54 protein-coding genes, 1 other RNA gene and 1 pseudogene (1 of these 56 only partly in view) are annotated in these 56,697 nt (G+C 63.0%); 25 read left to right on the forward strand and 31 right to left on the reverse strand.

Annotated elements, in window-relative coordinates:
- From M2341_RS00005 to M2341_RS00015, 3 genes and pseudogenes are all read left to right on the forward strand, one after another.
- Positions 1–171: pseudogene (locus tag M2341_RS00005) on the forward strand (Ppx/GppA family phosphatase); the annotation flags it as partial.
- The gene (locus M2341_RS00010) at positions 171–842 is read left to right on the forward strand and encodes an RlmE family RNA methyltransferase (RefSeq protein ID WP_264583755.1); all 672 of its coding nucleotides are present in this window, start codon (positions 171–173) and stop codon (positions 840–842) included. The pseudogene M2341_RS00005 and the gene M2341_RS00010, both read left to right, overlap by 1 nt.
- Before the next feature lie 169 nt (positions 843–1,011).
- The gene (locus M2341_RS00015; protein ID WP_264583756.1) at positions 1,012–2,307 is read left to right on the forward strand and encodes an MFS transporter; all 1,296 of its coding nucleotides are present in this window, start codon (positions 1,012–1,014) and stop codon (positions 2,305–2,307) included.
- Between the two features lie 55 nt (positions 2,308–2,362).
- On the opposite strand, the gene M2341_RS00020 is transcribed toward M2341_RS00015, so the two are convergent.
- The 8 genes from M2341_RS00020 to M2341_RS00055 form a co-directional block, all read right to left on the reverse strand.
- Entirely contained in the window at positions 2,363–3,472 is a 1,110-nt protein-coding gene (locus M2341_RS00020; RefSeq protein ID WP_264583757.1) for a 5-methyltetrahydropteroyltriglutamate--homocysteine S-methyltransferase, read from the reverse strand.
- Between the two features lie 170 nt (positions 3,473–3,642).
- Positions 3,643–4,515, reverse strand: coding sequence for a class III extradiol dioxygenase subunit beta (locus tag M2341_RS00025; RefSeq protein WP_181561201.1), 873 nt, complete (start codon positions 4,513–4,515; stop codon positions 3,643–3,645).
- A gap of 1 nt (position 4,516) precedes the next feature.
- Complete coding sequence (ligA, locus tag M2341_RS00030) at positions 4,517–4,918, reverse strand: protocatechuate 4,5-dioxygenase subunit alpha (protein WP_264571743.1); 402 nt, start codon at positions 4,916–4,918, stop codon at positions 4,517–4,519.
- A 238-nt stretch (positions 4,919–5,156) separates the two neighbouring features.
- Positions 5,157–6,398 carry an RluA family pseudouridine synthase gene (locus M2341_RS00035; RefSeq protein WP_264583758.1) on the reverse strand — a complete coding sequence of 414 codons (1,242 nt, stop codon included), beginning with the start codon at positions 6,396–6,398 and terminating at the stop codon, positions 5,157–5,159.
- Positions 6,395–6,781 carry a fluoride efflux transporter CrcB gene (gene crcB, locus M2341_RS00040; protein ID WP_264577641.1) on the reverse strand — a complete coding sequence of 129 codons (387 nt, stop codon included), beginning with the start codon at positions 6,779–6,781 and terminating at the stop codon, positions 6,395–6,397. The genes M2341_RS00035 and crcB overlap by 4 nt, the downstream gene beginning before the upstream one ends.
- Positions 6,782–6,851: 70 nt before the next feature.
- The gene (locus M2341_RS00045) at positions 6,852–8,177 is read right to left on the reverse strand and encodes a hypothetical protein (RefSeq protein ID WP_264583759.1); all 1,326 of its coding nucleotides are present in this window, start codon (positions 8,175–8,177) and stop codon (positions 6,852–6,854) included.
- Between the two features lie 62 nt (positions 8,178–8,239).
- Positions 8,240–9,148, reverse strand: a complete 909-nt coding sequence (rpoH, locus tag M2341_RS00050) for an RNA polymerase sigma factor RpoH (RefSeq protein WP_181561196.1) — start codon at positions 9,146–9,148, stop codon at positions 8,240–8,242.
- 52 nt (positions 9,149–9,200) lie between these two features.
- Positions 9,201–10,100, reverse strand: a complete 900-nt coding sequence (locus M2341_RS00055; RefSeq protein WP_413715152.1) for an RluA family pseudouridine synthase — start codon at positions 10,098–10,100, stop codon at positions 9,201–9,203.
- A gap of 70 nt (positions 10,101–10,170) precedes the next feature.
- On the opposite strand from M2341_RS00055, the gene M2341_RS00060 reads away from it, so the two are divergent.
- From M2341_RS00060 to M2341_RS00115, 12 genes are all read left to right on the forward strand, one after another.
- Entirely contained in the window at positions 10,171–10,665 is a 495-nt protein-coding gene (locus tag M2341_RS00060) for a M67 family metallopeptidase (protein WP_264583760.1), read from the forward strand.
- A gap of 9 nt (positions 10,666–10,674) precedes the next feature.
- The gene (locus M2341_RS00065) at positions 10,675–11,328 is read left to right on the forward strand and encodes a histidine phosphotransferase family protein (RefSeq protein ID WP_264574939.1); all 654 of its coding nucleotides are present in this window, start codon (positions 10,675–10,677) and stop codon (positions 11,326–11,328) included.
- Between the two features lie 92 nt (positions 11,329–11,420).
- Complete coding sequence (locus M2341_RS00070; protein ID WP_264583761.1) at positions 11,421–13,868, forward strand: chemotaxis protein CheA; 2,448 nt, start codon at positions 11,421–11,423, stop codon at positions 13,866–13,868.
- Positions 13,865–14,305 carry a chemotaxis protein CheW gene (locus M2341_RS00075; RefSeq protein ID WP_264583762.1) on the forward strand — a complete coding sequence of 147 codons (441 nt, stop codon included), beginning with the start codon at positions 13,865–13,867 and terminating at the stop codon, positions 14,303–14,305. Before M2341_RS00070 ends, M2341_RS00075 begins: the two co-directional genes overlap by 4 nt.
- 78 nt (positions 14,306–14,383) lie before the next feature.
- The gene (locus M2341_RS00080) at positions 14,384–14,749 is read left to right on the forward strand and encodes a response regulator (protein WP_264577124.1); all 366 of its coding nucleotides are present in this window, start codon (positions 14,384–14,386) and stop codon (positions 14,747–14,749) included.
- A 19-nt stretch (positions 14,750–14,768) separates the two neighbouring features.
- Positions 14,769–15,857, forward strand: coding sequence for a chemotaxis protein CheB (locus tag M2341_RS00085; protein WP_264583763.1), 1,089 nt, complete (start codon positions 14,769–14,771; stop codon positions 15,855–15,857).
- The gene (locus M2341_RS00090) at positions 15,854–16,747 is read left to right on the forward strand and encodes a CheR family methyltransferase (protein WP_264583764.1); all 894 of its coding nucleotides are present in this window, start codon (positions 15,854–15,856) and stop codon (positions 16,745–16,747) included. Before M2341_RS00085 ends, M2341_RS00090 begins: the two co-directional genes overlap by 4 nt.
- Positions 16,748–16,800: 53 nt before the next feature.
- Positions 16,801–17,484, forward strand: coding sequence for an N-acetylmuramoyl-L-alanine amidase (locus M2341_RS00095; RefSeq protein WP_264585947.1), 684 nt, complete (start codon positions 16,801–16,803; stop codon positions 17,482–17,484).
- A gap of 131 nt (positions 17,485–17,615) precedes the next feature.
- Entirely contained in the window at positions 17,616–19,391 is a 1,776-nt protein-coding gene (locus tag M2341_RS00100) for an SLC13 family permease (RefSeq protein WP_264577121.1), read from the forward strand.
- Between the two features lie 78 nt (positions 19,392–19,469).
- An RNA gene (gene rnpB / locus M2341_RS00105) (RNase P RNA component class A) lies at positions 19,470–19,899 on the forward strand.
- 100 nt (positions 19,900–19,999) lie between these two features.
- Positions 20,000–20,539 (forward strand): J domain-containing protein, encoded by a 540-nt coding sequence (locus M2341_RS00110; RefSeq protein WP_181561186.1) that lies wholly within the window; start codon positions 20,000–20,002, stop codon positions 20,537–20,539.
- Positions 20,536–20,850, forward strand: coding sequence for a (2Fe-2S) ferredoxin domain-containing protein (locus tag M2341_RS00115; protein WP_264571732.1), 315 nt, complete (start codon positions 20,536–20,538; stop codon positions 20,848–20,850). Before M2341_RS00110 ends, M2341_RS00115 begins: the two co-directional genes overlap by 4 nt.
- Positions 20,851–20,882: 32 nt before the next feature.
- On the opposite strand, the gene M2341_RS00120 is transcribed toward M2341_RS00115, so the two are convergent.
- From M2341_RS00120 to hisB, 7 genes are all read right to left on the reverse strand, one after another.
- Entirely contained in the window at positions 20,883–22,406 is a 1,524-nt protein-coding gene (locus tag M2341_RS00120; RefSeq protein ID WP_264583765.1) for an amino acid permease, read from the reverse strand.
- Positions 22,407–22,520: 114 nt separating this feature from the next.
- Positions 22,521–22,898 (reverse strand): histidine triad nucleotide-binding protein, encoded by a 378-nt coding sequence (locus M2341_RS00125; RefSeq protein ID WP_264583766.1) that lies wholly within the window; start codon positions 22,896–22,898, stop codon positions 22,521–22,523.
- 20 nt (positions 22,899–22,918) lie between these two features.
- Positions 22,919–23,233: a phosphoribosyl-ATP diphosphatase gene (locus M2341_RS00130; RefSeq protein WP_264583767.1), complete on the reverse strand. Its 315-nt coding sequence runs from the start codon at positions 23,231–23,233 to the stop codon at positions 22,919–22,921.
- A 60-nt stretch (positions 23,234–23,293) separates the two neighbouring features.
- Positions 23,294–24,058: an imidazole glycerol phosphate synthase subunit HisF gene (gene hisF, locus M2341_RS00135; protein ID WP_264583768.1), complete on the reverse strand. Its 765-nt coding sequence runs from the start codon at positions 24,056–24,058 to the stop codon at positions 23,294–23,296.
- 110 nt (positions 24,059–24,168) lie between these two features.
- Positions 24,169–24,915, reverse strand: coding sequence for a 1-(5-phosphoribosyl)-5-[(5-phosphoribosylamino)methylideneamino]imidazole-4-carboxamide isomerase (gene hisA / locus M2341_RS00140; RefSeq protein ID WP_264583769.1), 747 nt, complete (start codon positions 24,913–24,915; stop codon positions 24,169–24,171).
- Positions 24,912–25,526 carry an imidazole glycerol phosphate synthase subunit HisH gene (gene hisH, locus M2341_RS00145; protein ID WP_264583770.1) on the reverse strand — a complete coding sequence of 205 codons (615 nt, stop codon included), beginning with the start codon at positions 25,524–25,526 and terminating at the stop codon, positions 24,912–24,914. Before hisH ends, hisA begins: the two co-directional genes overlap by 4 nt.
- A gap of 6 nt (positions 25,527–25,532) precedes the next feature.
- Entirely contained in the window at positions 25,533–26,126 is a 594-nt protein-coding gene (gene hisB / locus M2341_RS00150) for an imidazoleglycerol-phosphate dehydratase HisB (RefSeq protein ID WP_264583771.1), read from the reverse strand.
- Between the two features lie 109 nt (positions 26,127–26,235).
- Here hisB and M2341_RS00155 point away from each other — a divergent pair, with 109 nt between their 5' ends.
- On the forward strand, positions 26,236–26,715 hold the full coding sequence (locus M2341_RS00155; protein WP_181561177.1) for an SspB family protein: 480 nt from the start codon (positions 26,236–26,238) through the stop codon (positions 26,713–26,715).
- Between the two features lie 35 nt (positions 26,716–26,750).
- Here the strand turns inward: M2341_RS00155 and M2341_RS00160 are convergent, their stop codons facing one another.
- The 8 genes from M2341_RS00160 to M2341_RS00195 all read right to left on the reverse strand — a co-directional run bounded on the left by M2341_RS00160 (position 26,751) and on the right by M2341_RS00195 (position 37,601).
- The gene (locus M2341_RS00160; protein WP_264583772.1) at positions 26,751–28,046 is read right to left on the reverse strand and encodes a YceI family protein; all 1,296 of its coding nucleotides are present in this window, start codon (positions 28,044–28,046) and stop codon (positions 26,751–26,753) included.
- Between the two features lie 298 nt (positions 28,047–28,344).
- The gene (locus tag M2341_RS00165; protein WP_264583773.1) at positions 28,345–28,656 is read right to left on the reverse strand and encodes a hypothetical protein; all 312 of its coding nucleotides are present in this window, start codon (positions 28,654–28,656) and stop codon (positions 28,345–28,347) included.
- Positions 28,653–28,847, reverse strand: coding sequence for a hypothetical protein (locus M2341_RS00170; protein ID WP_264583774.1), 195 nt, complete (start codon positions 28,845–28,847; stop codon positions 28,653–28,655). The genes M2341_RS00165 and M2341_RS00170 overlap by 4 nt, the downstream gene beginning before the upstream one ends.
- On the reverse strand, positions 28,844–29,581 hold the full coding sequence (locus tag M2341_RS00175; protein ID WP_264583775.1) for a hypothetical protein: 738 nt from the start codon (positions 29,579–29,581) through the stop codon (positions 28,844–28,846). The genes M2341_RS00170 and M2341_RS00175 overlap by 4 nt, the downstream gene beginning before the upstream one ends.
- Positions 29,578–31,632, reverse strand: coding sequence for a hypothetical protein (locus tag M2341_RS00180; protein ID WP_264583776.1), 2,055 nt, complete (start codon positions 31,630–31,632; stop codon positions 29,578–29,580). The genes M2341_RS00175 and M2341_RS00180 overlap by 4 nt, the downstream gene beginning before the upstream one ends.
- 971 nt (positions 31,633–32,603) lie before the next feature.
- On the reverse strand, positions 32,604–34,091 hold the full coding sequence (locus M2341_RS00185) for a sulfatase (RefSeq protein WP_264583777.1): 1,488 nt from the start codon (positions 34,089–34,091) through the stop codon (positions 32,604–32,606).
- Between the two features lie 10 nt (positions 34,092–34,101).
- Positions 34,102–35,565: a sulfatase-like hydrolase/transferase gene (locus M2341_RS00190; protein WP_264583778.1), complete on the reverse strand. Its 1,464-nt coding sequence runs from the start codon at positions 35,563–35,565 to the stop codon at positions 34,102–34,104.
- A 2-nt stretch (positions 35,566–35,567) separates the two neighbouring features.
- Positions 35,568–37,601: a sulfatase-like hydrolase/transferase gene (locus M2341_RS00195; protein ID WP_264583779.1), complete on the reverse strand. Its 2,034-nt coding sequence runs from the start codon at positions 37,599–37,601 to the stop codon at positions 35,568–35,570.
- A 148-nt stretch (positions 37,602–37,749) separates the two neighbouring features.
- Between M2341_RS00195 and M2341_RS00200 the strand changes: the two genes are divergently transcribed.
- Entirely contained in the window at positions 37,750–38,790 is a 1,041-nt protein-coding gene (locus M2341_RS00200) for a LacI family DNA-binding transcriptional regulator (protein ID WP_264583780.1), read from the forward strand.
- Between the two features lie 73 nt (positions 38,791–38,863).
- On the opposite strand, the gene M2341_RS00205 is transcribed toward M2341_RS00200, so the two are convergent.
- From M2341_RS00205 to M2341_RS00230, 6 genes are all read right to left on the reverse strand, one after another.
- Positions 38,864–41,149 carry a TonB-dependent receptor gene (locus M2341_RS00205; protein WP_264583781.1) on the reverse strand — a complete coding sequence of 762 codons (2,286 nt, stop codon included), beginning with the start codon at positions 41,147–41,149 and terminating at the stop codon, positions 38,864–38,866.
- A 261-nt stretch (positions 41,150–41,410) separates the two neighbouring features.
- Positions 41,411–42,670 (reverse strand): MFS transporter, encoded by a 1,260-nt coding sequence (locus M2341_RS00210; protein WP_264583782.1) that lies wholly within the window; start codon positions 42,668–42,670, stop codon positions 41,411–41,413.
- Between the two features lie 30 nt (positions 42,671–42,700).
- Positions 42,701–44,380, reverse strand: a complete 1,680-nt coding sequence (locus tag M2341_RS00215; protein WP_264583783.1) for a sulfatase — start codon at positions 44,378–44,380, stop codon at positions 42,701–42,703.
- Positions 44,377–45,312, reverse strand: coding sequence for a formylglycine-generating enzyme family protein (locus M2341_RS00220; protein WP_264585948.1), 936 nt, complete (start codon positions 45,310–45,312; stop codon positions 44,377–44,379). The genes M2341_RS00215 and M2341_RS00220 overlap by 4 nt, the downstream gene beginning before the upstream one ends.
- An 88-nt stretch (positions 45,313–45,400) precedes the next feature.
- Complete coding sequence (locus M2341_RS00225; RefSeq protein WP_264583784.1) at positions 45,401–47,089, reverse strand: glycoside hydrolase family 3 protein; 1,689 nt, start codon at positions 47,087–47,089, stop codon at positions 45,401–45,403.
- Positions 47,090–47,921: 832 nt separating this feature from the next.
- Positions 47,922–49,670, reverse strand: coding sequence for a chloride channel protein (locus tag M2341_RS00230; protein WP_264583785.1), 1,749 nt, complete (start codon positions 49,668–49,670; stop codon positions 47,922–47,924).
- Positions 49,671–49,741: 71 nt separating this feature from the next.
- On the opposite strand from M2341_RS00230, the gene M2341_RS00235 reads away from it, so the two are divergent.
- Positions 49,742–50,152, forward strand: coding sequence for a MarR family winged helix-turn-helix transcriptional regulator (locus M2341_RS00235; RefSeq protein ID WP_264583786.1), 411 nt, complete (start codon positions 49,742–49,744; stop codon positions 50,150–50,152).
- A gap of 198 nt (positions 50,153–50,350) precedes the next feature.
- Here the strand turns inward: M2341_RS00235 and M2341_RS00240 are convergent, their stop codons facing one another.
- On the reverse strand, positions 50,351–50,830 hold the full coding sequence (locus M2341_RS00240; protein ID WP_264583787.1) for an RrF2 family transcriptional regulator: 480 nt from the start codon (positions 50,828–50,830) through the stop codon (positions 50,351–50,353).
- Positions 50,831–50,920: 90 nt separating this feature from the next.
- Here M2341_RS00240 and M2341_RS00245 point away from each other — a divergent pair, with 90 nt between their 5' ends.
- The 7 genes from M2341_RS00245 (at position 50,921) to M2341_RS00275 (ending at position 55,259) form a co-directional block, all read left to right on the forward strand.
- Positions 50,921–51,364: a group III truncated hemoglobin gene (locus M2341_RS00245; RefSeq protein ID WP_264583788.1), complete on the forward strand. Its 444-nt coding sequence runs from the start codon at positions 50,921–50,923 to the stop codon at positions 51,362–51,364.
- The gene (locus M2341_RS00250) at positions 51,361–52,047 is read left to right on the forward strand and encodes an alternative oxidase (protein ID WP_264583789.1); all 687 of its coding nucleotides are present in this window, start codon (positions 51,361–51,363) and stop codon (positions 52,045–52,047) included. The genes M2341_RS00245 and M2341_RS00250 overlap by 4 nt, the downstream gene beginning before the upstream one ends.
- Positions 52,048–52,049: 2 nt before the next feature.
- On the forward strand, positions 52,050–52,328 hold the full coding sequence (locus M2341_RS00255; RefSeq protein WP_264583790.1) for a DUF1971 domain-containing protein: 279 nt from the start codon (positions 52,050–52,052) through the stop codon (positions 52,326–52,328).
- 50 nt (positions 52,329–52,378) lie between these two features.
- Entirely contained in the window at positions 52,379–53,590 is a 1,212-nt protein-coding gene (gene hmpA / locus M2341_RS00260; protein WP_264583791.1) for an NO-inducible flavohemoprotein, read from the forward strand.
- Positions 53,591–53,764: 174 nt separating this feature from the next.
- Entirely contained in the window at positions 53,765–54,109 is a 345-nt protein-coding gene (locus M2341_RS00265) for a hypothetical protein (protein ID WP_264583792.1), read from the forward strand.
- 254 nt (positions 54,110–54,363) lie between these two features.
- Positions 54,364–54,801, forward strand: coding sequence for a DUF2946 family protein (locus tag M2341_RS00270; protein ID WP_264583793.1), 438 nt, complete (start codon positions 54,364–54,366; stop codon positions 54,799–54,801).
- A gap of 77 nt (positions 54,802–54,878) precedes the next feature.
- On the forward strand, positions 54,879–55,259 hold the full coding sequence (locus tag M2341_RS00275; RefSeq protein WP_264583794.1) for a DUF2244 domain-containing protein: 381 nt from the start codon (positions 54,879–54,881) through the stop codon (positions 55,257–55,259).
- Positions 55,260–55,680: 421 nt separating this feature from the next.
- Here M2341_RS00275 and M2341_RS00280 read toward each other — a convergent pair whose 3' ends face one another.
- Positions 55,681–56,697, reverse strand: the end of a protein-coding gene (locus tag M2341_RS00280; protein WP_264583795.1) for a ParB N-terminal domain-containing protein. It continues 1,551 nt past the right edge of the window; 1,017 of the gene's 2,568 nt are visible here — the last part of the coding sequence; its start codon lies off the right edge, out of view — the gene reads right to left on this strand; its stop codon occupies positions 55,681–55,683.

The following is a 56,697-nucleotide window of genomic DNA, read 5'->3' on the forward strand; positions in this document are numbered from 1 at the left end:
CAGCCCTGCATCGGCGACGAGCGCGCCGATCTGGTGGTGGCGGGCTGCGCCATCTTGGAAAGCATTCTCGACATCTGGCCGGCAGACCGGCTGGGCGTCGCCGACCGCGGTATTCGCGAAGGGATTCTCCGTGCGCTGACGGACAGCGCCTCAAGCCGGGACCTGGGATAATGGCCAGAGGTGACAAATCTGTCGGCACGCGCGTGCGCACGGCACGCGGGCGCACGGCCCAATCGACGCGCTGGCTGCAGCGCCAGTTGAACGACCCCTATGTGAAGCGGGCCAAGGCAGAGGGCTATCGCAGCCGCGCTGCCTACAAGCTGCTGGAGCTGGACGAGAAGTTCGGCCTGCTCAAGGATGTCCGCCATGTCGTCGATCTGGGCGCGGCGCCTGGCGGCTGGACGCAGGTGGTGCGAAAGGTGCTGCCCAAAGCGAAGGTGGTGGGCATCGACCTCTTGCCCATCGAGCCGCTGCCCGATGTGACGCTGCTCCAGATGGACTTCATGGCAGACGAAGCGCCCGGCCAGTTGATCGCGGAACTGGGCGCCGCGCCGGATCTGGTCCTGTCGGACATGGCGGCCAACACGGTCGGCCACCAGCAGACGGACCATCTGCGCACCATGGGCCTGGTCGAAGCGGCCGCCGACTTCGCGATGCAGACCCTGCGGCCCGGCGGCGCCTTCGTCGCAAAGGTTTTTGCCGGCGGAACGGATGATGGCCTGCTGCGCCAGCTCAAGGCGGCCTTTCGCACCGTCAAGCACGCCAAGCCGCCTTCCAGCCGCAAAGGGTCGGTGGAGTGGTTCGTGGTCGCGCAGGGGTTCAAGGGCCGGCAGGCGCCATAAAGGCGGTTGTGCGGTTGACCCGGACCGCACAAGAGGACTAGCGCCATCTGGCCGGCCACTGCGCGGGCAAGCAGCGTCGCTCACCCGCATGGACATGCGACCAGACGCCGCGTCGGGCGTTGTGCCGGAACAGGATAGAGGAGGCGGCATGAGGTCAGGCGGCAATGGCATGTTTCGCTCCCTCTCCAACCGCAACTTCCGGCTGTGGGTCAGCACCAATCTCTTTTCCAACATCGGCACCTGGATGCAGGGCACAGCCCAGACATGGCTAGTGCTCACCGAACTAACCGATCATAGCGCCGGCGCGGTCGGCATACTCACCGCGCTGCAGTTCCTGCCGCAGGTGCTGCTTGTGGCGGTGACCGGATCGGTCGCCGACCATGTCGACCGGCGCAAGCTGCTCATCACGATTCAGTGCTTCCAGACCCTGTTGGCGCTCAGCCTTGGCGCCCTGATCATTTCCGGGCTGGCGGAGCTCTGGCACGTATACATCTTCGGCTTCGCGCTGGGCTGCTGCATGGCGTTCGAGGCGCCCGCGCGGCACAGCTTCGTCTCCGATCTGGTGGGGGACGAGATCATCGGCAACGCGGTGGCCATGAACAGCACGGCCTTCCAGACCGCCCGCATGATCGGCCCGGCACTGGCGGGCCTGTGCATCGCGCTGGTCGGCACGGGCTGGGTGTTCGTGATCAATGGCCTGTCCTACCTGATCGTCACCACCGGCCTGCTCAACGTGCGGGTGACACGGCATGCCCATGCGGCGGCGCAGCCGCGCGGGGTGAGCCGGCTGCTCGATGGCTTTCGTTATGTGGCCGGGCGACCGGACATTCGCACCGTGTTCCTGATGCTGTTCTTCTTCGGCACGCTGGGCATGAACTTCGGCATTTTTATCAGCGTGATGGCGGCGACCGTCTATCAGGAGGGCGCCAGCGAATATGGCCTGCTGACCTCCATCATGGCGATCGGCTCGGTCACCGGCGCCTTGCTCACAGCCCGGCGCGACCGGCCCCGGATGCATCACGCGGTCATTGGCACCTTCCTGTTCGGCTGCTTCATGACTGCCGCCGCGCTCTCGCCAAGCTATATCCTGTTTGGACTGGTGCTGATCGGCGTGGGGCTGGCAGCACAGACTTCGCTCACCTCATCCAACGGCTTCGTCCAGTTGGCGACGGACCGAGCGATGCGCGGGCGGGTGATGGCCATCTATGTCGCGATCACCTTGGGCGGCCTGCCGCTCGGCGCGCCGCTGATCGGCTGGGTCGCCGACACCTATGGCGCGCGCGCCGCGATGGGCGTCGGCGGCGCGGCGGGCTTTCTCTCCGCGGCGATTGGCCTCAGCTATCTGATCCGCGTGCGCAACCTGCGCTTCATCTGGGATGACGAAGGACCGCGCCTGCACATGAACCCGGACCCGCATCTGCGTGAGCCCGGCCCGGCGGTGCTACCGCCAGATCGGGCGCTTTAGGAGCGACGCTCCCTCCCCCGCGCGGCGCGGTGGGAAGGAGCGCGTCTAGTCCTCGTCAGCCCCAGACCTCCTGGGCCACCTCGGCGACCAGCTCCATCTTCGCCTTCTGCTGGTCGAAGGCGATGTCATTGCCGTGGACGGTCGAGGCGAAGCCGCATTGCGGCGACAGGGCAAGCTGGTCGAGCGAGGCATATTTCGTCGCGTCGTCAATCCGGCGCTTCACCTCGTCCTTGGTCTCCAGTTCACCCAGCTTGGTGGTGATGAGGCCGAGCACGACGATCTTGCCCTTGGGCAGGAAGCGCAGCGGCGCGAAGTCGCCCGAGCGCGCATCGTCATATTCGAGGAGGAAGGAGTCGATATCGACCTCATTGAACATGATTTCGGCGACCGGCTCATAGCCACCCTCGGCGGCCCAGCTGGAGCGGAAGTTGCCCCGGCACAGGTGCATCGCCGTGAACATGTCATCCGGCGCGGTGGCCAGCGCATCGTTGATCATCTTGGCATAATGGCGCGGCAGATCATCGGGATCGAGGCCGCGCTTGCGGGCATTTTCGCGCTGCTTGTCATCGCACAGATAGGCCAGATTGGTATCGTCGAGCTGCAGATAGCGGCAGCCGGCATCGGCGAGATCGGCGACTTCCTCCTGATAGGCCGAGGCCACGTCCGCGAAGAAATCGGCCATGTCGGGATAGACCGCCTCGCTGATGCCTTCGCGCCCGGCGCGGAAATGCAGCATGGTCGGCGAGGGAATGGTGACCTTGGGCGTCTCGCTCACCACGCTGGCGAGATATTCATAATCCGCGCGCTGGATCGGCTTGGCGTGGGCGATCTTGCCGGTCACCACCATTTTGGGCGGCGCGAAATGCACGTCCTTTCCAATCGCATTCTGAAACTGCACTTCCATGCCGCCTTGCTCCTCGATCCCGTCGAGCTGCAGCAGGAAGTCGGTGTGGAAGAATTTACGGCGGAACTCGCCGTCCGTCACCGCCTTGACGCCGACGCTCTCCTGGAACGCCACGACATCGGCAATGGCCTTGTCCTCGATCGCGCGCAGCGCGGCAGCGTCGATCTTGCCGGCGGCATGATCGTGCCGGGCCTCGATAAGCGCCTGCGGACGCAGGAAGCTGCCGACATGGTCGGCGCGGAAAGGGGGTTTGGACGTCATGGCAGTCTCCAGCTCCAACCGGCGCAACGCACGCCGTACGAAACCCTCATATAAAGGATTCTTTATATATAGGAAGCTTTATGTGACAAACCGACACGCTGAGCCGACAAACGAAAAAGCCCGGCGCAAGGCCGGGCTTTCCTGGGATGCTGCGAAGAGGGCCAAGCCGCTCAGGCGCGCGCCTTCGCAGGCGCTTCCGCGATCTCCTTGGGCCGCAGCACGATGTGGCCGACGGCGGTGTTGGAGGCCGGAACATGATAGAAACGATGCAACGCCTCCACCTCGGTGCCGAGCGCGGCGCGCATGATGAGCCACATGATGAGCTCAATGCCCTCAGTGCCCGCCTCGCGCAGATATTCCAGCCGCGTGATGGCGCGCAGCTCATCGGTCTCGCCGACGAGCTTGTCCAGGAAGGCATTGTCGAACTCGGGATTGATCAGCCCGGCGCGCGGCCCCTGCAACTGATGGCTCATGCCGCCGGTACCCCAGATCTGCACGTTGAGATCTTCGGGATAGGTCTCCACCGCATAGCGGATCGCCTCGCCCAGCGCCCAGCAGCGCGCGCCCGAGGGCGTGGGGAACTGCGTCACGTTCACCGCAAGCGGAATGACCTTGCACGGCCATTTGTCGACCTTGCCGAACATCAGGCTAAGCGGAACCGTGCAGCCATGGTCGACATCCATATTGTTCATCAGGGTCATGTCGAACTCGTCGATGACGAGTTGCTCGGCCATGTGCGCGGCCAGCTCGATATGTCCCTCGACAACCGGAACCTCGCGCTTGCCCCAGCCTTCGTCGGCCGGCTCGAATTCCTCGGCCATGCCGAGCGCGAAGGTCGGCACCACGTCCAGCATCATCGCGGAGGCATGATCGTTGTAGCAGAGGATGACGACGTCGGGCTTTTCTTCCTGCTCGAAGGTCTTCACCCACTCATAGCCATCGAAGATCGGCTTCCAGTAATCGTCCGTCGAGCGCCCGGTGTCGAAGGCCGCGCCGATGGCGGGGACGTGGCTGGTGGCAATGCCGGCAGTGATCCGTGCCATGTCAGTTGCCCTCCCGCTTGGAGCGCTGGCCAGTCGGCGAGCGACCGCCGGACCGCATCATCGCGGCATATTCGTCGGGCGTCATGTTCGTCATCGAGCTCACCGCGCGCTGCGTGCTCCAGCCATCGGTATTGGAAAGCTTGACGAGGAAGTAGATGTTGCCGCCCAGATCGATGAGCTTGCTGAAATCGCGATCCTGCACGGCGCGCTTCTGCTCCTCACTCATCTTGAACTTGTCGAGATAGGCGCGCTCATGGTCCTTGAACTCGGCGCGGTTGCCTGCATCCATCAGCGACATGCAGAATTTGTGCAGGTGATAAGCCTCGCGCGAACGGCGGGCATTGAACACGGTCGTGCCGGGAATGTCTTCCAGCTCGCTGAGCGGATAAAGGCGAGTGCGCATGGCGGACCTTTCGATCGGTCGAATGAAGAATATAATGGAAGGCGTGGGCCTTTCCAATGGCAGAGGCCCTTGTCATTGTGCGCTTGCGAAATCAAGCGGGGTGATGCTGTCGGACGTGCGCATTGGCCCTGCCTGCAGCGCAAAATCCATGAGAGCACCTCGCCTTCAGACGCCTACGCAAGCCCCTCCTCTGAAGGGGAGGGGAGCAGGCGGTCTCATTCCGCTGCGCCTTTTGCCTCTAATCCCGCCCCGGCTTGCGCGACCCTGCGCCGCCGGTAGGCCGCTTGGCACCCGGGCGCGCGGCCGGCCCCGCCGGCTTGGCCCCCTTGCCGCGCGGCTTCGGCGGGCCCTTGAAGCGCTCGGGCTTGTCCGGGGCGCTGCGGGAGCGGCGTTCCCCACGGCGGGCCTTGCGCATGTCCTTGGCGTGCGCGGTCGACGCACGCTTGTCGGCGGCCTTGCGATCGGAGGCGGTCGGCTGGATGTCGATCTCCAGCGGCAGATCGCCCTCGTTCACGTCAAAGCCCAGGCTCGCCAGCGTTTCAGCGAAATGGAAGGGCGGCTCGGCCTTCACATCGAGCGGGGAGCCATCGGGATGATCGATGCGGATGCGCCGGGCGTGCAGGTGCATCTTGCGGCTGATCGATCCGCTGAGGAACGCCTCCTTGCCGCCATATTTGCCGTCGCCCACGATCGGGTGGCCGATTTCGGCCATATGGACGCGCAGCTGATGGGTGCGGCCGGTGTGCGGCTGCAGCTCAACCCAGGCGGCGCGGTTGCCGGCGCGCTCGATCACCCGGTAGCGCGTGCGGGCGGGCAGGCCGTCCTTCTCATCGACATGCATCTTCTCGCCGCCGGTGCCCGGCTGCTTGGCCAGTGGCAGATCGATGAAGCCGTCCGAGACGGAGGGCACGCCCATCACGACAGCCCAATAGACCTTGCGCGCTGTGCGGGAGGAGAAGCTCTTGGCGAAATGCGCCGCGCTGCGCGAGGTGCGGGCGAGCAGCAGCGCACCGCTGGTGTCCTTGTCCAGCCGGTGGACGAGGCGCGGCCGGTCGTCGCGCTCGAACATCAAAGCATCGAGCAGTCCGTCGACATGCTCGTGCGTCTTGGTGCCGCCCTGCGTGGCAAGGCCCGGCGGCTTGTTGATGACGATGGCCTGCGCGTCGCGATGGATTACCAGACCCTCGGCAAAATTGATCTGATCCTCGGTCAGGATGGGGCGCGGGCGTGGTGCCTTGCCGGCTTCCTTTACCGCAGCGACATCGAGCGGAGGCACGCGCAAGGTCTGCCCTTCGGCAATGCGGTCGCCCGGTGTCGCGCGAGCGCCGTCGACCCGCAATTGCCCGGTCCGCGCCCAACGCGAGACGATGGCGAAACTGGCTTCCGGCATATGGCGCTTGAACCAGCGGTCGAGGCGGATGCCATCATCCTCGGCACGCACGGTGAACTGGCGGACGCCAGCGAGGTCGGTCTTGCTCATGCCGTGGCACTCCGCATGAGGGTGAGGCCCAGCGCCAGCGCGCCGATGGATGCCGCGACAGAGAGCAGCACATAGCCGAGCGCATTCAACGCTTCGCCGCGCTCGATCATCAGCATCGTCTCCAGGCTGAAGGCGGAGAAGGTCGTGAATCCGCCGAGCAGGCCGACTGCCACGAGCAGCCGGAGTTGCTCGCCCTGCTGGCCCTGGTAGCGCGCGGCCAGCCAGCCCGCGACGAGGCCCATGGCCAGCCCGCCCAGCACATTGGCGGCGAGCGTGCCCCAGGGATAGCCCGGCCCCATGATGCGCAGGCTCGCGCGTCCCAACTGGTAGCGCAGGGCCGCGCCGATGGCGCCGCCGATCATCACGAGAACTGTATTGAGCATGGTCCACGCCCTAGCCGCTTTTGCGCAACAGGCAAATGGGCGTTCGCTGCGAGGCCGCGCCGGGGCTTGCTCAGTCAGGTTGTGCCAGCAATCCATCCCGCACCAGTGTCCGGTCGATCTCGGCAACGATGCTCGTGTAGCGCGGGTCTTGGACGCTGCCGTAGCGCGCGGCGAAGGCAGCATCGCTCAGCCCCTCCTCGTTCTGAAGCAGGGCAGGCGGCAGCAGGCGTTCCTGCGTCGCGGCCGCCAGGCGTTGCGCCACGTCCTGCGCCCGGCGCGGATCGCCAGCGGCCTGCGCGATCTGGAAGCCAGAGCGGTCCGCCGCCAGATCGACGAAGGAGAAGCCCGAGGCGGTGCCGGTCTGGAACGCCGACGCGGCAGACAGGCTGTCCGCCAGTTCCTTCCACTCGCCCATTGCGGATGAAAACTGCACACCGGTCTGCGCAGCCAGCGCAGCGGACAGCGCCCAATGCTTGGGGAGGTCGTCCCGGCCATGGAGCGTGATTGCCGTCGCGGGGGGCGGACAGCGGCGCGTGGCGCTCGGCTCCAGCCCGGCCAGTTGCCCGGCGCGCGGATCGACCACCAGCATCGCCAGCGCCACAAAGCCCGCGCGATTCGTTTCCGCCGTCGCGGCTTGGCCCGGGGGGAAAGCGCGGCGGACCTGTATGGCGAAGTCGCTTTGCGGATCGCGCGCTTGCAGCGCCACCAACGCGCAATAGCGATCCAGCACCTCCGTGCCGCCGATCGCGTCACCGCCGGTAAACTGATCGAGCAGGCCGGTCTTGGGCGGCAGCTGCACCGCCGCCATCACCGCGCCATTGCGAATGGAAAAGCGCTGGACGACCGTGTCGAGCGGCGGAATCACGGCGCCGCGCAGGCGCAGCAGCTGACGCAACCCCTCCAGCAGCAGCCGAGTCGGATATGCCGGCAACGAGACCGCGCCGATGCGCGCCTCTACTTCGGGAAATCCGTTACTCGGGCCGCTTACGACTAGACCGACATTCAGCCAGCGCCCGAGCGGCAGGGCATGGCTCGCGGCGACATGGAGCCGTTCCTCGTGGAGAAAGAGGTTGAGCCGGTCAGGGCGGAAACCATGAGTTGCGAGCGCGCTCAAGCCATCGAGATGGGTGGGCGCGAGCGTGAGCATGCTGACACCGCCCGGCAGTTGCCTGCTGGCCTGCAACTGCTCGATCGCGGCCCGACCGGCACCGACCTGCAGAGGGGTTGGCGTCGCGCGGGCGTCGGCAAGGGGCGCCCCGCTGGTGAACAGCACCGCGCCGATGAGCACCGGGAGGACGAACAGGACAAAGAGGACCGCCAGAACACGCCACACCTGCTGCCGCGGGCTACGGCCTGCCAATCCCATCCACGAGCCAGAGGCACGCTTGCGCTGCATCGCGTCCCCTATCCGTTACGACTGCCCCTTAGCCTAGGCGACGAGCGCAATCCGCAGACTCGTCAGCCGGCTACCGTCATCAAGCGCTTTTCGCCGGCGATCCGCAACATGGCGCGCTGCAGTTTCTCGAACGCCCGAACTTCGATCTGGCGCACGCGCTCGCGGCTGACGCCATAGACCTGGCTCAGCTCCTCGAGCGTCTTGGGCTCCTCCGCGAGGCGCCGCTCCTGCAGGATATGCCGTTCGCGGTCATTGAGGTCATCCATCGCATCGAGCAGCATGTCGTGCCGCACGTCGCTTTCCTGCGCGTCGGCAATCCGCTCGTCCTGCAACGGCCCTTCGTCCGCCAGCCAGTCCTGCCACTGCCCTTCGCCGTCATCGTTCATGGAAACGTTGAGCGAGGTGTCGCCGCCCATGGCCATGCGGCGGTTCATGGAAATGACGTCATCTTCCGAGACGCCGAGATCGGTCGCGATCTTCGTCACATCCTCGGGGCGCAGATCGCCATCCTCGAAGGCTTCGATCTGGTTCTTCATCCGCCGCAGGTTGAAGAACAGCTTCTTCTGCGCCGCCGTGGTGCCGATCTTCACGAGGCTCCACGAGCGCAGGATGAATTCCTGGATCGACGCGCGAATCCACCACATCGCATAGGTCGCGAGGCGGAAGCCCCGGTCCGGCTCGAACTTCTTCACGCCCTGCATCAGGCCGATATTGCCCTCGGAGATCAGCTCGGAGACGGGCAGACCATAGCCGCGATAGCCCATGGCGATCTTCGCCACGAGTCGCAGATGGCTCGTCACCAGCCGCGCCGCCGCTTCCGGATCGCCATGCTCCTGATAGCGCTTGGCGAGCATATACTCCTCCTCGGGCTTGAGGAGCGGGAACTTGCGAATCTCCGACAGATAGCGGTTCAAGCTTGCATCGCCGCCAAGCGCAGGGATCGTTGCAGGGAGATTACTGCCGTTACTCACGAAACTTCATCCTTCTGGAGCGCGCAAACAAGAAGGGGCATCGCGCTCATCCTTATACGCAAAGATGGCTGAACAGTTGCTGCATGTCATCCGTAATCGGGCTTTCAAAGCTGAGAGGCTGGCTTGTGACCGGGTGGATGAAGCCCAGCCGGGCCGCATGAAGCGCCTGACGATGAAAGCCAAGTTCGGCGAGCAGCGCCTTGTGGATGCCGCCGCGGGCATAGACAGGATCGCCCAGCAGCGGGTGGCCGAGATGGGCCATGTGCACGCGCACCTGATGGGTCCGCCCCGTCTCCAGCCGGCATTCGATCAGCGCCGCCCGGTCCAGTCGCTCGAGCGTGCGATAATGGGTGATGGCGTGCTTGCCGCGCCCTTCGCGCTGCACCGCCATCTTCTTGCGATCCCCGTCCGAGCGGCCGATCCACTGATCGACTTTGCCCGAAGGCGGCGCAGGCCGCCCCTGCACGATGGCGAGATAGCGCCGGTCGATGCTGTGATCCTTGAACTGGCGGGCCAGTCCCTCATGCGCCTGATCGGTCTTGGCGACGACCAGGAGCCCCGAAGTATCCTTGTCGATGCGGTGGACGATGCCGGGTCGCGCGACCCCGCCAATGCCGGAAAGCTGCCCGGCGCAATGGTGGAGCAAGGCATTGACCAGCGTGCCATCCGGGTTGCCGGCGGCGGGATGCACGACCATGCCCGCCGGCTTGTCCACCACGATCAGATGTGCATCCTCATGAGCGATCACCAGATCGATCGCCTGCGGCTGCGCCTCGGCGGGCGTCGCCTCCGGGATCTCCACGGCAAAGGCCATGTCGGCCTTCACCTTATAGGCCGGATCAGCCGCCGGGCGCCCGTCCGGCCCGGTCACCTGCCCTGCCAGGATCAACGCCTTCACGCGCTCGCGCGACAGGGCTGGCAGCACGCTCGCAAGCGCGCGGTCCAGTCTCATGCCGTGCTCGGCCTGCGTGATCAGCGCCGTAATGCTGGTAACCCCCGTTTCCACGTCCTAATATCTGGGGATGGCCGTGCACATATCAAGACCGCTGCGCGATGCGATCCGCGCGCAGGCGAAGGCCGCCGCCTCGCGGGAATGCTGCGGCCTGCTGCTGGGCCAACGCCTGGCTGGCGCGGACGGCGGGACGACCGACATCGCCGTCACCGAACTTCGCGCCGCCGCCAATGTGGCGGAGCAGCCCGAGCACCGCTTCGAGGTCGATCCGGCCGTGCTCATCGCGGCGCATCGCGAGGCGCGCCAGGGCGGGCCGGCCATTGTCGGCCATTATCATTCCCATCCTCATGGCGAGGCCGTCCCCTCGGCGGTCGATGCGGCCATGGCGGGGGCAGCGGGCGAGATCTGGCTGCTCGTCGGCGAGCGCGGCGGCCTTCTGGCCTGGCAGGTTGTTGCGTCAGGCCGCATCCATGGCGTTTTCGATCCCGTCGAACTGGTCGGTTCGCCGCATGGGCGGCTTGCACCCGCGCGCCCGCAGCGCCATGAGGGCACGGCCATCGCCTGAAGAGAGGATATCCCCGTCTTGGTCAAATCCACCGCGTCCGACTCCATCGATTTCGCCAGCCTGCTCTGCTCTCGCCTGTGCCATGATCTGCTCAGCCCCGTCGGCGCGCTGAACAACGGCATCGAGCTGCTTGCCGATGAGACCGACCCGCGGATGCGCGAGCAATGCCTCACGCTGCTGGCGGACAGCGCCCGGACGACGGCGGGCAAGCTCAAATTCTTCCGCTTGGCCTTCGGTGCCGGGGGCGGATATGGCGAGGCCATTCCCGTGCACGAAATCCGCTCTGCCGTGGAAGGCATGTTTCCGCCCGGCGGCAAGATCTCGCTCGACTGGATGATTGCCGGGGACAGCCTCTCCAAGCCGGCCGCCAAGCTGCTGCTCAATCTGGTGCTGTTGACCGGCGAAGCCCTGCCGCGCGGCGGCGTGATCGCGATCGGCGCGGAGCAACAGGGCGGAACGACCGAGATTGCGGTGCGCGGCGAAGGCGCACGCATCACCTTCGACCCCGCCATTCGTGCCGGGCTGGAAGGGCATGGCGATCTGACCACCCGCACGGCCGCAGCCGTGATGATCCGCACGGTGGCGACCGAAGCCGGCGGCGAACTGATGATCTCCGGCGCCGACGAGCCCCACTTGCTGTTCGGCGCGCGCCTGCCGGCCTGATCTCGCCGGTGTGAGAGCCCGGCCGGCAGGTCTTAACCGGGCTTTCACGACTTGGCCCCAAAGGTGTCGTCGCGTTAACCACAGGCGGCGGCATGGACGAGATCATCGGGGAGTTCATTGCGGAAACTCTTGAAACGCTGGAGGTCCTCTCCGGCGAAGTCGTCGCGTGGGAAGCGGACCCGACCGACAAGTCTCGCCTCGACGCGTTTTTCCGGTTTTTTCACACCGTCAAGGGAAGCTGCGGCTTCCTGAACCTCCCCCGTTTCGAGCGGCTGGCGCATGGCGCCGAGGACGTGCTGGCAGCCATCAGGCGCGGCGAACGGCTGGCCGATCCCGCCACCGTCACGGCCGTGCTGGCGGTTATGGACCGAATCGGCGCGCTGGCGCGTGGTCTGGGCGGCGAGCCCGTCCCGGATGAAGCCGATGATGACGGGCTGCTGGATGCCCTGTCACTCCGATCCGGCGGCTTCGAGCTCTTTCACCCGATCGCGCCTGCCGCAGCGATGCCGGCCCCGCCCCGCGAACCGCCCGCACCGCGCGCCGACTCAGTAGAAGCATCCGCTCCCCCAACGCCCAGCCCGCAGCAACCGACCGCCCCACCGCGGGACAAAGCGCCGCGCACGATTCGACTGCCGCTGGCCCTCATCGATCAGCTGATGAACGGCATCTCCGACATGGTGCTCGCCCGCAACGATCTGGCGCGCCGGATGCGTGACCATGGCGTCGCGCCGGATGTGGAGAGCAGCTTCGAGCGGATGTCGACCAACGTCGCGGACCTGCGCGACATGATCAGCAAGACGCGGATGCAGCGGGTCGACCGCCTGTATGCGGCCATCCCGCGCATGGTGCGCGACCTCAGCCGCGAACTGGGCAAGAAGGTCACCGTGACTCTCGACGGCGGCGATGTCGAGATGGACCGCGAAATGATCGAGATGGTCGCCGACCCGCTCACCCACATCGTCCGCAACGCGCTCGATCACGGTCTCGAGCTGCCGACGGATCGCATCGCCGCCCGCAAGCCGGACGTTGGGCGGCTGAACATCGTCGCCCGTCAATCGGGCAACCAGATCGTCATCGAGGTGGCCGACGACGGGCGCGGCATGGACCGGGCCGTCCTGGTCGATCGGGCGGTCGCGGCCGGGCTTGTCACCGCTGCCGAGGCAGCCGGGATGAGCGACGCAGAGAAGCTGAACCTGATCTTCCTGCCCGGCCTCAGCACGGCGCGGGAGGTCACCTCCATCTCCGGGCGTGGCGTCGGCATGGATGTCGTGCGGGCCAATATCGAGCAGATCGGCGGCGTGATCGACATCACGACCGCGCCTGGCGACGGCACCGTGATCACCATGCGCGTGCCGCTGACACTGACCATCATTCCCGGCCTGATCGTCCGGTGTGGCGGACAGACCTTCGCCATGCCGCGTGGCAATGTCGTCGAGCTGATCCACGAAAACAGCAACATGGTCTCGATCGAGGAGGTCGCCGGCGGACGCATCGCGACCATTCGCGGCGAGCGTCATCCGGTTGTGGCGCTTGAGGACGTGCTGGGCCTTGCCCCTCAGGCCGAAGCGAACGGGCCGCGGACCTTGATGGTCATTCGCTCCTCGGCCGGCCAAAATTATGTGCTGGGTGTCGAAACCGTCGACAGCAATGAGGAACTGGTCATTCGCCCGGCCTCACCGGTGATCGCATCCGCCGGCGCTTTTGCGGGTATGACGCTCCCCGACAACGGCCAGCCAATGCTGCTGCTCGACGCCACCGGGCTCTTCCAGATCGCGCAATTGCCCGTGGTCGATGCCGACAAGGCGCGCAGGGATCATCACAGCCAGGAACCGACCGAGGCCATCGATACCTTGCAGGTGCTCTTCTATCGCGACCGGGATGGCGTGGAACGGCTGATGCCCCTGCCCATCGTCGAGCGCGTCGAGGAACTGGACTGTGCGCAGATCGGCCGCTCGGAGGGGCGCGCATTCGCGCGAATCGAGGAGCGCCTGCTGCCGGCGCTCAACGTCCGCCCGGATGAGACCGGTGTGCTCAAGGCCATGCGCCTGCATGATGGGCGCGATCTGCTCATCTTCCTCATCGAAGAGGTGCTGGACATTCTAGAAATCCCCGCCCGGCTGGACGTGCCGATCGGCCGGGGACGGATCGCCGGCCTGGTGCTGGTTGGCGAGCAGCAACTGGAACTGGTCGATCCGTTCACGCTGTTCGAGGAGGTCGCGGCCCGCCCGGCCTCTGACGCCGCCGCGCAGGCCGTGCGCTGCATGATCGCCGATGTCGAGGACCCGTGGATGCGCAACATCCTGGCGCCGCTGCTCGTTCAGGCCGGCTATGACGTCGTTCTGGGCGCCGCAGGCGACGCGCCGCCCGATGTCGTACTATGTGGCAGCGGCCACGCCCCAGCGCCCATGGGCGTTCCGGTGCTTGCCCTGCGGGAACAGCCGCAACTGCCCGCCGACCCCGACGCGCCGCCCTCCATCTACCGCTATGACCGCGCCGGGCTGATGGCGGCGATCTCCAGCTTCGCACGGAAGGCCGCATGACCGACTCGCTGTTCCTGTTCGCGTCCATCGCGGGCGCCCCGATTACCGTGCGTGCCTGTGCCATCGAAGCCGTGGTGCGGCTGGGGGACATCGTACCCGTGCCATTGGCGCCTGTGCATGTGCGCGGGCTGGCGGCGCTGCGCAGCCGGGTGCTCACCGTGATCGATCTGCAATCGCGCATCTTTGGCACGGCGGCGGATGCACAGACCGCACCGCTGGCGATCGTCGCGGACATTGCCGGGCACAGCTACGGTTTCCTCATCGATGCCGTGACCGATATCTGCCAGGCGCAGGGCGGCGTGCAGCCATTGCGCGGCCGCATCGATCCTGCCTGGCGGCCGTTCGTTTCGGGCCTCGTCGATTATGATGGCCGCAGCCATCTTCTGCTCACACTCGCCGATTTCACCAACGCCCCGTCTGGCGCGCTGGCCGCCTGAGATATTTAACGAATTTACCAAAATGACACGCTCTGCCCGTAGGTTACGTAGCCAAGCAAGTATCAGGGGTCGCGACTCATGCCGAACTGCCTCATTGTCGATGACTCCAAGGTGATCCGAAAGGTGGCGCGCCACATTCTCGAATCCCTCGATCTCGACGTTCACGAAGCGCAGGACGGACGTGAAGCGCTCGACATGTGCGAAGGGCAGGTACCGGACGTGGTGCTGCTCGACTGGAACATGCCGGTGATGAGCGGGCTGGAATTCCTCAAGGAACTCTCCCGCCGCAATTTCGCCCAGCCGCCCAAGGTGATCTTCTGCACCACCGAGAATGGCGTGGACCATATCCGCGCCGCCGTCGATGCCGGTGCCGACGAATATGTCATGAAGCCCTTCGATCGCGACACGCTGGAGAGCAAGCTCCAGATCGTCGGGGTTCTCTAGGGGCTCGGGAGCGCCGGGAATGGCGTGCGCTGCCCTCCTGTCCGATGCCAGCTCCGGAACCGATGGTTCGCCCATCGATGTGCTGATCGTCGATGATTCGCTGGTCGTCCGCCGTGTGCTTGGCCGGGTGCTGGGCGAAGATCCGCGCTTCCACGTGGTCGGGACGGTCGCCAGCGGAAAGCAGGCTCTGGCTTTCGTGGCCAGAAGGTCGGTGGACCTGGTGCTTCTCGATATCGACATGCCCGAGCTGGACGGCCTGCAGGCGCTCCCCCACTTGCTTGGCCCCGATCAGCGCCGGCAGGTGGTGTTGCTCAGCGGCTCGTGCAGCGAGGGCAGCGAGGTCGCCTTGCAGGCGTTGGCTTTGGGGGCCGGTGATGTCGTGGCCAAGCCCAGCGCCGGCCATTTCAGCCCGCAATTCGTGGAACATCTGCTCGATCGCCTGGCCCATCTGGCGCCGGCGGCCGAACGAAGCCGCACCCCGGAGCGGTTCGATGAGGCGAGCGCACGCCTGCGGCCGCCCGGCACGCTCGTGCGCGCCGTGGCCATCGGCGGATCGACCGGCGGAATCAGCGCGATTCTCTCGGTCATCAAGGGCCTTGAGGACAATCCGGCCTTTCCCATCTTCATTACCCAGCATCTGCCTGCCAGCTTCCAGCCGCTGCTGGCAGAACAGCTCCGCCGCGGCACGCATCTGCCCGTGGTTCTGGCGGAACAGGCCATGCCGGTGCAGCCGGGTACCATCCATCTGGCACCCGGCACTGCCCATCTTTCGCTCGGCAAAGGAGCGCGCGGGCAAATACTGGTGCGATTGAGCACCCAGCGCTGCCTGCATGAGAGCTTCCCGGCGGTTGACCCCATGTTCACCGCCCTGGCACGCCATTATGGGCGCGGCGCCTGCGGCGTCATCCTCTCCGGCATGGGGCGCGACGGACTGGCCGGCGCGCAAGCCATCGTCGGCGCGGACGGCTGGGTGATCGCGCAGGACCACCAGTCGAGCGCGGTATGGGGCATGCCCGGGTCGGTCGTGAAGGGAGGTCTCGCCAGCGCCATTCTGCCCCCCGCTCAGATCGCCGAGCTGATCCTGCAGCAATGGCAGACAGGCGCATGACCATGCAGCCAGTTTCCAACGCCGCCTGTCGCCTCGCGGAATTGCTCCACCGGGAGACCGGGCAGACGGTCTCGGAAGCACGGCGCTGGCGCATCGAAACGTCGCTGCGACCGCTGCTCCGCACACACGGGCTGCGTACTCTGGAAGAGCTCGTGAACGCGATTGATCGGGCGCCTCACGGGCTCCTGCAGGCCGAAGTGATCGACGCCCTTCTCAATCACGAAAGCTCGTTCTTCCGGGATGTCAGTGTCTTTCACGCAATCGAAAACAGCGTCCTGCCCGCACTCGCCCGGACGCGCGCAGATCGGCGACTGCGCATCTGGTGCGGCGGGTGCTCAACCGGGCAGGAAGCCTATTCGCTGGCCATGATCGTCCACCGCTCGGCCGCGCTGGCCGATTGCACGGTTAGCATCCACGCCACGGACGTATCGGCCCTCGCGATCGCCAAGGCAAAGCGCGGGCGGTTTTCGCAGATGGACATGCAGCGCGGCCTGCCGATCAGCGAATTGCTGCGCTGGTTCCATCCTGTCGACAACGAATGGCAGATTGCCGGCGAGCTTCAGCAGATGATCGTGTTCCAGCAGGACAATCTGCTCGACCCCGCTCATGGCGCAGGCCCGTTCGATCTCATCCTGTGCCGCAACGTGCTCTTTTACTTTTCCGAAGAGAGGCGCCGCCGGGCATGGAAAACGCTGTCGGGCCGGGTTCGGCCCGGCGGCTATCTCGCGCTCGGGGCGGGCGAAATGGCCTGTGCCGAGTCCGGCTTTTCGGCCTGCCGGGGCCTCAGCTGCCTGTATCAGGCCCGTGAAGCCCGGCCCGATCAACCGCGCATGATGCTGCCTGCAGGCGGCGCTTCCTCCGCACCCGCCATTGAGCTAGGACAGGGCTGACCGCACCGTCCGGCAACATGCCGGCATGCGCAAGGAAAGTGGCCCAGTTCTGCATGATCGAGACGCCGTCACCCAATTTTGACGACCGAACGCTCCCGGTTTCCATCCTCGTCCTGCACTATACGGGAATGCCGGATGCCCAGAGCGCGATCAACTGGATGGCCAATCCGGATAGCAAGGTCTCCGCCCATTATGTCGTCACGGAGGAGGGCAAGGTGGTCCGCATGGTCGACGAGACCAAGCGCGCCTGGCACGCCGGACGAGCCTGGTGGCGCGGCATCACCGACGTCAATTCCGCGAGCATCGGCATCGAGATCGTCAATCCTGGCCATGAATGGGGCTATCGGCCCTTCCCGCAGGCGCAGATCGATGCGCTGATCCCGCTCGTCCACGACATCATGCAGCGCCGCCGCATCACGCGCGGCAATGTCGTCGGCCACAGCGACGTGGCGCCCGCACGCAAGCAGGACCCCGGCGAGTTGTTCCCCTGGAGCAAGCTCTCCCGGCTGCGCCTCGCCCTGCCGCGCCCGACCCGCAATCTCATGGACCCACTCTGGAGCGACGGCGCCTTCATGCTCGCGCTCGAGCGATTCGGCTATGATATCGCCGAGCCGGAAGCCGCGGTGACGGCGTTCCAGCGCCGTTTCCGGCCGGAATTGATCGACGGCGTGATCGACGGGGAATGCCGCGCCATCCTGCTCGCGCTGCTGCTGCCAAGGCCCCGCGGCGACGACTGAGCGCGATCGGACAAGACGGACCGGAATATTTTTCAGTGCCCGCACACTGAAATCCATTTCGGGCGTTTGGCGGGGATGATGACAGCGAGGGTGGTCGCGCAGCGCCGCGACGGGCTTGGGGGGAGAACGCGATGACCGGGCCGCAATGGCTCTCGATCGCCACGCTTGCCGGCATGATGGTGCTCTTCCTCTGGGGGCGCTTCCGCTATGACGTCACGGCCGTCATCGTTCTGCTCTTCGCGGTCCTGATCGGCATTGTCGATCCGGCCGACGCCTTCTCCGGCTTCTCGGACGATATCGTCATCATCGTCGGCTCGGCGCTGGTACTTTCGGCCGCCGTGCAGCGCTCCGGCGCGATCGAGGTGGGGCTGAAATTCGTCGCGGGCCGTGTGCGCCATGTCCGCTCGCAACTGCTGCTGCTTACCGCCACGGTCGGCACGGCCTCGGCGCTGGTCAAGAATGTCGGCGCGCTTGCCATGCTGATGCCCGCCGCCTTCCAGATGGCCAAGCGCAACAACGCCAGTCCCTCGGTCTTCCTCATGCCCATGGCCTTCGCCTCGCTGCTGGGCGGGCTGATGACGCTGGTCGGCACCTCGCCGAACATCATCGTCAGCCGCGTGCGCACGGAGATGACTGGCGAGCCCTTCGGCATGTTCGATTATTTCCCGACGGGCTTCGGCCTGTTCATCGTCGGCCTGCTGTTCCTGCGCTTCGGCTACCGGCTGCTCCCGCGCGATCGGCGCGGCGCGGCGACCATGGGCGATGCCATGGACATCTCCGGCTATGTCACCGAAGCGACGGTGCGCGAAGACACGCCGCCCGACGGTGAGACGATCGCCGCCTTCCTCAAGCGCCACGATCATGAGGTGCAGATCACCAGCCGTCTGCGCGGCCGGCGTCCGCTCTCGACGCAGGGCAATGCGCGGTTGCAGGAAGGCGACGTGCTGATTCTCTATGGCGAGCCGGATGCGCTGGAGCGGGTCATCGCCCGCGACGCGCTGGAGCTGGATGGCGAGACGCGCGATCTGCCTGAGGGCAGTGAAGGGGACGAGATCGGCGTCACCGAGGCAGTCGTGACGGCCGAGTCCCCGCTGGTCGGGCAGAGCGCAGAGCGGCTGCTCCTCCAGCAGCGCTATGGCGTCAACCTCATCGCCGTCTCGCGCGCCGGGCAGATGCTCGGGCGCAAGCTGGGGGAGATCAATCTGCGCGCGGGCGATGTCATCGTGCTGCAGGGGCCGCTTGGGCTGCTGCCGGCGCGGCTGCGCGATCTGGGCGCGCTGCCGCTGGCGGAGCGGGGCGTCAAGCTGGGCAAGTCACACCGCGGCTGGCTGCCGCTGCTGATCCTCGCCGTCGCCATGACGGCCACGGCGAGCGGTTATGTGCCGGTAGCCATCGCCTTCTTCGCCGCGGCCGCGCTCACCGTCATCAGCGGCGCGTTGCCGGTGCGGGAAGCCTATGATGCGGTCGAGTGGCCCATCCTCATCATGCTCGCCGCGCTCATCCCGGTCAGCGACAGCATCCGCAGCACCGGCGCGTCTGATGTCATCGCCACCAATCTCGCTCATGTCGCCGCTGCCCTTCCCCCCTGGGGCGCCGTCGCACTGATTCTGGTCGCAGCCATGGCCGTGACGCCGTTCCTCAACAATGCCGCGACGGTGCTGGTGATGGCCCCCATCGCCGGCGTCTTCGCGCATGACTTGGGCTACCGGCCAGAAGCCTTCCTCATCGCCACCGCCGTGGGCGCGGGCTGCGACTTCCTCACGCCCATCGGCCATCAGTGCAATACGCTGGTCCTTGGCCCCGGCGGCTACCGCTTCGGCGACTATGCCCGCCTGGGCGCGCCGCTCTCGCTGCTGGTGGTGCTGATCGGCACCCCGCTCATCATCTGGACCTGGCCGCTGCAGTGAGGGAGCGAGGACCGGGGAAATTGGAAAGAATCGCCGCGTACGTGACTCCCCTCTCCCGCGCCGCTATAGCCCCGTTCGCCAGGCGGTCGGGCGGCCGCGGCGGGCGCTTGCGTCCGGCGAGGAAAGTCCGGGCTCCACGAAACAACGGTGCCGGATAACGTCCGGCGGCTCTCCTCGCGGGAGTTAGGGACAGTGCAACAGAGAGCAGGTCACGTTCGCCTTCGGGCTTGGGCTTCGGCCGCGTGAACAGTGAAAGGGTGCGGTAAGAGCGCACCGCGTCCCCGGCAACGGCGGACGGCACGGTAAACCCCACCGGGAGCAAGACCGAATAGGGGCGGCGCGCAGGTCTTCGGGCCTGCTAGGCTTGTTTCGGCCGAGATCGCCCGGGTTGGTTGCTTGAGGCCCTGCGAGAGCATGGCCCTAGAGGAATGGTCGCCCATCCGCATGCGCGTCCCTTATGGGATACGGCGGCGGTGGACAGAACCCGGCTTACAGACCGCCTGGCATTTTGCTGATCGCCTGCAGGGCAATAGCGCGACCGTCGCGATGGCCGCATTTTCACCGCGCTACGGTGGATTTCACCACGAACCCGCACTAAGTGAGATCGGATGGCCAGAAGCGGACGGAACAATGACTGGGGCTTTCCCCGCTGGCGCAGCTATGGCTCCGCGCGGGAAGCGCAGGCCGTTCGGCTGTGCGACCGGCATGGCTGCGACCAGCCCGGCAACTGCCCCGCGCCCAAATCGCCCAACAGCCCGGACCGCTGGTATTTCTGCCAGGCTCATGCCGCAGAGTATAACAAGGGCTGGGATTATTTCGCAGGGCTGGACGAGGAAGAGCGCAACGAGCGCATGCACAATGAGCAGCGCGACGCCTCCGGCTATCGGACCAGCGCCCATAATCAATGGGCCGGCCCCGGCGATGGCACCCGCTCGCGCGACGAGATGCGCGCGCTCGATGTGCTGGGGCTGGAGAGCGATGCCGATTTCGAGGCGGTGAAGCGGAGCTGGCGCGCACTTGCCAAGGAGTGCCACCCCGATGTGCGCCCTGGGGACGCCGACGCCGCCACGCGCTTTCAGGCCATCCAGGCCGCTTATGACGTGCTGCGCGTGGCCGAGGAGCGCAAGAGCTGGAAGCCCGCGCCATGAGCGCCCGTCAGGTTAGCAGTCGCTGGTCCAACGCGGTGCTGGTCTGTCGCAAATGCGAAAAGAAGATCAAGGGCGGCGGATTCGGGCCGGAGGGGAACAAGACCCTCGGCAAGGCCCTGCGCAAGCATCTGCAGCTCGGCAAGGGTCGCAAGGCCGGTGCCGGCATTCTCGAGGTCGGCTGCCTCGATATCTGCCCAAAGCGCGCGGTGACCGTGGTCGACACCAGCAAGCCGGACCGATGGCTGATCATCCACCCCGGCGCCAATCTGGATGTTCTCGCGCACGATCTGGGGCTGCGCAACAAATCCTGAGATGATCGATGCGGCCCGGCTGGCCGGCACCGTCAGTCGATGGGCGGCACGGGCTGCGGCGGCGCGTCGGGATCGGCCTCATGCACCTCGACGGTACCGCGCCCCACATGGCTGCGCGAGCGGCTATAGGCGAAATAGACGATGAGGCCGACTACAGCCCAGGCCACGAACATCAGCTTCGTCTCGATACCGAGCTTAAAGAAGAGATAGATGCAGCCGAGGATCGCGACCGGCGCGGTGATGGCGATGGCCGGTGTACGGAACGGCCGCTTGCGCGTCGGGTCCGTCCGCCTCAGCACGAGCACGGCGATGGAGACGGCGGCAAAGGCAAACAGCGTGCCGGAATTGGAAATGTCGGCGAGAATGCCGACCGGGAAGAAGGCCGCGAACAGGGCCACGAAAACGCCGGTGATGATCGTGATGACATGCGGCGTGTGGAACTTGGGGTGGACCTTGGAGAACACCGCCGGCAGCAGCCCGTCCCGGCTCATGACGAAGAAGATGCGCGTCTGGCCGAACATCATCATGAGGATGACCGACGGCAGGGCAAGACCAGCAGCCAAACCGATGAGGTTGCCGATCTGCGGCCAGCCGATCTCCCGCATCGTCCAGGCCAGCGCTTCTTTCGAGCAGACCACTGCCTGATCGCCGATGGCCGCGCACTGATCGGCCAGCGCCTTGCTGCCCGGCGCCAGCGCTTCCCCGGCCGGGCCCATCAAAGGCTGCGAGCCCACCGTGCCGACAACCCCGGCAGCAACCAACAGGTAGAAAATCGTGCAGATGGTGAGCGAGCCAATGAGGCCGATCGGCATGTTGCGCTGGGGATTCTTGGTTTCCTCCGCCGCCGTGGAGACGGCATCGAAGCCCACATAAGCAAAGAAGATCGACGCCGCCGCCGCGCCGATGCCGCCGAAGCCCAAAGGCGCGAAGGGCGAGAACTGCTCCATGTTCATCACCGGCAGCGCCAGCACGATGAACAGAGTGAGCGCCGCGACCTTGATCACCACGAGCACGGCATTGACCATCGCGCTCTCACGCGTGCCGATGACGAGCAGCCAGGTGACCAGCAGGGCGATGCCCATGGCGGGCAGATTGACCAGACCGCCATCGAACGGCCCGCGCACCAGCATGTTGGGAATGTCGATGCCCAGCGCATGCTCGAGCAGGCCGACGACATAGCCGGACCAGCCGACCGAGACGGCCCCCGCCGCCACGGCATATTCGAGGATCAAGGCCCAGCCGACCATCCAGGCGATCAGCTCGCCCATCACCGCATAGCTATAGGTATAGGCCGATCCCGAAACCGGGACCATCGAGGCCATTTCCGAATAACAGAGCGCCGCCACGGCGCAGACGAAGCCGGCGATGACGAAGGAGAGCATCATGCCCGGCCCCGCCTTCTGCGCCGCTTCCGCCGTCAGCACGAAAATGCCGGTGCCGATCACGGCGCCCACACCCAGCATGGTCAGCTGGAAGGCCCCGAGCGATCGGTGCAGTGATTTCTTTTCGGCAGTGGCGAGAATGGCGTCGAGTGGCTTGATGCGGCCAAAGATCATGCGCGTCTCTCTATACAGCGCGGCCGCAGCCGCTCCCCCTGAACTGACCGATAAGCCTATAGGCTTATCGGCGACGCGCAAGGGGCTTGCGACAGGGGAAGAGGCAAACCGCGCTCAGCGCGCCAGCATCGGCCCCAGCGCGCGTCCGCCGAACAGATGAACGTGCAGATGCGGCACTTCCTGCCCGCCATGCGCGCCGACATTGGCGAGCAGGCGATAGCCCGGCTCCACCAGCCCCGCCTCCCGCGCAATCGTGCCGACTGCGCGCACGAATGCCGCGATCTCGCCCTCGCTCGCGCGGGCCGAGAAATCATCCCAGCTCACATAGGCGCCCTTGGGAATCACGAGAATGTGCGTCGGCGCCTGCGGGGCGATGTCGTGAAAGGCGAGGACATGATCGTCCTCGAACACCTTGTTGCAGGGGATGTCTCCGCGCAGGATCTTCGCGAAGATATTGCTCTCGTCATAGGGAAGGGTCGGGTCGATCGCCATGGCTCACTCCGGAAAGACGGTCATTTCGGACGGTTGGCCTTCTCATCCAGCCCGGAAACGCCCTCGCGCCGGTCCAGCTCGGCGCAGACGTCGGCGAGCGTGACGCCACGCTCGGCCAGCAAGACGAGCAGGTGGAACAAGAGGTCGGCCGCTTCGCCGGTCAGGGCCCCCTTGTCCTCACTCAGCGCGGCGATCACCGTCTCGACCGCTTCCTCGCCGAATTTCTGCGTCATCTTGCCCAGTCCCTTGGCGCGCAGGCGGGCGACGTAGGAACTGTCGGGATCGGCCTCGCGCCGGGCGAGGATGGTCTGTTCGAGGCGAAAGAGGCTGTCCATGGCGCTTGTCCTTGCCGCTGCGCCGCCGGGCGTCAATGGCTTTTCCGGCTGACGCCGCGCTCAGGGGTGACGGACGGGAATGCCCGCAGCGGCCAATGCCGCCCGCGCCTCACGCACGCTGTGCTGGCCGAAATGGAAGATGGAGGCCGCGAGCACCGCGCTGGCATGGCCCTGCGTCACGCCCTCGACCAGATGATCGAGCGTGCCGACGCCACCGCTGGCGATGACCGGCACGGTGACCGCATCGGCAATGGCGCGGGTCAGCGCAAGGTCATAGCCCTGCTTCGTACCATCGCCATCCATGGAGGTGACGAGCAATTCGCCCGCGCCAAGCTCCGCAAGCCGCGCCGCGTGAGCAAGCGCGTCGATGCCGGTGGCGCGACGGCCGCCATGGGTGAAGATTTCCCAGCGGCCCTCACCGACCCGCCGGGCATCGACGGAGGCCACGATGCACTGGCTGCCGAACCGATCCGCGATCTCGCTCACCACTTCGGGGCGCGACACGGCGGCGCTGTTCACGGCGACCTTGTCCGCGCCGGCGAGCAGGAGCGCCCGCGCATCCTCCGCGCTGCGCACGCCACCGCCGACGGTGAGCGGCATGAAGCAGACTTCCGCCGTGCGCGCGACGATATCGAGCAGCGTGCCGCGATCCTCATGGCTGGCGGTGATGTCGAGGAAGCATAATTCGTCCGCGCCCGCCGCATCATAGACCTTCGCCTGCTCGACCGGATCGCCGGCATCGCGCAGGTCGACGAAGTTCACGCCCTTGACCACGCGGCCATTGGCGACATCGAGACAGGGAATGATGCGGGTGCGGACGGTCATGGATTTACGCCCCTACACCCGTTCGTGTCGAGCGAAGTCGAGACACGCGAGGACAGTGCTGGGCGTGTCTCGACTTCGCTCGACACGAACGGGGTGTGGAAGCGCGATCATCATCCGGCATTCGCCACCGCAATGGCCGCGCGCAGATCGAGACGACCGTCGTAAAGCGCCCGGCCGGTCACCACGCCCTCGATGCCATCGCCAGCATGGAGGCTGAGCACCCGAATGTCCGAGATATCCGCCACGCCGCCACTGGCGATCACGGGAATGTCCACGGCGCGCGCCAGTTCGACCGTCGCATCGATGTTCACGCCCTTGAGCAGGCCATCGCGGCCCACATCGGTGAACAGCAGCGAAGCAACCCCGGCATCCTCGAAGCGGCGGGCGAGATCGACCACCGGCATGTCAGATTTCTCGGCCCAGCCGTCGGTCGCGATCATGCCGTCGCGCGCATCCACGGCGACGACGATGCCGCCGGGATACTCCGCCGCCATATCCTTGACGAACTGCGGGTTCTTGAGCGCCGCCGTGCCGATGACGACACGCGACACGCCGAGCGCGAACCAGCCCTGCACCGCCTGCGGATCGCGAATGCCACCGCCAAGCTGGACATGGCCGGGGAAGGCCTGGACGATGGACGCAATCGCTGCGCCATTGACGGCATGGCCGGCAAAGCTGCCGTCCAGATCCACCACATGCAGGAAATCCGAGCCTTGCTCGGCCCAGATCAAGGCCTGCGCGGCGGGATCGTCGCCATAGACGGTCGCCCGATCCATATCGCCCTCGGCCAAGCGGACGACCTGCCCGCCCTTGAGATCGATGGCGGGAAAAACGATGAACGGCGGAATTTCACTCATGGGGCCCACTCCAGAAAGCGGGCGAGGGTCGCAAGGCCATAGGCCTGGCTCTTTTCCGGATGGAACTGAACGCCCAAAATATTGTCCTTGCCGACCGCCGCCACCAGCGGTCCGCCATGGTCGGTGGTGGCAACGACATGCGCCGCCTCCGCCGCCTCGAAATGATAGCTGTGCAGGAAATAGGCCTCACCCGGCTCGACCAGCGGATGGGCGCGCGCGCCGACAACATCGTTCCAGCCCATATGCGGGATCTTGATCGCCGGATTGTCGCGCTCGATGCGCCGCACCGTGCCCGGAATCCAGCCCAGCCCTTCATGCCGCCCGAACTCCTCGCCGGCATCGGCCAGCAACTGCATGCCCACGCAAATGCCGAGGAACGGCCGCCCGACCTCGAACACCGCCTCGTGCATCGCCTCGATCATGCCCGGCAGCGCGCGCAACGGCTCGATGCAGGCGCGGAAAGCGCCCACACCCGGCAGCACGATGCGGTCGGCCCGGCGCACCACCTCGGCATCGGCGGTAATGACGACGCCATGCGCCCCGGCGGCCCGGAGCGCATTGTGCACGGAGTGGAGGTTCCCCGCGCCATAATCGATGAGCGCGATGGTCATGGACTGTCAGCCGCCCAGCGTGCCCTTGGTGGAGGGGATCGCATCGCTCTTGCGCGGATCGATCTCCACCGCCTGTCGCAGCGCGCGGGCCAGCGCCTTGAAGCAGCTCTCCACGATGTGGTGATTGTTGCTGCCATAAAGGTTCTCGACATGCAGGGTGATCCCCGCCGACTGCGCGAAGCTCTGGAACCAGTGCTCGATCAGCTCGGTGTCCCACTCACCCAGCCGATGCATGGGGATCTCCACCTTCCAGACCAGCCAGGGACGACCGGAAATGTCGAGCGCGGCGCGGGTCAGCGTCTCGTCCATCGGCGCGTGCGCCTCGCCATAACGGGCGATCCCGCGCTTGTCCCCGAGCGCCTTGGCGATCGCCTCGCCGACCGCGATGCCGGTATCTTCGGTGGTGTGGTGCTGGTCGATATGCAGATCGCCGACCGCCTTCACGCTCAGATCGATCAGCGAATGGCGCGAGAGCTGCTCCAGCATATGGTCGAGAAACCCGATGCCGGTCGAAATGGAATAAGTGCCGGACCCATCGAGATTGACGCTCACCTCGATATCGGTCTCGCCGGTTTTCCGCCTGATCTCCGCGCTACGCATGGTTGCGGCCTATAACGCGCGCGGCGGACCATGCAATGCGCTTCTCGACCGTTAACGGCTGTAACGCTCTGTGCTTGACCGGCGAGCCCCCCGCGCTAGGACTGTGGCCATGACGGAAGAGCCAGCAGACAGCCTGATTCCCTATGACGAAATCGTGCAGGAGGCGCTGCGTGCGATTCCGGGGCGCGTTTTGCAGGATATTGCGCTGACGGGCGTCCTGCCGGGCAATCATCATTTCTACATCACGTTCAAGACGCAGGCGCCGGGGGTGAGTATCCCCACCTGGCTGGCGGAGCGCTTCCCGGACGAGATGACTATCGTGCTGCAGCACAAATTCTGGGATCTCAAGGTTACCGATACCAGCTTCGAGGTCGGCCTCACCTTCAACCAGGTGCCCGCGCATCTGGTGATCCCGTTCGCGGCGCTGCGCTTCTTCGTGGACCCGGCCGTCAACTTCTCGCTGGAATTCCAGGTGATGGAGAGCGGCGAGGCCGTCGAAACCATGGAGATGGCGGAGAACGATACGCCGGTTGCACAGGCCGAAGACGGCTCCAACGTGGTGACGGTAGACTTCGGCAAGAAGAAGTAAGGGCCAAGCGCGACCCGAGCGCGCCCTGCTCCCGCTTATTCCGCCCGCTTTGCCTGAAAATTGAAGCTGATCGTCACGGCATCCGGAATCGTGCTGGTGTCGGACCATTCTCCGGTTCCAACGCCGAAGGCCGTGCGGTCGATGCGCGTGGTGCCGCGGGCGCGCGCAACCGTTCCGTCGATATCCAGCGTAAAATCGAGCGTTACCGGCTTTTGCTGCCCGTTGAGCGAGAGCGTGCCCGTCGCGCGGTAACGATTGCCGTCGCGATGCGTGATGCGCGTTGCCCGGAACGTCGCGCGCGGATGCGCCGCCACGCCGAAGAACTCGTCACCGCGTAGCATGTCGTCGCGCTGGCTGTCGGCACTGTCGACCGACGCCAGATCGACCGTCACGGCGATGCGCGAGCCGGGCAGATCATCCGGGCTGAACAAAATGTCGGCATCCCAGCGTGAAAAGCCGCCTTCAATGTCGGAGCCGGAATAGGCCGTGTGGAAATTGAGCGTGCCGCCGCGCTGCACCGTCCAGGCGACGGCCTTCTGCGCCTCCGCCTTGGCGGGCTCATCGGCAGGCGCCGCTGCCTGATTGACCGCCACCGCGTCTTCGGCTGCGTTGCTGGCGTTGACAGCAGGGTCACCCGCATTATCCGCGGCCGCCACGTTTGATGCCGAAAGATCGGCATCCGCTTGCGCCGAGGCCTTGCCGCCGAACGGCAGCACCCAGGCCAGTGCAAAGGCCGTCAGCGCGCCCGCGATCGCGAGACCCGCCACCATATTGAGCGCGCCTCGTCTGCCCAAGGCGCTAGGCACCATGCGGCCAAGAATATCCTTGCGCAAAAAGTGGTGCCGCAGTGCTCCCGCGACATGCAGGATCACCAGCCCAGCCAGGAGCCAGCCAAGCAGGCTGTGCACGGCTTCCGCCGGGTCGTGCAGGGCAGCGCTCACAGGCAGATGCGGCCATGGAATGACGCCGAACAGCAATGTCGGCACCTTGATCGCCGAGGTCGAGACGATGATCCAGCCCGTGAGCGGTCCGAGGATCATCACCACATAGAACAGGGCGTGGACACCGCCGGCGAGGGCGGCAAGCAGCAGGCTCGTGTTGAGCGGGCGGGGCCGCGGCACCAGCAGCCGGATCACCAGACGCGCCACGCTGAGCAGCAGGATGCTGATGCCGATCGTCTTGTGAAGCTGATAGGCCGCGAACTGCGGCAGGCCGGTCAGATCCTCCAGGCGCCATCCCAGCGACACCTGAAAGAGCAGCAAAGCGGCAAGCGACCAGTGCAGAATAATCGCGGCAAGCGAATAGCGCGCAGGCGATTGATGCAGGCTCATGTCCGTCGCGTTCCCCCAACACCCAGTCGAATAGAGTGCCGCCGAACCTGCCAGCCGGACAGACGCTTAGCAAGCGGGTTGGGGAGCGGTGTAGCACTTCGGCGAGGGCGAGCGCTAAAAAGGCAAGGAAGTTGAAGTAGCCGCCAGACCGAGACGACCGCACAAGACCCGCCGTTGGGGAAAAATGGTGCCACAGACGACAAAGATGGGCACTCAAATCACCGAGAAGTTTCTATTGATCGTGCGTCATAGGGCAGCTTGGAAAGGTCCGTGAGACAACCCACCCTAAAATCGGACGTTAATCCCTCGCGTCGCGGAGCGCTTCCAGTTCGGCCAGCCTCACTGGATCGCCGGCGGCAAGCGTTTCCTCAAGGTAGAAGCTATAGGGTATGTCGAGCACCAATTTGTGGGCCTCGCCGCTATATTCTGAGGCGATCACAGGAAATGCATCGACCAGCTCTCGAAGAAAAGCTTTGTCCAGATCTTGAAGCCTCGCTGCCATATCCTCCATCATGAGGACAGACACATCAAGATCTAACAATTCCTCATCAGTCATATTCAAGAACAGAAAAAAATCTGCGACCATTCTGGCGATTTGTTCAACAATCATGGCTTGACCACCCTTACCTTGATGTTGGTTATCTTCATTTTTTTAAACAGCTTAAGCGCAGCAATACGCTGAGCTTCATTTGGAACCTCCCAAGTTCCGATGGAGCGATTATGCGCTAAAGCCTCTGATTGGCGCAATAGCTGAGCGCGGGCGTGCGGGGCATCTACGACCTTGAATTTCCTGTCGATCACATATTCCCCTGCACGCCATCGAACTTGACCGGCCGTCTTGAGCCATCCGGCATCGTCCGCATCAACGTGGGCGCCTGGTCGGCATAATACCCGTCAGGGAAGCGCTGTATTAAGGTACGCAGCGCCGGACAAGAGTTGCCGGCGCGCGCCCACAATGCCTCCTCTTCTTGCGATGGCCCTGCGCTCAAGCCAAGATCGACCCAAAGGCCGATCAATGTCGGAATGAGGGCAATCACAGCGAACATTGCGGGAGCGATGAAGGCCATTTGCCGCAGGAGCATGTTGCGCGGCGCATTCGGCGGCGGCGGATCACGCCCCGCGATCTTGTATTGGGCGGCCGTGACAACGTCGCGAAGATAGAGGGCTCCGCCAAAGAAGCGGCGAATCGACCCAGGCCTAGTTCGCCAGCCAGACAAGCGATAGATGGTCCCCGCGCCGTTTAGCGGTGGTTTGCACCCATCCTCGACAATAACATGGATAGCCTTGAGCTGCGCGACAGCATGCGCTGCTAGGTCTTGATAAAGCGTCGCGGCTGGATCACAGGCGCTGCCGCTCCAGATCAAAACAACGGCGCGCGCGCGGTCTACCCGCTCGAGGATGCCTTCAAAGCTGGAAGGCTCGGACGGCTCGACCTGCTCCCACCAAATATCAAGGCGATGCTCGATCATCGCATCAGCGATCGGTTGCGCTACCACATCGTCTCGAGATAACGAGAGAATAATCGCTTGGCTCATTGCCGCGCATCCTCGCTCGCGCGCCTTCGCGCATCCTCCAAATGGGATCGCTCATCGTCGGCGAGCAGGTGGCGGGCGTCCATCGCTTCGAGATGTCGGACGACATCCTTCCACCGCACACCGGACTTAGGTATCTTCGCAAGCGACCAGAGCGTGTTGCCCAGATCATAAGCGAGATCTCGCCAATCCGGATTGTCACTCACAAGACGCTTCTGGATAACGAGCGCCTCGTTCAGTTTTTCGGAAGCGACAGTCAGATTTTTTCGCTCGATTTCGAGCGCGCCCTGTTTCTGCGCTGTTTCAGCAAGTGCACGCTCAGTTTCCGAGGAATGTTCAGCCATCGTCACAGCTTTTGAGAGAATGGCGTACGATCGGCGAAAGCGCAGATCGGCTAGGTCGAGATCGCCGTCTTCCTCGAAGGCAATCTGGCCGAGAACTTGGTGGGCCAGTCCCAGATCATAGCTGACCTGAGGATATTCCCCATAGTTTTTGGCCAGCCATTCGCTGGCTTGCACTGCATCAGAATAAAGCCTTTTAGCGTCATCGATCGCGCCGGCATAATAGGCGTCATATCCCTTCCGGAACATCTTTAAGATGATGTCACGCTGGGAGGAAAATGAGAGTTTGCCTGCCCGGTCAAGGGCCTCTAAAATGGCACTGCGCTTCTCGCGAAAGCTCTTTGCCTCTCGCATGTGCCCCATCTTGCTCATAACGTCATCAAGCCTGTCAAATCCGAGAATGAGATGCTCCTGATGTGAAACTGAAGCCGGATCGGCCCTTGCGAGATCTTCGGTAATCTTCACACTCTCCACATAGTTAGTTCGGGCGGCTTCCAGGCGGCCGAGGCCTAGATTTGCATCGCCGAGGTTGCCGAGGATTGCCGCTTGATCAGCTCGCCAGACCGACGAATGCGGATCTTTCTGAAGACCTAGGGAGGTAATATCCTGGCTTTGTATGAAATATTGCAAGGCGATGTCATGCCGGCCTTCCGCCTCTGCGACCAAGCCAAGATCGGCGTAGTTTGCCGCCAATGTAAGCTGGATGGCAGAATTGTCCGGATTGTCTTTGGACAATTCCGTCCACATTTCCAGCGCCTCTTCGAACGCGAGCTTTGCCTTCTTCGTGTTTCCCACTTGCAGAAGGGCATAGCCAAATTTGCTCATGAGTGGGGCGAAGTTCAGGACGAATTCCGGGTCAGCCGATGCATCATCAAGATACTTTTTGGAAACCTCGTAGGCCGCTTCGTAGTTAATGAATGCAGCTTGGTAGTCGCCTCTAACTCTCTCGAGGTCGCCAATCCCGATGAGGGCGAGGGATCGTTGCTTATCGCCTTTCGAGACGTTGAGGGCTTGCTTCGCGGCTTTAATCGCTGAAGGCATATCGCCGACAGTCACATAGAGGTTGGTCAGCCGGATCCAGTCCGTCGGATCGGATCCGTCGACTTTAACGACATCGAGGAACTTCTGAATTACCGTTTCGCTCGTTTCCTGCCCTTTGTCCCGCCTGTCCAAGAACTGCAAAGCGAAGAAGCGGCGCTCGTCTGAAAGGATGACATCTTGCGCTTTTAGAAGATCACTCGCCATCGCTTTGGCACGCTCCCAAGAGGTGCGATCATCCTGGTTTAGAAGTTCAAGGATGCGCTGTCCCGTTTCCGAGTTGAGCAGAGGTTGGCCGGCTTCGATTAGCGCGCGTCGCTCGCGGGCATAGTCAGCGCTGCGCCGCGCAAGCTCAGCGGTGAACTGCTCCTGTGCGCTGGCAGCTTGCGCTTCGGCACGATCAAGGGCCGCGAAGGATACACTAACCCTACTTTCCGAGGCCGACAGCCGGGCCTTGAGGGATCGGATCTGCCCACGCCCCGCTTCAGCCGCAGCGTAAAGGCGGCGAATCTCATCGTCTGCATATTTCTTGAATTCCCGCGCTGTGGCCTCGGCTTGATAGGTGTTGGTTGCGATCAGATTTGATTGATATGCGGTAAAGCGCTGCGTTTGCGCCATCGCCAGCCCTGGCATCGTCGCGATTACCACACCCACCAGAAACATAGTTCGAGACATGCCAACCTCACCAATGGGTATATTTCTGAGCTGATGTTGTGATCATTGCAGAATCTTCACCACGGATACCAGCGCGGTTGGAGCAAGGAAAATCAAGAACTGTTCGTTCGCGCACATGAACATAGGCATTCTAGCGCTCTGACTGCCGGGGATGGGAACTGCTTAGCTCCTAGGGCAACCTTGCCAAGATCCCGCCCCGCAACGGCCATGCTGCCCCGCTAAGTCTTTCTTCGCGTGCAACTTCCGACCAGAAGCGCGAATAAGTCCCGAGGGCAGCGGTTTGAATGCGGCGGGCTGCGACGGGAATCATCGTCTCGAAACGAATAAGATGCTCGCGCAAGACTTTCCATAAAGTCCATCTAGGGATCAATACAGCGATTACCGGGCGACCTTGCCCCTCCGAGATTCAGCGGGAGCCCTCAAACTCGGCCTACTTAAATCGATTAAGAATTGCGCCTGATTTGGTATGCATATCTGTCATCACGGAACGGGCGACGGATGGCAGATCCGGCCAAGCGGACGTCAGTTCATGGCGCTCGGAATGAGGCAAGATCGTAGGACAGTCCCAGCAGCTGCTTTTGGTCACGTCGGACGAAGAGCCGCCGTTCGTTCAGCTCGGCAGCGCATCTGTCTTGAGAGCAGAGTGTCAAGGCGGCTTTTGGGGACGTTCCGGAATGTCTGCTTGTAGGTGTGGATGAAGGCAAAGCGGACGTTGTGGCGGCAAGCGCGATGGCTGCTCTCGACCAGAATGCGTCGTTCGGCGATCGGGTTTGGAACGGCAGCTTACTCCAGAACCGGTCATTTGCTTAGCGCAGAGCGGTGTGGCGTTACGCTCCTCAAGTCTGGTCCTCGCCAGCGTGCTGAACGAAATGCAATTTTAGGAACCGTTTTGCGCTGCTAGGGTTGGCAATGAACGCGAACATGCGCGCCTCTGAATCGCGGCATACCCAAGTTCGCAAAACGCCAGCCAATCAGTCGCCTGCAATCCGATATCGCTGAGGGTTTTGAAGTAGAACCGGCACTTCACCTCGCAACGCGCGGCGATAATTCTCGAGCTGGGGATCGAGCGTGCGCTCCATCTGCTGCAGCATGAGGCGTTTCATCCGCTCCGCGATCGGTCGGTGGGCTTCATCGTCGATGAGATTGACGCGCTGTCCCGGATCGGCCTGCATGTCGTAGAGCGCAAGCAAGTGACCATGGATATATTGGTCGACGCGTTGCGCAATTCTGGCATCGGTCTGCGCCGCCTTGGCCATGGCGGGATAGGTCAGGCCCCACATGCTTTCCAGCTTGAGCTTGGTCTTACCGTCTGCCCACGCTGTGAAGTGCAATGCGTATCGCTGGTCTTGCAGGGTCCGCGATGGATAGAGCCAGCCACTGGAAACATAATCCACGTAGGACATGACGAACGGCTGCTGGACGGCACCTGCCCCTTTCATCAGCGGCACCCAGCTATGGCCGTCAAGGTTGACGGGCCGATCGATGCCGAGAAGCTCCAGCAGCGTCGGCAGAATGTCGAGATTGCTCGCGAGATTGTCGAAGCGGCGCGGTGCCGTCATGCCCGGCCAGCGCAGAACGACCGGCGTTCTGATCCCGTGATCATAGCAGGTCGCCTTGGCGAAGGGGAACGGCATGCCGTGATCGGAGACGAACAGGACGATCGTGTCATCAGCCGCGCCGCTTTCCTCCAGCGCTTTGAGGATATTGCCGACGGCAATGTCGAGCCGCTGGGCAGAGTTCCAATATTGCGCGATCTCTTGCCGTATTTCGGGAAGGTCCTCGAGATTGGCCGGTACGGTGACGTCATCGGGACCGAGCGGATTGGGGATCCGATATGGCCCCTCTTGCCCGTGATCCAGTTCCTCGGCATCCCGGCTGCCATAGAACGGCCGATGCGGGTCGTTGATATTGCAGTTGATGAAGAACGGTTTGTACTGAGCCTGCGCCTGGGTGATCGCGAGCCGGGTCAGGTCGGCATGGACCATCGGGTGCCGGTCCTTTCCTTCCTGCTTCATGTGCCATGGGAAGGAGGTCGCAGGCTGCATATGCCCGATCTTGTGGCTCGCCGCGCAATAATAGCCCTCTGACGCCAGCAGGGAGCAGAGCGTCAGGGTGCCTTCATGCATGGGGAAGAAGCCGTTGCCGCCGTTGCGATGCGGCAGCAGCCCGCTCATGAACGCCTGGCGGGACGGCATGCAGATCGGCGCGACGGTTCGGACCTGTTCGAAGACATGGCTCTGGCTCGCCAGACGGTCCAGATTCGGTGTCAGATCGCGCCGCCCGTTCATGAAGCCGAGCGCTGTCCAGTCGATGTCGTCGGCCGTGATGAGGAGCAGGTTCGTGCGCTTGCGCTTGTCGCGCTTCACATAATCGCGGTCCTGAGCCAGGCCGGGCATGGCCATCAGGGCGCCCGATGCGATGCCGGCCATCAGCAGCTGGCGTTTTGAGAAGCTGATCACGATGTCTTCCTTAATATACGAATTCTGTCTTCCGCCCGCCGATGATCATCTCGCGAGTGGATTTGAGCGGCCACATGGCTTCCGGCAAGGAGGCATCGAAGCGATCGACCTTGTCCTTCATCGCACGGACGCGATCCGGCATGGCGGAAGACAGGTCATTCACTTCCCAAGGGTCAGCGTCGAGGTCGTACAGGCGTGTCTGCGCCCAGTCGTCGGAATGCCAGAGCTTGAACCGCCCTTCCCGGATGGCCCGCACCGGCCGCTGGCTCCACATCAAGGTCCGCTCGGCCCCCGCAGGGTGCGCAACGGTGGCAACGAGATCGAGCCCCTCAAGCTCTTGCGGGACCGCCTGCTTGGGCGCCGCCGCCTTGAGAATGGTGGGCAGGATGTCAATCGAGCTGACGGGCGCGTCGACTCTCCCTCGCTGCTTGAGGCCATTAGGCCATGACATGAGGAAGGGGACACGGGTTCCGCCTTCAAGATAGGTGAATTTTCCGGCGCCCCACGGGTGATATTCCGGACAGTAGCCAAACTGCACGGGGCAGCCATTGTCTGAGAGGAAGATTACGATCGTGTCGTCGCGCACGCCAGCGTCGCTCAACGCCTTGAGGATTTGCCCGACGCCGATGTCGAGCGCATCGATCATCGCCACATAGGTGCGGCGCACAGGGTCGGTTATCTCGGAGCGATTGTCATAATAGACCTTCGGCACCTGCAGCGGCCAATGCGGGGCGTTATAGGCGACGTAACCGAAGAAGGGCTCGCCCGACGCGGCACTGCGCCGGATGAAGTCGACGGTGCGATCGGTAATCGTTTCCGTCAGATACTGGTTCGGCTGCTCCACAATCTGCATGTCCGGCCCCTCGAACAGGCGGCCCCCGCCTTCCCGCTTGGCGGGTTCGTAGCGATCGGCCTTGGTCGGTGTCGTGACCAGCCCGGGCGTGTCTGGCTCGGCATAGATTGTTTCACCGGCCAGGAAGCCGAAGAACTCATCGAAGCCGCGACGGGTCGGATAGAATTTCGGTTCTGCGCCTTGATGCCATTTGCCGAAAACAGCAGTTCGGTAGCCCAATGGCTTCAGGCGCTCAGCGATCGTGGGCACGTCGGTGGGCAGACCTGCCCCCGCATCCAGATTGCCGCGATCATTGATGTTGTACATGAAGCCGTAGCGCGCCGGGGTTCGCCCGGTCAAAAGCGCCGCGCGTGATACGGCACAAACGGAAGCAGCAACATAGCCCGCGGAAAAGGTCACCCCCTGCTCGCCAATGCTATCGATATTGGGCGTGTTGATGGTGCCTGCCTTGTTGATCGAAACGTCCGTCCAAGGGAGGTCGTCCACCAGAATGACGATCACGTTTGGCTTCTTCTGTGCCTGCTGCGCTTGCACCTTGCTCACCGGTGCGACCGGAGCATTGGTGCAGCCTACGATCCCGAAGAGGCTGGCAGCGGCCAGCATTTTAACCAGGGTTTTCATGATCAGCCTTCGATGTTGGATTGTTTGCCGAGCCGATCGAGTTCGAAGATCGGCATGGACGGTTGGTAGCGATCCGTGAGCTTGGCCTCGAGGTAGAGGGCACAGCTCCGAACAAACAGGTAAGGATCGCTTCTTGCGGCGGAAATTTGTGGGAGCACCTGCTTGGCCAGATCTGGCGCGCAATAAGTCAGCCCATTGATAGCCTGAAGCCGCACCGGCTCGGATTGGCTCGCATCCAGAAGACCTGCGAGCGCCCGGACGCCCGCTTCTCCAAGACCGAGATGCGTCGCTGCCTCCGCCGCTGCGATGCGCACTTGGGGACTCGGATCAGCCGCCATGACGGTCTGAAGCCGCCCTGCCGCCGGCCTAGCCGCTGATCCCATGATGAGAAGACCGTTGGCGGCCCAGTAGCGCATCACCGCATCTGGATGGGACAGGAGCTCGGCAAAGCGATCAACGTTCGCCGGGTCTCCACGCGCCGCATCCGCGGCCAGCGCCATGATGTCCTTGAGGGAATAGGCGCCGGGCACACGGCTGGCTTCATACCCCTCGGCGGCCATGCCTTCCGGGATGAAGCCATTGTCTTGGATGGCGAGCATATGGGCATCGAGGGCGCGGCTCATGCTGTTCAGACGGTTCTTGAACTCGGCACGGACCGCCAGATTGTCGACCTGATCGGGGTCGCTCCTTAGATCGTAAAATTCTTCCACGGGGCGAGGCTCGAAAAACCTCCGCTGGTTGCTATCGCACTGGCCCGCCAGATACGCCCGCTCATAGGACTGATAGCCCTTGGCGAGCCAGGCGAAAGCCTGATGCTGACCACAGGGCCGGTGCGGCGCATAGTTGCGGATGTATCGATAGCGGCCATCCGTCACCGTGCGGACAAAGTCGTAGCGCTCGTCCATCCGGTTCCGCATCCCGAAGGCGAAGCGCTTGGAAGGGACACGACGTGCTCCGAGAAATGCCTCTCCCTGCATCGTCGCAGGGGCACGCTTGCCGGCCAGGGACAGCACGGTCGGCGCAAGGTCAATGAAACTGACCGGTGCTTCGACCGCGCTTCCAGGGCGATGCGGCGCCAGATGCGCAAATTTGGGTGGCACCCGCACCACCATGGCGCAGCGCAATCCTTCATCATAGCAATAGCGTTTGGAACGCGGGAGTGAGCCGCCATTGTCGGAATAATAAAAAACGATCGTGTCGTCTGCGAGGCCATCTGCTTCCAGCGCGTCGAGCAGACCGCCGACCTCCGCATCCATCTGCTCCATGAGATTATAGTAGCTGGCAAAATCCTCCCGGATTTCCGCCGTGTCTGGCAAGTGGGCAGGAACTTTTATGTCTGACGGGCTCACGCGGCCAGCCACCGGATTGAACAGGATGGATTCGTGCGTGGTCATCAGGTTGAAGACCGACATGAATCGAGTCCCCTCCGGGCGGCCACGCCAGTGCGCTTGCGGACCTTGCGCGCTCCAGATCGCATCGGATTTGACGTCGCAATTATAATCGGTCTTCGCGTTGTTGGAGCAGAAATAGCCTGCCTCGCGCATCAGCTCCGGATAAGTGCGGATAAAGCCCGGCAGATGAGCACGGGCGCGCATGTGATGCGCCGGGCCGCAGCTCTCGGGATATACCCCCGTCAGAATGCCGAAGCGCGAGGGCGCGCAGACCGGCGCGTTGGAATAGACATTCCGATACAGAATGCCCTCATTCGCCAGCCCGTCGATAACCGGCGTATGGGCTAAGGGATCGCCATATGCGCCGATGAACGGGTTATTGTCCTCACTGACGATCCAAAGGATGTTCGGCAAATCGCCTTTCGTGGCACGCACGGCCGACTGCGCACCCGTCGCTGTTGCAAGGGCAGCCATGCCAGCGACGATCTGTCGGCGCGTCGTGAGCCCCCTGCCCATTAAATGTTTCCTGACCAACAGAGCTTGGCTGTCAGCGCGGATCGGAGAGGCGCAGTATCGACAGTTGGCTTCTGCAGTGGCCAGGACGGTTGGACAGATGGGAAACGCGCAGAGAAGAACTGCGTCCAACTTGGCCCTTGATTTGCAGCGATCATCGCAGCTGATCCTTCTCCTGCCGACGATCATGTCGTCGCAATTCAAGCGCGTGATTTACCGCTAAATCATACGTGCTTGTGCGCCCTTGTCAACCAGTGCTCAATGCGCATAGGGATTTGCAATGACCAAACGCCCCCGTCGCCGAAGCAAGAACGTCGTGACGATGGCGGAGGTAGCCAGCCTTGCTGGCGTCTCAACAATGACGGTGTCCAACGTCCTCAATAACAAGCCGAGCGTGTTGCCTGAGAGACGGCGAGCTGTGCTCGACGCGATGGACAAGCTGAACTACCGCCCCAATGTCGCTGCGCGTGCGTTGGCGAGCGCAGGGTCCATCCGGATTGGCCTGCTTTACCGCGACGTGGAAAATGCCATTTTGGGCGCGATGCTGGTCGGCGCGTTGAAGGCATCCGTGCGCTTTGGGTTTCAGCTCATCATCCGCAGTTATGATGAGACCAAAGCTCTCGATGAGGTGGCGGCCTTCGCAGTGAGCGGAATCGATGGTCTTCTGCTCCCCCCTCCGCTTTGCGAATTGGTCAGCTTCAGCGGCATTTCGACGAAGCTCAGCATCCCGATGATCGGTCTCGCGCCCGGAACGAACCTGTCGGACATTCCCGCCGTACGGATCGACGACGAAGTGGCCGCATATGAAGTCACGCGCCTGCTGTTGGAGAAAGGTCACCGCCGGATCGGTTTCGTGAAGCTGCCCGGGTCCATGGTGGGGCAGACGCGACTGGCTGGCGTTCAGCGAGCACTCGCCGAGCGCGGGGCGGTGCTGGAAGAGCGGTTCGTTTGGGAAGCCCGTCCGATCTACGAGGCCGGCCTCGCCCTTGCGGACATGGTCTGCAAGATGGACGAGCGGCCCACTGCCATTCTGGCGGGCAGCGATGACATCGCGGCAGCCTTCGTCAACGTCATGCATCGCTGCGGGCTGGACGTCCCGGAGGATATTTCGATCGTCGGGTTTGACGACACGCCGATTGCGGTGAAGATCTGGCCGGCTCTAACCACTGTGCGGCAACCGCTGGCCTGCATTGCTGAACAGGCGACCGAGCGGCTCATTCAGATGATCCGCAACCCCGATCAGTACACCAACGACGTGATCTACATTCCGCATGAGATTATTCAGCGCGCCTCGGTATCCGACCGCCCGTTATCGGACTGACAAAAAAAGGGCGGTGAAGATCTTCACCGCCCTTCCCGATCATTTTCAAGCGAGGCTTACGAGCCTCAGTGCATCAGAAATGCACCGCAGCCCGCACGCCGAAGTAACGCTCGCCATCACGCAGGACCTGCTGATACACCCGGCCACCATTGAAGGTGGAGTTGAAGAGGTTGCCGGTGAAGTTCTTGTCGAATAGGTTCTTCACGAAGACCGACACCGAATAAGCGCCGTCCTTGCTTTCCAGGCCCAGGGCCGCGTTCACGACGGCATAGGCGCCCTGAACGGTCTTCGGATCCTGATCGAGGCTGTACTGAACCTTGGTCTGGTACACGACGTTCGATTGGATGAAGCCATCGAACGGCATGCTGTCGCCGAATGGCACGCCCTGGCGCACGTAGAAGGTGCCGCGGAAATCCGGCGCGTTGGGGAGAGCGCCGCCGCTCAGGTTCTGCGATCCACCGACGCAGCCCAGCGCCGCTGTCTGGCCCACATAGCAGGGGCCGATGGGGAACTCGTCGATGCGCGCGTCCGCCCAAGTGCCGCCCAGCGAAATATCGAGAAGCCGCGTGGGCTTCACGGTCGCCTCGACCTCGATGCCGCGCGTCGAAACGGTGCCGGCATTCAACAGGTAGAAGGAGATGTCACCCGGCAGGCGCGCCTGGGACTGATAACCGCGATATTTGGTGTAGAACAGCGCAGCGTTGAGCGAGAGCTTGCGGTCCAGCGTCTGAACCTTCGCGCCGACCTCGAACGCGTCCGACAGCTCAGGATTGACCGGCTGGTCGGTTGGCTGGGTCGCAAAGATCAGGTTGAAGCCCTTGCCTTTGTAACCGCGTGCATAGCTGGCATAGACATTGCCGAGGTCGCCCAGGCTCTGACGGACGCCGATCTTACCAACCACGGCGGTATCGCTGGTGGAGTTCGAGAAATTGGCAGCCGTGCCGGTCGCCCCGGTGAGCGGCAAATCGCCGGGCACCAGAATATCAGCAGGGCTCCGTCTGGCGCTCCAGTCGAGCGTCTCGCGCAGCACACGCAGGCCACCGAACAACTGGGTCTTCTCCGTCAGATCGATGTTCGTGCTGATAAACGCCGCGATGTTCGAGCTGGAGGTGCTGCCCGAGAACTGCCCGCTGCGCGGGCCGGCCAGAAAGACCTGACGACGCTGGAAGGTTGTGTCGATGTCCACCTTGGAGGCAAAGGCGCCCACAAGCACGTCAAAGCCGCCGAGATCGCCCGAGACAAGGCGGATTTCCTGCGTCAGTTGCTGCAGGGAGGTGGTGCCGCTGTTGACGTCCCACAGGTTTACGCCCGCAACAGGGGCGGTCAGCGACGTGTAGTCCGTGTCGCCGCGACCGGTGAAATCCCACTTCCTGATTGCGCTGATCGAGACCAGCTCGAAATTGTCGGTCAAGCGGGCCTTGATGCGCGCGGAAATGCCCCATTGCTCGCTGTCATTGGTATTGTCCGAGTTCAGGTTGACCTGACGGTTCTCGGCAGAGGGGATGACGGGGGCGACGGCATTGGCATAAGCCACCGTGCCAAGCTCGCGCAGGGTCGGAACCGTGGTATCGCTGCCCTTGCTATAGTCGCCGATCACCGTGATTTCGAGATCGTTCGTGGGCTCGAAGCGCAGTTTCCCGCGCGTTCCCCAGACATGGTAGCCCGAGAGCTTGCTGTCGCCGACCCCGGACACGTTGTCGACGAAACCGTCATAATCCTTAAAGAAACCGCTGAGGCTGAAGCCCAATGTCTCACTGATCGGCCCAGAAATGGAGCCGCGCAACTGCAACTCGCCACCTTCGGCGTACATCGCGTCGAAGTCGCCCGTGAGCGTGCGGCCCGGCGCCTTGGTCGTGACCGAGACGAGGCCGGCGGATGCGTTCTTGCCGAACAGCGTGGATTGCGGACCGCGCAGAACCTCGACGCGCTGAACGTCGATCAGATCCTGGAAGCCCTGACCCGACCGGGCCATCGGCACGTCGTCGACGATGACCGAGACGGCCGGCTCAGTCGCGGCCGAGAACACCGTGGTCCCGATGCCGCGAATGCTCAGCGAGCTGTTGGACTGATTGCTGCCCTTCGTGAACGTCAGCGACGGAGAGGCATTGGCGACCGACTCGATCGACGACGCGCCGATCGCATCGAGCTGCTCACCTGTGACGACGGAAACGGCGACCGGGACTTCCTGGAGGGTCTGCTCGCGAAGCGCTGCCGTGACCACGATGTCGCCCACGTCTGCGGAGTCATCTGCTTGGGGCGCCGTGGATGCTTGGGCGACCTGCGCCATAGCGGCGTGCGGCAGAGCGGTGGCGAGAGCGCTGATACTGCACAGTGCGGCGATTCTGAAATGGCGGATCATAAGAAACTCCTCCCCTTATTGATCTCAGGTAGACGTGAAATTTAGCGCTACATATAGTTGGCCGTAAGCGCCGTCAACTGGTGCGATTCATCCTCGCGAGCGTCAGAATGTTCGGCTTCTTCGGGGCCGCCAGCGGTGACATTTCTTTGGCATGTCACTGCGCGGGCGATCTCATCCGGCCCTTCGCCGCGCGTTCCGTCGGCTCAAGGCTAGCCGATCAATAACAGCCAAGGACGAGGAAACCGTCCGCGATTGAAGCGCTTATCGCGATCGTCTGATCGGCGCGATCGCCACTGCGCCAAGCAGAGCGAAAACCGTGCCTGCAATGAAGACGGCGGCATAATTCTCACCGTCAGCACTGCCCAGCACGAGAATGATTGGGGCAAGCGCCGGCGCCAGTGATTGGGGCAACGAATTTGCAATCTGGAAGACGCCCATGTCCTTCGCGCGCTCCTCCTTGTTCGGAAGAATGGCCGCGAGCAGAGCAAGGTCCACGGCGAAGTAGAGCCCCTTCCCCAGCCCAGCGACAGCAACGCCGACGAGAAACTGCGGGACCGACGGTGCCAGTGCCACGAGAAGAAACCCTGTCGCCTCAATGATCGCAGCCAGAGCGACGAAGGGCTTGCGACGCCCCGACCAGTCCGCAACAAATCCGCCGACGATCGAAATGCTGATGGTCGCGACGGCGATAATGGCCATCGACCGGACCATCACCTGTGTGGCGTCGGAGCGTTCGAGCGAAAGCTGATCTGTGAGAAAAAACAACTGGTAGGTCAGCAGGAACGACCAGGCCATCATGATGAGAAAACGGCTGACGAAGGCCCAACTGAAATCGCGATCGAGGAACGGCTTGATCAGCGCGCGCGGTATTGCCGCGAGGTTCGTGAGAGCCCCGTCGTCCGTAGGCGCGGCCCGGTCAGGCAGGATCAGAACGAGAGCGATGACGCCGATCACCGTGATGCCGAACGGTGCGAGGAACATCAGCAATGTGGACGTCTGCGTAAACTGGGTGATCCAGCTCCCGGCGAAGGTCGCGGCGGTTGAGGTCATGCCGAGCATTCCGGCGACGCGACCTTGCAGGCGGAATGGGACGACATCGGGCAGAATGGGAAGGCAGGCGGCCTGCATGGCGTTGAAACCGGCCTGGCAGATCACCCAACCCAGTCCAAGCAGCAGGAGGTTGGGCGCGGTCCCCAAGATGGTCAGGCCGACGGCGCTGACGGCAAGCCCGCCCAACAGCCAGGGCCGCCGACGTCCAAAGCGGCTCAGGGTCCGGTCCGACAATGCGCCGCAGACAGGCGCGGAGATAAGCGCCACGAAAGCGCCGGTCGCGAGAATGATGCCGAGCCACTGCCCCTTCTCCGCCTCGGTCGCGATTTCACCAACCCGCAGAGCGATGGTCAGGACGACTGGCGTCAGCAAGGCCACCCAGATGCCGAATTGGGCGAGCACATACACGGCAATGAAGCCGCCGGAAACGGGGCGGACGGGCTCCATCGGAGCATCGGGTCCTGTCGTCATCGTGAGTCTCCGAAAGAAACCGCGGGGGCTTTAGGGCCGGTAGAACTTCTTTTCGGCATCGGCTTTCACCTTGGCCTCACTGTCCGGGAACAGGCCGTTCATCTTGGATGGCAGATTGGGCTCGATGTACCACTCTTCCGGGAAATCAGCGGCTCTCGTTCCGCCGATCTTGCGGCTGACGAGGCCCGCGCTGGTCTTCTCCGAGAACGGCACCACATGCTGGCCCTGATTATTCGCAAGCTGCTCGAAGAGCGCCTTGCGCAGGGTGATCTTGGTTTCGAGCCAGGCCGGATCATTGATCAGGTTATGCTGTTCATCTGGGTCGGACTTGAGGTCGTACAATTCCTCAAGATCCCATACGCCATGATATTGAATGTACTTCACGCGGTCGCGCTGGATCGCGAAGGTCGTCGGTGTCTGCGGGAAGCTCCACTCCCAGTAATATTCGTACACGAAATCGCCGGCCGCCCAGTTCTTCTCATCGACCTTGCCTTCGGCCAGCGGCAGGAAGCTCTTGCCTTCCATCTGCGCCGGCTTGCCGAGATGCGCGACATCGAGGAACGTCGGCGCAAGATCGAGATTGCGGACGACCGCGGGGTTGGTGGCGCCCTTGGGCAGCGTGCCCGGCGCCCAGACGATCATCGGCACGCGCACGGACGGCTCATAAGCGTTGCGCTTGTCGATCAGGCCGTGCTCGCCGATCAAAAAGCCATTGTCGGAATAGAAGACGACCATCGTGTTCCTATCGAGGCCGTTCTTCTTCAGATAGGCCATGATCCGGCCGAGACTCTCATCCACCGGGCTAAGCGTGCGATAGTAATCGCGCACCTGCTCCACCATCGAGCGATCGGTGTGATAGGGGAAGTCTGCGCCATGCCAGCTGTTACGCTGATTGCGGACCCACATCGGTTTGCCGGCATTGTTCTCCGGCGTGTCGGCCATGCTCGCGGGCAGGTCGATCTTCAGGTCCGCATATTGGGTCTTGTAGCGATCCGGCGGCACCGGATCGGAGTGGACGGCCTTGTGGCTGAGATACAGGAAGAAGGGCTTGCTCTTGTCCCGGTCCTTTTCCAGCCAGGTCATCGCATAGTTGGTGAGCTCGTCGGTAATGTATCCCTTCTGCTGAACAGCCTTGCCGTCCACATTCAGCATCTGACGCTCGCCAGCAGCGATCCGCGCCGGCGACAGCAGGTCCGTCGGGAAGTAGGTTCCCTGCCCCTTGAAGCTCACCCAGCGATTGAATCCAGGCCGGGGCGCATCCGTATCCGCGCCCATGTGCCATTTGCCGAAAAAGCCGGTCTGGTAGCCCGCCTGCTGGAGATAGGCGGGGAAGAAGGTCAGATGCTCTTCCGATGAATCATGATTGTCCACCACGCCGTGATTGCGCGTGCTCTGACCGGTCAGGATCGTGGCTCGGCTCGGCGAACAGAGCGACGAGGTGACGACGGCGTTCGGGAAATAGACGCCTTCCTTTGCCAGCCGATCGATATTGGGGGTGTTGAGGCCAGGCTTGAGAAAACCCATCGCATCATAGCGGAGGTCATCAACCAGCACGAAGACGATGTTCATCGGCTTCCCGGCGTGAGCGAGAGTCTGCGGTGCAGCGGGCGCGCCAGCAGTCCGGGTGGGCTGACCGGCCCAGGCTGCCGTGGTCAGCAGGATACCGGCCGAGAAAGCGGCGGCGCGCAAGGCTATGCGGGAGCGGGTCATGACGGCATGTCCTCCTTGTTGTCCCTGATGATGCAACGAAAGCCGATGTGGCTGGTCGAACTGTCCACCGACTGCGGATGGCGTGCCGCCGGCCTATAGCGCTGGCAATAATTGGGCGCACACAGATGCGAGCCGCCCTTCAAGACCTTGCGACCGATCGGCACGTGCGGCGTACAGGGATCGACGCTCTCCCGCTCCGTACCACCACGCGGATTGGATGGCACGCAGCAGGCACCGGCAGGTTTCGTTTCTGCCTCCGGCAAGGCGTACCAATCCACCGTCCATTCCCAGACATTGCCGATCATGTCGAAGAGGCCGTAGTCGTTGGGCGGATAAGTGCCGACCGGGGACGTGCGGAGATATCCGTCGGTCATGAGGTTCTGGTAGGGGAACTCACCCTGCCAGTAATTGGCCAGGACGCGACCGTCTGGCGCCAGTTCGTCGCCCCAGGCATAGTCCAAGCCCTCAGACCCGCCGCGTGCCGCATATTCCCACTCGGCTTCCGTCGGCAGGGCCTTGCCAGCCCAATCCGCATAAGCCTGCGCGTCCTCATAGGCGATGTGGACGACCGGATGATCCCACAGACCGTCGAGCGCTCTGTCCGGTCCGTGCGGGTGCTGCCAATCCGTGCCGAAGCTGAACTGCCACCATTCGCGGAAATCGTGGAGATCGACCGGGCCGCTCGTTGGCATGAACAAGAGTGAACCCGGCCGCGCGAACTCGGCCGGCATACCGGGATAATCGGCAGGATCGGGCGCGATCTCCGCCAAGGTCCGGTGGCCGGTGGCCTTGACGAACTCGGCGAAGGCACGATTGGTGACCGGCGTTTCATCGATCCAGAAGCCGTCGACACGGACCTGCCGCACGGGCCGTTCCTCGGGATAGAAGCGCTCCGATCCCATGGCGAAGACGCCGCCGGGTATGTGCCGCATGTTGGAGGTGCCGCCGGTCGTCATTTATGGCCGCCGATCATCTGGGACAGCGCCACGCGCTGGGCCGGAAGTAGAGAGCCGTTCCCGTTTACCACCGCAACTGCTCCATGCCGCAGAAAGGATCGACCGGACTGTCCCCCACAAAGGGCTGCTGACCGAAGAGGCGCAGAGCCAGCTCCTCCTGAACGACCGGCAGTGCGCTGTACGCGTTGATACAGGTCGACATATTCGGCGCATCATACAGATAATAAGGCTGCCCGAACGACACCAGCAGCGTCGGAATTTCGCGATTGAACTGCACCATGGCGAGGCGCGAGCCGCCATGCAGCTTGGTGAAGTCGAGGTAGATGTGGCTGATCGCGGGGGTTGCCTCCTGCCCGACAAGATAGAGCAGCAGATCGCAATCGTCACGGGTCGGCAGGTTTTCTAGGTCGTAAAAGCGAAGGTCGTGCCCCTTGGCTTTCAATGCCTCGAGCAATGGATCGAAGCTTCTTGGCGCTGCACCCGAGACGAAATTCCAGCCTTCATCGGCGATCACAACGATGCGTCGGTGACGCTGGACATCAAGCGGCAGCAGAGCCTGACTGTCCTTGACGAGCGTGATGCTCTTGCCGGCAGCCTGCCGCGCGGTTTTACGGTGATCGTCGTCGGCAAGCTTCGCCTTCAGCGCGTCGAGCGGCGGCAAACGATCTTCGGGCGCAGCGCGGTGCAGGCCGAGAGCCGCTTTAAGGGACAGAATGCGGGTGACCGCCTCCTCCAGCCGCTGCTCCGAGAGCCGGCCCTCCCGCAAACCGCTGAGCATATGATCCATGTCCTCGCGGGGTTCCCGGCTGAACAGGAACACGTCGCAGCCATTCTCGATCACAGCCGGGACGGCCGCCGCGCGGTCCATCCAGCTGGTCAGGCCGCCCATCACCGTCGCATCCGAGACGATGAGGCCACGAAAGCCAAGCTCGTCGCGCAGAAGATCCTGATTAAGCAGGCGCGACACAGCGGCAGGCGTAAACGCGTCCCGCCCACTATCCGGATACCGCGCACGTACATAGGACGGCAGGGCGATGTGCCCGGACATGATCGTCATCACTCCCGCATCGATCATCGCGCGGAAGATGCGGCCGAAGCTTTGCTGCCAGTCGTCCAGCGACAGAGCATTGACGGACGTGCTCAGATGCTGATCGCGATCATCGATCCCATCGCCCGGCCAGTGCTTGGCGCAGGCCGCCAGGCCTTCCGATTGCAAGACCCGGATATAGGTCGAAGCGTGATTGATGATCCGCTCCGGATCAGCCCCATAGGACCGGGTGCCGACCACAGCATTGCGGAACGCCTGATTGATGTCGACAACCGGGGTGAATGACCAACTGTAGCCGAGCGCCCGGCTTTCTTTCCCCACAATATGGGCAAGCCGTTCGGTCAGATCGAGATCGTTACAGGCGGCGATGCCCATCTGGTTGGGTATCTGCGTCGCGAAGGACGCGCTGAGCATCCCGCCCTCGATGTCACCCGAAAGGATCAGCGGCACCTCTGAACGATCCAGTTGCGCCCGCGTTGCCGACCAGGCGGCTTCGAGGTCATGCGTCGGAAAACGGTGAACGCCGCCTGGCGCAAAGCCGGCCAGCCAGTCCACCTCTTCCAGCGTGTCCTGCCGCGACGAGAGAATGAAGAGTTGTGCGATCTTCTGCTCGACACTCAGACTGTCGCGCGTTCGCTCCACCCACATGCGGCCTTGCGGCGAAAGGGAGAGCGGAGCGTTTGATGAAGCGCGATCGATGGTCATTATACTCGATATTTATGAGTGTTCGACTGAGGGCTTTCGCCCACGCAACAGCCCCAAGATGCCCGGTGCCTGCCTGGAGAGAGAGCGGCAGGCACCGGGACCAGGGCGCTGCGGGCATAGCCCGGCGCCCATGTGAAGCTGGTTGTGGATGCGCGGTCCCGAGGATTGAACGCGGATGCCGCAGATACGTCAGTACTTTGCCAGCTTTTGGCGCAGGCCAGCCCGGACTGGCTTAGAGGAGCTCGGTCACGGGAGGCTTGTCCCGCGAGAGGCCCCGCAGTTTGAGGTCTTGGCGTGGGATGACCGGGGTTTTTGCTTGCGAAGCACAGCAAGTCGTTGTCGGCGATCCAGGCACCTGCATCAGCATGGGCATTTCCAATCCCACTAGCACTAAAAGTCATCATGCACCTCTCCGGCCTCCACAAGACACCCCATCGCCAGTAGCACGACGAGAGCTAAGTGATGTAGCGCTACATATCCTGTCTGTGCCCGGTGTCAAATGATGCGAACAAAGCTGTCTGTCGCGATCATCTGCAAGCTCAGACGTAATAGTAGAGTGCTTTCGCAGCCAAGCGAACGGCAGCTATCGCCTTAGCCGGACGTTCAAGGGCGCGGCGCTGAATGACGGGTTTGTCCCATTAAACGACGATGACGCTTCAGACAGCTAGCGACCAAAGCCGGTCGTTGGGGTCGGCCTACTTGAACGACTGCTTCAGCCAGTAGCAGTCATTCGGGACGCTTCAGCCTGCCCTGCGAGATCCGCCCCAGTTCGAGACTTTGGCTCCGGAACTGTGCATCCCGACAGCGGACGTTCGATCAGTGCTAAGTCCTTTTAACGGCCACGGGTGCGCTCCGCCTCATTTCCGATCCGTCGCGCCTTCAACAAATCGTGTCGCGATAGAATACCGATCACCTTGTTGGCGCTCGGGTCGATGATCGGAACACGCCCGACGCCCGTTTCGACCATGAGATCGGCCACCACACCAACCGGTGCCTGCGCGGTTGTAAAGGGCTGTGAGGCATCCGAAACGACATCGGACAAAGCGACGTCTCCCGGTGCGCTTTCAACTTGCCAACGCAGCGCGTCGGATCTCGATACCAGACCGAGCAACCGTCCTTCTTCATCTATCACTGGATAGCTGCGGTGCCTGGCCGTGCTCCCGAAAAATGCGATCGCCTCGCCAATGGTCGTTGAGCCCGACAGCGTGTCGGGGTTGGGGGTCATGATCTGTCCGGCCTGCAGGAAGTCGAAAGAATCTACGCTATATTCTTGGAGGATGTGGCGGCCGCGTCGCGAGATCTTCTCGGTGAGGATCGAGCGACGCATGATGAGCACGCTGACCGCGTAGGCGCAAACGGAGGCTGCGAATGCAGCAGGCAGGCTGTCGAAATGTCCCGTCAGTTCCGCCGCGAAGACAGCGCCGGTCAAGGGCGCCCGCATTGCTCCACTCAAGATACCGGCCATTCCCAGCATAGCGCAGAAGCCTGGACTGGCGCCGACCGCGAGGCCGACCAGGGAAGCGCAAGCACCGCCCAGGATCAGCAACGGCGCCAGGACACCGCCCGATGTGCCGGAGCCGAGCGCGACTAGCCAGACCACCGCTTTCAGGACGAATAGCGCGACTAAGACGCGGGTCGCGAGCGACCCATCGAGCAGATCCTGGATGCTCTGATAGCCGGCCCCGAGTACATGTGCGTCGATGAGTCCACCGATACCGACGACGATGGCGCCCAACGCCGGCCACCACATCCAGTGGATTGGCAACCTGTGGAATTGATCCTCGATCCGGTAGAGGAACGTGGACAAAAGCACCGCTTCGAGACCGACGATCAGCCCGATGCCTCCAGCACCAATCATGACCAGCCAACTGGTGACTGGCACACCGTGAAAGGGAAACAACGCCCCGCTTCCGACGAGGAGGGGGCGCCAGGCCAGCGACACGAGCGCGGCGACGACAACCGGCACGAAGCTGCGTGGTTTCCATTCGAACAGCAGTACTTCCACGGCGAGCAGGATTGCGGCGACTGGCGTTCCGAAAATCGCCGTCATGCCGGCCGCTGCGCCGGCCACCAGAAGTGTCTTGCGCTCCGCGGCGCTTAGATGGAAGCACTGAGCGAAGAGCGACCCGATCGCTCCGCCGGTCATGATGATCGGCCCCTCGGCCCCGAATGGTCCGCCGCTGCCGATCGAGATGGCGGACGAGACGGGTTTTAGAATGGCCACCTTCGGCGATAGGCGACTTTCGCCATAAAGAATGGCCTCGATAGCCTCCGGGATGCCATGGCCACGAATCTTGTCGGATCCAAAGCGAGCCATAACTCCAATGATCAAGCTGCCGATCACCGGAATGACGACCACACCGAACCCGATCGAACTGTCGGTGATCAGGGCCGGGCCGGCAGACAACTTTCCAAACCAGAAGATGTTGGTCGCGATTGAGATGAGCTTGAGCAATGCCCAGGCCCCGAAAGCGCCCCCCGTCCCAACGAACAACGATGCAGCGACGAGAATAAGCATACGCCGGTCGGCGCTATGATCGGCGAGCTTATGAGCGTGGGGTTGCGGTGCTATTGCGGTCATGGCGCCTTTCCGATCTATGGGCGGCGCATTATATCGCAATACGATATTTATCAACCGGGTTGGGAGTAATCATGACCGAGGCTTCTGTCACCGATGCCGACTATGCGGTTTTAGCGGACTTTCGTCACACGCTGCGACTGTTCATGGCATTCAGCGAGAGCAGGGCCGCTGCAGCGGGCCTGACGGCCCAACAACATCAGGCATTGCTAGCGATCCGCGCCGCTCAACCCGGCACGGCGACGATAGGCTATGTGGCCGAGCGGCTCATTCTGAAACCTCATAGCGCCACAGGCCTCATCAACCGGCTCGAGGCGCTGGGGCTGTTGACGCGCCGTCCTTCGGTGACCGATCGGCGGCAATCGCTTCTTGAACTTACGGTGAAGGCCGAAACGATCCTAGCTGACCTATCAGCCACGCATCGGGAAGAGGTTCGGCGCCTGCGTCCTCTGCTGATAACTTTGCTTGATCGCGTAGGAGAATAGAACACAAAATTTGGGTCGGCTGCTTCCGCCTTCATGACGCCGTCGTCTGACTCAGTTTAGCATTTCGAAACCTGCGCTATCTTCCTGCCCACGCAAAGACGCTATCCCTCGATCCTTTCGGACCGATATTTCGGCAAAAGCTTGGTGGAACTGTCGGAGGGTCGCTGTGCGCGCGGCTTTAGCACGGGATGCTTGCTGTCAGAGGATACCGCCTTGGGAGGCCTGATTCTCAACGGCGGCAGAAGATCTCGAAGATGCGTTCGAGATATGAAGTAGGTACCCAAAATCACCTCGGCGGGAGAGAACATCGGCCAGAGAGTAGCTGTCCAGCACGCTGAGGAACGCCATTAAGGCTTCATCCAGCACGCTGGTTAAACCGCAGGCAGGCGCAATAAGGCATGAGCCGCAACCGACGAGATCAAAATCGTCTTCCGTGTGGCGGATCAGGGCGCCAACATTGATCTCTTCCGGAGGGCGGGCGAGCCGTATGCCGCCATTGCGGCCGCGCACGCTTTCCAGATAGCCGGCGTTCACAAGGTCGTTCACTACCTTCATCAGGTGGTTCTGAGATATGCCGTAGGCACGCGCGATACCGGCAATCGACGCAAGCTCCGCGGGCGTCCGCCCCAGATAGAGCAGCACGCGCATGGCATAATCGGTGTATCGCGTCAGGCGCATCGGCACTCCAAATTTAATGATGCATTTTTATTGCATGTTTCAATGCGCGTGTATAGATGCATCAATGCTGCATGATATGGAGTCGGCGCAATGGCTCAATTACAACTCGACGATGATGGTCTGAGGGGGCTTGTGGACGCCTTCTATGCCCGCGTCCGCGTGGATGCTGAATTGGGCCCGATCTTCCGCCACGCCATCCATGATTGGCCCGAGCATCTCGACAAGCTGGCGGCCTTCTGGTCCTCGGTGATGCTCACCACCGGGCGCTACAAAGGCCAACCCGTTCCGGCCCACATGCAGCACCGAAGCCGAATTACGCCGGCCTTGTTCCAACGCTGGCTGGCGTTGTGGGCAGACACCACGAACGAACTCATGTCACCCGGCGCCGCCATTACCTTACAGGCAAAGGCGGCGCGCATCGCCGAGAGCCTGCAACTTGCCCTCTTCTTCCGGCTGGATGACCAGCCCTTCCCCCGGCCCGCACGCCAAACAGCCGACGCGACGGACCCTGCACAGAGGAGTACGCTGCCATGACCGACATTCCACTCGTTGACCTGACGGTCCATCATGCACCGCGTGACGTGCGCGATCGGATCGCGCTCGGTTTCACCAAGGTTCTGCGCTTCTGCGCCGACACTTTTTTCGCCAAGCGCTACGGCCATCGCGCCATCGTTCTGGAGACCGTCGCGGCCGTCCCCGGCATGGTCGGTGCAACCATCAATCATCTCACGTGCCTGCGCCGGATGTGCGACGACAAGGGCTGGATTCGCACCCTGATGGAAGAAGCGGAGAATGAGCGGATGCACCTGATGACGTTCATCGAGGTCGCCAAGCCGACCCTGTTCGAGCGGCTGGTCATTCTGGCGGTGCAATGGGTCTTCTACCTTGCCTTCTTCACGCTTTACCTGGTGAGCGCGCGCACCGCGCACCGCATCGTCGGCTACTTCGAGGAAGAAGCGGTGATCAGCTACACCCTCTATCTCAAGGAAATCGACGAGGGCCGCAGCGCCAATGTCCCGGCACCCGCGGTTGCGCGCCATTACTGGAAGCTGGCCGACAGTGCGACGCTGCGCGACGTGGTGTTGGCGGTGCGGGCCGACGAGGCGCATCACCGCGATGTCAATCACGGCTTTGCCGATGAACTGTCGGGAAACGCGCCGACGATCAAGGCGTCGCCCTATCCTGAGCATGCCGAAGACATCCGGTTGGCGGCCTGATCATGGCTGAGCCGCGCCCCTATCGATCCACTCCCGTGTTCGATCAGGACACGCTGCCCGCTGCCCTGCGCGCCCGCCACGATACCAAGGCGGGCGTATGGGGGGTAATCCGGGTGATCGAGGGCGCCCTCACGCTCACTTATATCGACCCGCCCTCGGAGGTGACCCTCACACCAGAAAGACCAGGGCTAGTCTGCCCGCAGCAGCCGCATTTCGTGACGCCCATTGGGACCGCGAAGATGCAGGTGGATTTCTACGATCAGGCGCCGCCGGGACACTAATCCCGAGCTACCCCTCCCATTTCTTATAAATCACATCTCAGGAGTATTTGATGTCGCAGCCTCTCAGCGATCGGACGATCGCGCTCGTCAAGGCCACCGTTCCTGCGCTCGAAGCCCATGGGCTCGACATCGTCCACGAGATGTACGTCCGCATGTTCCGCAATCCAGACATTCGCGACCTATTCAACCAGTCCCATCATGGCGACGCCGGATCGCAGCCCCGTGCATTGACCGGCGCGATCCTGGCTTATGCGAGCAATATAGAGAATCTGGGCGCGCTCGCCCCGGCAGTGGAACGCATTGCGCAGAAGCATGTTGGCCTGCAGATCCTGCCCGAACATTATCCCCATGTGGGCGAGGCACTGCTCGGCGCGATCAAGGCCGTGCTGGGCGAAGCAGCAACCGACGAGATTCTAGAAGCTTGGGGCGAGGCATACTGGTTCCTCGCCAACATCCTCATCGCGCGGGAAGAACGCCTCTACACTGAGCAGAAAACAGCGGACGGCGGCTGGAACGGTTGGCGCGAGTTCGAGGTCACGGACGTTGTGCGCGAGAGCAACGTGATTAGCTCCTTCATCCTCCGCCCCGCCGATGGCGGACCGGTCATGGCGCACAGGCCGGGCCAGTATCTGACCTTCTGGTTCGAAATTCCCGGACACCTACCGGTGAAGCGGAACTACTCGATCTCGGCTGCGGCCAATGGCGAAACCTATCGCATTTCCGTAAAGCGCGAACCGCATGGGCTGGCGTCAGGCTGGCTGCATGACGCGGCCACCATTGGTACGCGTCTGAAGGTTGCGGCCCCCGCGGGGGAGTTCTTCCTCGACGCGCATGACAAGCGGCCGGTGGTTCTGCTCTCGGGCGGCGTGGGACTTACGCCGATGGTGGCGATGCTCGAAGCGCTGGTCGAGCGTGGCGCCGACGTGCCCATCCACTATGTCCACGGCACCCATGATCGCACGACCCACGCCATGCGCGACCATGTTCGTGCGCTCGCCGCACGGGGGAAAGATGTGCGGGTCAATGACTTTCATCAGGCGCCGTTGCCCGACGAAGTCGCGGGGCGCGACTATGATGCCGCCGGCATCATCACCGACGAATGGCTGGTTACCTGCACCCCCGTGGCACAGGCGGACTACTATATCTGCGGCCCGCGCCCGTTCCTGCGTCATGCCGTTTCGGCGCTATCCCTGGCAGGCGTGCCGGCAGACCGCATTCATTACGAATTTTTTGGCCCCGCCGACGAGTTGCTAGCAGCCTGACAGAAACGAAGGACGACGAAATCCGCGAACACCACGTCTTGTCGACTGTCAAGATTGTCACCAATCGTGGCCATGCCGGGGTCTAGCGAACGAACGTCCGCTTTGGCGTGGAGAGCGGACTGTCGGCTATCGGTGAGCATAGCACGATAAGCAGAACTGATTTATGGAATGCCCATGCTCAGTAACCGCTTCGCCCTATCCATGACTTTCATTTTGTTCGCAGCGATGGTTTGCGGATTGGCTTGGATCATCGGTGACGAAGTGGTCGGCTACGTCGTTGCGACGCTATTATTTTCCTGCCTAGGCATTCTTGAGCAACTCGGCTTCATAACCGCGTTTCGAGGTTTTCTGAGGTTTGCTCTGCTGATCGTCTTACCATCGGCGGCATTCCCGCTCGCTGACCTCGGCTATCTGCCATTCCCGGAAATAGCTCTCTGGATGGCAGCATTTACCATGCTCGCAGCCTTGCCAATTTTCTGGTGGCAAATCGCAAAACGCAGCCGAAGTGAGGCGTCGTAGAATGACCGCTAATGGACATGTGTTGTAGCCAGACGAATGACCAAAAAGTTGGCGGGAGCTGCCGTTCGAACTATCGTTACTGAACGGCAGGATCCCAGTAACGGTTGATCGCTATGCCGCCACGGCCTGATAAACAGACGGCAGGTTTTAGAGAGCAGTCTTGGGCGGTCGGATGGCCGCTTTGTTGGCGGCTGTGGAACTTAGCATTTTGCCCGATGGCGGTCTCTGGTTTGGCCGCTTCTTAAAAGATGACTTTGCCGTTCCTGGCCAGTAAGGGCGGCAGCCACATGTTCCCGCTTCGCACCTTCTTTTTGCGGCATCGCGTCCTGGCCCTCATGGTGGTCCTGGCGGCGTTGTGCATGAAGGCGTTTATCCCGAGCGGCTATATGATCGGGCAAAACAGCAAAGTCCTGACCGTCCAGATCTGTCATGACGGGATTGGTGAAACGATTACAAAGCAGATCGTCGTTCCCATGGACGGTGAGCATGGGAACTCAGGCGGCAAGCAGGCCAAGGGCGACTGCGCCTTCTCCTCGCTGTCGATGGCGTCGATGGCCAGCGCCAGTCCCGCTCTGCTCGCGGCTGCTTTGGCCTTCATCATTGCACTCGGCTTCGCGCCGACGCGCTTCCCGGCCCCTAAGCGCAGTTTCCATCTCCGCCCGCCGCTGCGCGGGCCTCCGGCTCTGATCTGACAGACTTAGTTTTTGTCGGACCGGCCGGTCTGAGCGTATAGTCACGCACATGCCCGGCTCTGCCGGAGCATTTTCCTATGTATCAATTGCTGCGCCGTTCTTCGGAACGGCCCTGGGACATGTCCAGTCATGCACTGGACAGCCTCCCACCCGCTGATAACGACAGCGATCGCCCTCTCATCCTGCACATGCAGGAAAACCGCTCGCACCTCACGCGAGAGGCACGCCTCTGCTTCAGCGTGATCGCGCTGCTGTTCATGGTGACGAGCCTCGCCCCGGCGATGAAAGGCCAATGGTTCGTGCCAGCCTTCTCGATGCTGGCCATGGCAGGACTGACCTTTGCGCTGGAACGGCATGTCAAATCGCGCCCTGCCAGCGAGACACTGGAACTCGACGACGGCCACATCAGGCACCGCGACAGTGCGGGGCGTAACGACGCGCCATGTCCTCGCGAATGAAATTCCGCGCAGCGATCCGGTCCACTTCCTCGATCTTTATGTCTGCCACCTGTGCCCCCATCGGCTCATCGTGCGGCGGCGAATGCTACCTCAACGATTTTAAGTTCTGTCGTTGGAGATGACTTACGCTCATATTTGAACTTGATCTTATTGTCTCAGGTAAATGCAGGCTATCAGACCAGACCTCACATCCGCGATTGTCGATGGTGCAGATGGTCACGAATGCCGCAGCAGCCCGCAACGTATGACCTAACGGCAGCTTCGTCCCATGAGGCGGCATTCGCCTCTGGCGGCATCCGACCAACTTACGACGTTCAGCGGCCGGGACGGGGATGACCGCTGATACTGAAACCTGCCGGTTGCCGCGAGAAACCGAATCCGCAGCTAGGCGCCCCACAATCGCTTGAAGCTTGGAAAGCATTTATTCTTCGGCGTCGCGCCGGAAAAGATTGATGCGAATTTCGCCGAACCAGCCTTTGCCTACAGACGAGATGATTTTACGCGAAACGAGCCAGGCTGCGAGCGCAGCGTTGGTCTGCGTGTTTTCGAGCAGCGGAATTCCATAGCCTCGCTTGATCTCGGAAAAGGGCCTGGGGAGCTCGGCCAAAATCTCGCGGACGTCGTCGTCGCTTAGAAGTGCCTGGTAGCGATTGAACAATCTGACCTGCACCTCGATCGGTCGCGTGGCCAAGATGATAACGCGCGCGGGGCCCGCGCTGAGCCCGGGCAGGTCGGCTCCGGTTCTTTCAAGTATGGCGCCCACGATGCGCGCCCGTGTCGCAAGTCCAGAGAGCTGAGCAAGATCCATCGATCGAATGACCGTCACTTTGTGTTCGTCACTGATCGGGCTGCCGAGCAGGGCTTCGCGGAAATCGTCGTCGATCGAAAGATTGGCCTGCGTCTCCAGGAATGACTCGATGTTTCTGGTCGCGAAGGCAAGCCGAAGGTCATCATGGGCGCTGAGGAAATCCAGCGCTTCACCCGAAAAGGCGACTCTTCCCTCTTCGATCACGATTCGCAGCTTGGCGGCGTCCACGCCCTCCGGGAATCGCGAAAAGCTTTCCGGCAAGGCTCGAACGTAATTCCGATAGGCCGCCTCGGTCAGTCCATCATTCTCGATAAGGAAACGATGGAGCGACGGCGCGCCTTCGTCTTCGGGCATTGGTTCGGCCGAAAGCGCCGCTTGCGGCGCGTCCATATTGAGAAAGGTGGTGAGGCTCTCGGCATCGAATGCCTCGCTGGAGAGGAAAGCCCGGACGTTCTCCCAGGACGGAGCGATCCGGCCCAGTTGGAACGCCGGGCTTTGGAAGCGCGCCGGCACATCCGTCAAAATGGGGATCACGCCCGACTGCGTCCGGAGGAAGGCGACCAGATCGTCAAAATCCGCGTCGTCTCGCGCGAGGAGAGCGAGGATGGTGGCGGTGCTTTCTTGCCGATT

Source organism: Sphingobium sp. B7D2B, assembly GCF_025961895.1.
Lineage (GTDB): Bacteria > Pseudomonadota > Alphaproteobacteria > Sphingomonadales > Sphingomonadaceae > Sphingobium.

Bases quoted from the DNA above. Each gene is read 5' to 3' on its own strand.
- M2341_RS00010 (WP_264583755.1), top strand. From the start codon at position 171: ATGGCCAGAGGTGACAAATCTGTCGGCACGCGCGTGCGCACGGCACGC.
- M2341_RS00015 (WP_264583756.1), top strand. From the start codon at position 1,012: ATGTTTCGCTCCCTCTCCAACCGCAACTTCCGGCTGTGGGTCAGCACC.
- M2341_RS00020 (WP_264583757.1), bottom strand. From the start codon at position 3,472: ATGACGTCCAAACCCCCTTTCCGCGCCGACCATGTCGGCAGCTTCCTG.
- M2341_RS00025 (WP_181561201.1), bottom strand. From the start codon at position 4,515: ATGGCACGGATCACTGCCGGCATTGCCACCAGCCACGTCCCCGCCATC.
- ligA (WP_264571743.1), bottom strand. From the start codon at position 4,918: ATGCGCACTCGCCTTTATCCGCTCAGCGAGCTGGAAGACATTCCCGGC.
- M2341_RS00035 (WP_264583758.1), bottom strand. From the start codon at position 6,398: ATGAGCAAGACCGACCTCGCTGGCGTCCGCCAGTTCACCGTGCGTGCC.
- crcB (WP_264577641.1), bottom strand. From the start codon at position 6,781: ATGCTCAATACAGTTCTCGTGATGATCGGCGGCGCCATCGGCGCGGCC.
- M2341_RS00045 (WP_264583759.1), bottom strand. From the start codon at position 8,177: ATGCAGCGCAAGCGTGCCTCTGGCTCGTGGATGGGATTGGCAGGCCGT.
- M2341_RS00055 (WP_413715152.1), bottom strand. From the start codon at position 10,100: ATGAGACTGGACCGCGCGCTTGCGAGCGTGCTGCCAGCCCTGTCGCGC.
- M2341_RS00060 (WP_264583760.1), top strand. From the start codon at position 10,171: ATGGCCGTGCACATATCAAGACCGCTGCGCGATGCGATCCGCGCGCAG.
- M2341_RS00070 (WP_264583761.1), top strand. From the start codon at position 11,421: ATGGACGAGATCATCGGGGAGTTCATTGCGGAAACTCTTGAAACGCTG.
- M2341_RS00075 (WP_264583762.1), top strand. From the start codon at position 13,865: ATGACCGACTCGCTGTTCCTGTTCGCGTCCATCGCGGGCGCCCCGATT.
- M2341_RS00080 (WP_264577124.1), top strand. From the start codon at position 14,384: ATGCCGAACTGCCTCATTGTCGATGACTCCAAGGTGATCCGAAAGGTG.
- M2341_RS00085 (WP_264583763.1), top strand. From the start codon at position 14,769: ATGGCGTGCGCTGCCCTCCTGTCCGATGCCAGCTCCGGAACCGATGGT.
- M2341_RS00090 (WP_264583764.1), top strand. From the start codon at position 15,854: ATGACCATGCAGCCAGTTTCCAACGCCGCCTGTCGCCTCGCGGAATTG.
- M2341_RS00095 (WP_264585947.1), top strand. From the start codon at position 16,801: ATGATCGAGACGCCGTCACCCAATTTTGACGACCGAACGCTCCCGGTT.
- M2341_RS00100 (WP_264577121.1), top strand. From the start codon at position 17,616: ATGACCGGGCCGCAATGGCTCTCGATCGCCACGCTTGCCGGCATGATG.
- M2341_RS00110 (WP_181561186.1), top strand. From the start codon at position 20,000: ATGGCCAGAAGCGGACGGAACAATGACTGGGGCTTTCCCCGCTGGCGC.
- M2341_RS00115 (WP_264571732.1), top strand. From the start codon at position 20,536: ATGAGCGCCCGTCAGGTTAGCAGTCGCTGGTCCAACGCGGTGCTGGTC.
- M2341_RS00120 (WP_264583765.1), bottom strand. From the start codon at position 22,406: ATGATCTTTGGCCGCATCAAGCCACTCGACGCCATTCTCGCCACTGCC.
- M2341_RS00125 (WP_264583766.1), bottom strand. From the start codon at position 22,898: ATGGCGATCGACCCGACCCTTCCCTATGACGAGAGCAATATCTTCGCG.
- M2341_RS00130 (WP_264583767.1), bottom strand. From the start codon at position 23,233: ATGGACAGCCTCTTTCGCCTCGAACAGACCATCCTCGCCCGGCGCGAG.
- hisF (WP_264583768.1), bottom strand. From the start codon at position 24,058: ATGACCGTCCGCACCCGCATCATTCCCTGTCTCGATGTCGCCAATGGC.
- hisA (WP_264583769.1), bottom strand. From the start codon at position 24,915: ATGAGTGAAATTCCGCCGTTCATCGTTTTTCCCGCCATCGATCTCAAG.
- hisH (WP_264583770.1), bottom strand. From the start codon at position 25,526: ATGACCATCGCGCTCATCGATTATGGCGCGGGGAACCTCCACTCCGTG.
- hisB (WP_264583771.1), bottom strand. From the start codon at position 26,126: ATGCGTAGCGCGGAGATCAGGCGGAAAACCGGCGAGACCGATATCGAG.
- M2341_RS00155 (WP_181561177.1), top strand. From the start codon at position 26,236: ATGACGGAAGAGCCAGCAGACAGCCTGATTCCCTATGACGAAATCGTG.
- M2341_RS00160 (WP_264583772.1), bottom strand. From the start codon at position 28,046: ATGAGCCTGCATCAATCGCCTGCGCGCTATTCGCTTGCCGCGATTATT.
- M2341_RS00165 (WP_264583773.1), bottom strand. From the start codon at position 28,656: ATGATTGTTGAACAAATCGCCAGAATGGTCGCAGATTTTTTTCTGTTC.
- M2341_RS00175 (WP_264583775.1), bottom strand. From the start codon at position 29,581: ATGAGCCAAGCGATTATTCTCTCGTTATCTCGAGACGATGTGGTAGCG.
- M2341_RS00180 (WP_264583776.1), bottom strand. From the start codon at position 31,632: ATGTCTCGAACTATGTTTCTGGTGGGTGTGGTAATCGCGACGATGCCA.
- M2341_RS00190 (WP_264583778.1), bottom strand. From the start codon at position 35,565: ATGAAAACCCTGGTTAAAATGCTGGCCGCTGCCAGCCTCTTCGGGATC.
- M2341_RS00200 (WP_264583780.1), top strand. From the start codon at position 37,750: ATGACCAAACGCCCCCGTCGCCGAAGCAAGAACGTCGTGACGATGGCG.
- M2341_RS00205 (WP_264583781.1), bottom strand. From the start codon at position 41,149: ATGATCCGCCATTTCAGAATCGCCGCACTGTGCAGTATCAGCGCTCTC.
- M2341_RS00210 (WP_264583782.1), bottom strand. From the start codon at position 42,670: ATGACGACAGGACCCGATGCTCCGATGGAGCCCGTCCGCCCCGTTTCC.
- M2341_RS00215 (WP_264583783.1), bottom strand. From the start codon at position 44,380: ATGACCCGCTCCCGCATAGCCTTGCGCGCCGCCGCTTTCTCGGCCGGT.
- M2341_RS00220 (WP_264585948.1), bottom strand. From the start codon at position 45,312: ATGCGGCACATACCCGGCGGCGTCTTCGCCATGGGATCGGAGCGCTTC.
- M2341_RS00225 (WP_264583784.1), bottom strand. From the start codon at position 47,089: ATGACCATCGATCGCGCTTCATCAAACGCTCCGCTCTCCCTTTCGCCG.
- M2341_RS00230 (WP_264583785.1), bottom strand. From the start codon at position 49,670: ATGACCGCAATAGCACCGCAACCCCACGCTCATAAGCTCGCCGATCAT.
- M2341_RS00235 (WP_264583786.1), top strand. From the start codon at position 49,742: ATGACCGAGGCTTCTGTCACCGATGCCGACTATGCGGTTTTAGCGGAC.
- M2341_RS00240 (WP_264583787.1), bottom strand. From the start codon at position 50,830: ATGCGCCTGACGCGATACACCGATTATGCCATGCGCGTGCTGCTCTAT.
- M2341_RS00245 (WP_264583788.1), top strand. From the start codon at position 50,921: ATGGCTCAATTACAACTCGACGATGATGGTCTGAGGGGGCTTGTGGAC.
- M2341_RS00250 (WP_264583789.1), top strand. From the start codon at position 51,361: ATGACCGACATTCCACTCGTTGACCTGACGGTCCATCATGCACCGCGT.
- M2341_RS00255 (WP_264583790.1), top strand. From the start codon at position 52,050: ATGGCTGAGCCGCGCCCCTATCGATCCACTCCCGTGTTCGATCAGGAC.
- hmpA (WP_264583791.1), top strand. From the start codon at position 52,379: ATGTCGCAGCCTCTCAGCGATCGGACGATCGCGCTCGTCAAGGCCACC.
- M2341_RS00265 (WP_264583792.1), top strand. From the start codon at position 53,765: ATGCTCAGTAACCGCTTCGCCCTATCCATGACTTTCATTTTGTTCGCA.
- M2341_RS00275 (WP_264583794.1), top strand. From the start codon at position 54,879: ATGTATCAATTGCTGCGCCGTTCTTCGGAACGGCCCTGGGACATGTCC.